We start from the raw sequence: 57,671 nt of genomic DNA, 5'->3' as shown, positions 1-57,671 counted from the left end.
ATGCGCGAACCGAAGATGGACAGCGACAGCGCCAGGAAAATGTAAGCCAGCTGGGTGATAGTGGAGTACGCCAGCAGTCGCTTCATGTCTTTTTGCGGCAGATACATCAGGAAGCCGTACACCAGCGTGATCGTCGCCATGATGACGCCAACCACACCGATAACATGTGGCACCTCAACGGCGGACAAAATCGCGCGGGCGAAGATATACACGCCGACTTTCACCATTGAGGCGGCGTGTAGATACGCACTCACCGGTGTCGGCGCTTCCATCGCATCCGGCAACCAGACATGCAGTGGCAACTGGGCTGATTTACCCCAGGCGGCGAACAGAATGCCGCTGAAGACTATGATTTTGCTGCTGTCGTCCAGTTGCGCGATGGCACTGAGCGCGAAGGTACCGGTGGTGGCGAACAGCCAGGCCGCAGCCAGATACAAGCCCACAGAAGCGACGTGGGTCACCAGCAGCGCTTTGAGCGCGGAACGCAGTGACTTCGGTTTCTGGTAGTAGCCGATCAACGCCCAGGAACAACCGCCGGTAATTTCAAAGAACAGCAGTTGACCAAGGATGGTGGATGACAGTGTTAACCCGGCCATCGCACCGATGAATACCAGCAAAAACGCGTAGTAGCGATTGCTGCCATCGTGCGGGTGTTCGCGGTTGCCCAGCGTCAGGTAGCCACAGGAATAGAGGCTCACCAGGAAACCGAGGGAGACCACCGCAAAGCCTATCAACAGGCTGATGCGGTCGAACACGAAACCGAATAAATCTGCCTGACCGTAACGATAAAGCGGCACGACCAAATCGGTTTTTCCGCCATCGAAATAGCGCCAGGCCAGCAGCGCCATACCGAGCGTCGCCAGCAGGGCGAACAGCGTACATAACCCTTTGGCCAGGCGCTGCGGTGCAAACGCTATCAGCAGCGCGCCGAGAAACGGCAGCAGTAGGGTGGCAAGAGCAATATTCTCCATGATGGATGTCGACTCCTTATAATCCAGTCAGGTAGAAAACGAACGCCAGCGCCGCGACACCGAATCCGAGCCAGGTAACTCGGCCGGTCAGCAGGAAGCGCCCGCGCGCCAGGCTGTTTTCGATAGCCGCAGCGATGACAAACACCACCACCAGCTTGATGAACAGCGCCAGCGCACCCCACAGCAGGCAGGCGACAGACAACGTCTCTGCTTTGCCGAACGGCACGAAAATCGACAGAAACAGCGTAGCGACCACCACTTGTTTGAGGCTGATGCCCCATTTCACCAGCGCCAGCCCGGCACCGGCGTATTCGGTCAGCGGCCCTTCCTGTAGTTCCTGTTCGGCTTCCGCGACATCGAACGGGATTTTGCCCATTTCAATGAAGGTGGCGAACGCACAGGCCAATAAAGCCAGCACGGTAGCGGTAGGGGAGACCCAGTGACCGCTCGCCAGTTTGATGCTGATGTTGCCGATATTGGTGGAACCGGCCACCAGTGCTACCACCAGCAGCGCGAGCATCAGAATCGGCTCTACCAGAATACCGAGCGTCAGCTCGCGGCTGGCACCGATACCGGCGAAGGTGCTGCCGGAGTCGAGACCAGACAGTGAAAAGAAAAAGCGAAATACCGCAAACAGGTACAGCAGGGTGATGACATCCCCCGCTGCGCCGAACGGCGACGCGTCGGTCATCGCTGGCAACGTCATTGCCACCAGCAGCATGGTGCCGAGCAGGATGAATGGCATTAGGCGAAAGACGCCACCGCTGTGCTGAGGTGCCACTTCCTGGCGTCGCAGCAGTTTGACGATGTCACGATAATCCTGCAGCAGCCCTGGCCCCTGTCGTGAGTGCATTTTGGCGCGCAGCACACGCGACAGACCGGACAGCAGCGGTGCCACCGCCATCAGCAGTACGGCTTGCAACAGCGCGCACAGCAGCGGAAATATGAGTGAACCGTGAGTCATGTTCCGTCTCCTTAAACCAGAGTGACCAGCAGCAGGGCCACCAGCGCCGCCACGACATACAGGCAGTACACCCGAAAATCGCCGTGCTGAATCCATTGCACCGCCCGACTGATGCGTTGCACGATGCTGACAACCGGCATGACCACATGATCGTCCCAGACAGGTTCGGCACGCGCTGCTGCTTGCGTGGTTTTCTCCAGCGCCTGCTGCATGGCGGGGGCTGGGTTGAGGGTTTTACGCACGCGATAGAGTGGGGCGAACATCACCCGCAACGGCTGGGTAAAGCTACCGGCAGACGCTGACATGGCTTGTTCGTAGCCATAGCCGCAGGCCCAGGGGGTACCTTTCTGGCGAAAGTCGAGGCGAGAACCACGCAGCAGGCTGTAAATCATCAGCGGCAACAACGGCAGCGCCAGCAGCAGAATGAAGATCAGCGGGGTGTTGAGGCTGGTCTGCTGACTGTCGCCGGGGAATACGCCCAGTCCTTGCGCCATGGCGACCGTCGGGGTGTGTGCCAGGTCGGCAGCGATACGGGTAATGACCGGTGCCACCACACTGGCACCGATGCCAAGCAGGATGCATAGCAGTGCCAGCAGCAGCATGGCGAGTGTCATCGGCCAAGGGACTTCACGGGCGTGCGAAGCTTTTTCACTGCGCGGTGCGCCACAGAAGCTAATGCCATACACTTTGACGAAGCACATCGCCGCCAGCGCACCGGTGATGGCCAGCATCACGATGGCAATCGGGGCGACCAGTCGCAGACCCATGCCGCCGTTATGGCTGAGGGTGAACAGCGACTGGTAGGTAAACCATTCACTGACGAAGCCATTGAGAGGCGGCAGGGCGGATATCGCCATACAACCCACCAGAAACGCCAGTGCGGTTTTTGGCATCAACCGCGCCAGTCCGCCCATTTTTTCCATGTCTTTGGTGTGGACGCGGTAGATAACCGCACCGGCACCGAGGAACAGCAATCCCTTGAACACCGCATGATTGAGCAGGTGATACAAGCCACCCAGCAGGCCCAGCAACGCCAGCAGCGGATGATGGGTGGCGATACCGATCATGCCGGCGCCGACGCCCATCAGAATGATGCCGATGTTTTCTACCGTGTGGTACGCTAGCAGACGCTTGATGTCATGTTCGGCCAGTGCGTACAGCACACCCAGCACTGATGAAACCGCGCCGAATGCCAGCACGACGACGCCCCACCAGGTCTCTGTCGCCCCGAGTAAATCAATACCGACTTTGATGATACCGAACACCCCGATCTTCACCATCACACCAGACATGAGTGCGGAGGCGTGCGATGGGGCGGCCGGGTGTGCACGGGGCAGCCAGCCGTGTAACGGTAGCATCCCGGCTTTGGCACCAAAACCGAAAAACGCCAGCAGGAATACCGCGGAAGCCTGAGGAGCCGACAACGACGCGTGGCGGAAATCCGCGAAGTCGAGGCTGGCGCTGTGGCGATAGAGCAGGAAGAACGCCGCCATAATCAGCACGGAACCGGCGTGGGCAATCAGGAAGTAGAGCAACCCGGCGCTGACGGCTTCGTCATCCTGATCGGCAATGACCAGGAAGTAGGAGCTGAGCGACATCACCTCGAACAGCACAATGAAGTAGAACGCGTTATCCACGATCACCAGCGCGACCATCGAGGCGACAAACAGGTTCATGAAGAACCCCATCGCCCAGGCACCGCGTCCGCGATACTCTTCCAGATAGGCCAGTGAATACAACGCAGATACCGCTACCAGTAGCGAAATCACTAACGTCATAAACGCCGCGAGTGTGTCAAAGCGCAGCGTCAGGTGAGCGAAAGCGTCAAACGGCCCGGCGAATACGGCGGTCAGCACATCGCCGCCGAGCAGTACCGGGGCGGCGGCCAGTACGCCGGCACACCCTCCTGCCAGCGCACACAGCCCGCTTAAGCGGATAGCCAGCGACTCCTGACGGCAGCACAGCAGTGAAAGCACTGCTCCTGCCAGATACAGCGCCAACGACAGCCCCAACCATTGCAGTGGCGTGAATAATTGCAATGCGGTCATCATAGGTTTTGCTCCCTGTCAGCCCCTGTGGGAGGGAAAGGGACGTTGCCCTGCGGCCATTGTGCGGCCTGACGGCGTTTAGCGGCGATAGCATCGTCCAGCGTGGTGTCATCTACCAGATACAACGCGTGGGTCGGGCAGACGCGTACGCATTCCGGCCCTTGTTCGCGAAAATCACACAGGTCGCATTTCACCGCGATGCTGCGAACCCCGGCGTTCCACGACAGCATCGGATGCACTGACGGCAAGCTGACGGGGACATCGGACAGCAATGTCAGCGGGATGTGTTGGTCAAACGCCGTCGGTGTCGCCAGCGGGGTGCTGCCAGATGGCGTGATAGCACCAAACGGGCAGGCGATGGCGCAGAGTTTGCAGCCGATACAGGTGTTTTCATCCAGCAACACGGCGTTGTCCTGATGCGTGATGGCATTGACTGGACAAACTTTCGCGCAGGGCGCGTCTTCACAATGGCGACACAGCACTGGGGCGGTGCCTCCGGCGTCACGCTCAACGGTCAGTCTCGGATGAGACTGCAACCCAGCCTGTCGGTGCACTTGTGTACAGGCCGCCATGCAAGTGTTGCATCCGATACAACGTGTTGGCTCCGCAATGACGAAGCGGTTCATAGCCATACCCTCCGGGGTGATAGAAATGTTTACTTCGCCCCAAGCATATTCCATGCCATAAGAAAAATATGGGTATAATGATTTTAATAATCATGTGGTTATGATTGGTGTGGAATGAATTTCATCCCTGCTGACCATTGTCGTTCGACATTAGTGACGATGTTTTTCGACGAACCATTACGCGATTGTCGTCACCCTCGACAGTGCGTTAGCTCCGTCGGCAGGAAGGTCATTGCCGACAGATTTGACGAGTAGCCCGGTGTGTAGCGGCCTGACGGCCAGGAGAGAGACAACTGACAGTGGTTCGATTTCGCGACAGCGCCCAGGCTGCGCAGGATCATGTCAGCTGGCATCAAATTTGCTTAAGCTGTCAGGGAGAAAGGTGACTAACGAACAGGATGGGTGTTATGTGTCTGGGAATTCCGGGGCAGGTGGTGGAGTGGGCATCAGCGGATCATCAACTGGCATGGGTTGATGTTTGTGGTGTGCGCCGAGAAGTGAATGTGACGCTGGTGCAGGACGAGGGGCAATCGCCTGCCACGTTAATAGGCCAGTGGGTGCTGGTACACGTCGGTTTTGCCATGAGTCGGCTGGATGAACAAGAAGCGCGCGACACGCTGGATGCGTTGCGGCAGATGGAAGAAGTCGAGTCAGATGTGAGCGATTTTTTGACCCGATCGATTTGAAGGAGTAGAGCCATAACTGACATTATGGCTCTGACATCTTGCTTATTTAGCTCGACATACGGACTGTAATGTTCTGTTGCTATCCCGATTAAAATCTACTTTTGCATCATTTTTGGGGTGATGCGCAATATAGTCATCGTTATAAATGTGCTCTATGGTGTAGCCCATATGTATTATAAATGATAACAGTTCTTGTTTTTTCTCGGCGAACCAATGGGTATTCCAGGCTTCAAATGAGAAGGGCGGAAAATTGTTATGCTCCAGAAAACCGACAGCACCTTTTAGTACGTCTAATTCCAGACCTTCTACGTCTATTTTTACAAAACGAGTTTTTTCGTTAAACAGAAGATCGTCGAGCTTGATGACCTGCACGAAATGCGTTTCTTTCGACATGCATCCGCTTATGCCATTACGCTTTCTATACTCATCCACCATTGAAAATGCACCGGCATTGGCCATTTTCTGGTAATCAGGAATAGGGATTTCAATGACTCCATCCTCACTGCCAACGGCCTTATTGAGCGCAGTGACGTTACTCAGCCGGTTTAAGAAGATGTTGCCGCATAGCTGGTAATACACAAATTTCTGCGGTTCGAACGAATAAACAACGCCACCTTGTTTCTCTATTTCGTTTGCGACCGGTACGGTATAAGCACCCAGATTAGCACCAATGTCAAAAATAACCGGGGAATCGAATTCCGAGGTAAATTCATTAGTGACGAGATATAACCATTTTTCCCATTCATCCTTGGTTGTGAGATGTTGTGTTATCAGATCCTGGCCTAGTGTTAAAAAACTTCCTTGCGATGAATTAACTAAATGAACCCTCGGTAACATAAAGCCGCCTTAGTTAAATAAGCGTAAAGTAAGAGATAACTCGGCATAAGCTTAGTAAAGGTTGGCGAGAATGCCACCACGATGACAGATTACAAATTGTGTGGGTTTTACTGTGTAGTTTTGGCGTCTTAATTCACCATGCTTTCGTTTACAACACTTTTTTCCTGTCGAGTAGAAAGGGGAATCATGCGTGCTGTTATATCTCAAAAAATTATAAATAGTAATTTTTCCTTATTTGTATGGAATAACAATACTTCGTATGAATAGTGATAACGAGAATGACAGACAAAGGACAAGGCGTGAACTTTCAACAATTGAAGATCATCCGCGAATCGGCGCGATGCAACTATAACCTGACCGAGGTTGCCAATACCCTGTTCACCTCCCAGTCTGGAGTAAGTCGTCACATTCGCGAACTGGAAGAAGAACTGGGGATTGAGATATTTATCCGTCGCGGTAAACGCTTACTGGGGATGACGGAACCGGGTAAAGAGCTGCTGGTGATGGCCGAGCGTATCCTTAACGATGCCAACCATATCCGGCGGTTGGCGAACCTTTTTAGCGATAACGATGTCGGGCAACTGGTTATCGCCACAACCCATACTCAGGCGCGCTACAGCCTGCCGGGGGTCATCAAAGCATTCCGCGCGCTTTATCCGCAGGTTCAAGTGGTGCTGAATCAGGGAACGCCGGATGAGATCGTCGCGATGCTGGAATCCGGTGAAGCGGATATCGGGATCGCCACTGAACAACTGATCAATGTTACCTCACTGGCCGCATTTCCCTGGTACCGCTGGCATCACGCTATTCTGTTGCCGGAAGGGCATGCACTGGCGCAAGAGCCGGTCATAACGCTCGACAAACTGAGCGCAGTACCGTTAATTACCTATCGTCAGGGCATTACCGGCCGCTCACGCATTGACCGGGCGTTCACTGCTGCGGGCCTGACACCGCATATTTCTATCAGCGCACAAGACTCTGATGTGATCAAAACCTATGTTGAACTGGGGTTAGGCGTGGGGATTGTGGCGGATATGTCGTTCGACGCCACGCGTGACCCCGGTCTGGTTCGGTTGGATGCCCGCCACCTGTTTGAAGCCAACACCGTCTGGCTTGGCCTGAAACGCGGCCAGTTGCAGCGCAACTACACGTGGAAGTTTATTCAGTTATGTAACCCGGAGCTAACGCCGGATGAGATAAAAGCACGGGTGTTTGCCGAGGAGAACGAGGTGGCGATCGATTATCAGATCTAATCGCTGATTGATGCCCGAACGGTGGGCTACGCTGCGTTTCGCCTCGATTTGTATGAGCCATATCAGGCTTATACCGGCGTTCGGCGGTGTTCAATAGACAGTGACGAAACGCATAATTATGAAAACTACCCCGAACGTAGCGCTTGATCTCACGGGAGGGGGATAGTAGCATGCCTCGGCATAACAACAGGTTATGCCTTTTTTATTTTCTTTTGCGATACAAATAGTTGCGCAATTTTAATGAATAACTATTTGATTACGCATTCTGTTTTGGTGAGTCACGCATTTGCCTGTGGGTCACGAGTTTTTGCAAAAATAACCTTCAAACCTCCCCCTTCATCTGTAGCAGTTCAGCATACGCTGGAGCGTTCGATGGCCGTGTTATAGCCATCGGCAAGTAGTCGCAGGGAGCACAGACAATGGATTCGTATTATGAAAAAACAGAAAGTTAGCCTTGCCTGGCAAATCCTCATCGCATTGATTGTCGGTATTGCCGTCGGTGCCTGGTTACATGAAAACCCGGCCAATAAGCTGTGGCTGGTGACCAACGTGTTAAGTCCGGCCGGGGATATCTTCATCCGGTTGATCAAAATGATTGTGGTGCCGATTGTTATCACCACGCTGGTGGTGGGTATCGCTGGGGTGGGTGATGCGAAAAAACTGGGACGTATCGGTTTTAAAACCATCGTTTACTTTGAGGTCATTACTACACTGGCGATTGTGATTGGTATTACGCTGGCCAACCTGTTTCATCCGGGGCATGGCATTGATATGTCGATGCTTACCCGGGTGGATATTTCTCAGTATGAGAAAACCACCGAACAGGTGCAAAGCGGTTCGCACAGTCTGGTGGGTACGATTCTCTCGCTGATCCCGCCCAACATTTTTGCCGCGTTGGCCAAGGGTGACATGCTGCCGGTGATCTTCTTCGCCGTATTGTTCGGCCTTGGGCTGTCATCTCTGCCGCGTGAGCAGCGTGACCCGCTGTTGAACGTGTTTCGCAGTGCTTCGGAGACCATGTTCCGCGTCACCAATATGATTATGCGGTATGCCCCGGTTGGGGTATTTGCGCTGATTGCGGTGACCGTTGCCAATTTCGGGTTCGCTTCGCTGTGGCCACTCGCCAAGCTGGTCATATTGGTCTATGCCGCGATTCTGTTCTTTGCGTTGGTGGTACTGGGCGCGGTAGCGCGTCTGTGTCGGTTACGGATTATGACCTTGATCCGTATCCTGAAAGACGAGTTGATTTTGGCCTATTCCACCGCCAGTTCTGAAACGGTGCTGCCGCGTATCATCCAAAAGATGGAGGCCTACGGTGCGCCGAAGGCGATTACCAGTTTTGTGGTGCCGACCGGGTACTCGTTTAATCTGGATGGTTCAACGCTGTATCAAAGCATCGCGGCTATTTTCATTGCCCAGCTTTACGGTATCGATTTGAGCTTGTGGCAGGAGTTGGTACTGGTGTTGACACTGATGATTACCTCCAAAGGGATTGCTGGCGTACCGGGTGTCTCGTTTGTGGTATTGCTGGCGACCCTGGGCAGTGTGGGGATCCCGCTCGAAGGTCTGGCGTTCATTGCCGGGGTAGACCGTATTCTGGATATGGCGCGTACGGCACTGAACGTGGTGGGTAACGCCCTGGCCGTGCTGGTGATTTCCAAGTGGGAAGGGCAGTTTGACGAAGAAAAAGCGCGAGCCTACGAACTGGAGCAGGCAACAATGGCAGTTCGTCCCGCCGCCAGTCAGGAGTAATCCTGCACGGTGACAACAGGCCATCGGGCATTGTCCGGTTATGAGCTTCTCACCCTCACCCTGCGAGCGTTATGCTGGCAGGGTGTTTTTTTATATCGCGTCATATTGGTATGTTAAGTCCTGTTCCGCTAATCCATTTTGGAGTCTGAGGCATGAAGATAGCGTTGGTTGGGTCGGGGAAGATTGTTGCTGCCTGTCTTGAGGTGCTGGCAACGATGGAGGGGATAGAACTGTGTGCGTTGTGTGTCCGGCAAGGGAGCCGGTCAAAAGGTGAAGCACTCGCCCGTCAATATACTATCCGTTCGTTGTATACCGATTACGATGCCATGCTGCGCGATGAGCATGTCGATGTTGTTTACCTCGGAATACCCAATCATCTGCATTATGCGTATTCCCACCGGGCATTATCTGCCGGGAAGCATGTTATCTGTGAAAAGCCGTTTACATCCAGTTATGCGCAATTACTGAGTTTGGTTACGCTGGCGAAATCAAAAAAGCGTTGTTTGTTCGAGGCGATAACCGCAATTCATACGCCGGGATTCCATTATCTTAAGCAAAACATCGCTGAGATTGGCGACATTAAAATGGTACAGGCGAATTACTCGCAGTATTCGAGTCGTTACGATGATTATGTCAATGGGATCGTACACCCGGCATTTGACCCGGCGGCGTCGGGCGGTGCCCTTTACGACATCAATTTATATAACATTTACCATGCCTGTGCGTTATTCGGCGCGCCGGAGAGCGTGAACTATCTGTGCAATAAAGGGCATAACGGTATCGATACGTCGGGTGTTCTCGTCATGAGTTATCGGACGTTTATTGTGGTGTGTATTGGGGCCAAAGATTCAGCCAGCCCGGCTTATTTCACCGTGCAGGGGACGGCGGGCTATGTGAAAGTTAACGATGCGCCCGGCGTATGCAAGCATGTCGAGTGTGTGAAGCAAGGACAGCTCGCCACATTTGACGATGCAACGGGTAACCACCACATGAAGTACGAGTTCGAGGTATTCAGAGATATTGTCAGCGCCCAGGATCTTTCCCGCTGCTATCAATTGCTGGATATTGCATTGATCGTTGCTCGGGTGCTGGAACAGGCCAGAGCGTGCTGCGATATTGATTTCCCCCTTATTCAAGAATAACCGCCCGACGGCTGGGACCGAACGGGCGGTTGAGGGAGAAACCGGCATGCGCCAGAAGAGCGGTCTGGCGCAATGGTTAACTCAGTAACATTAACTCAGTAGTACCCGTACATGGCGGCGAACACCCAACCGAATACGCTGGAGGTGATGACGCCAATCAGGCCGGGCAGAATGAAGCTGTGGTTAATGACAAACCGACCGATGTGGGTCGTACCGGAGCGGTCGAACTGGATAGCAGCCAGGTCGCTGGGGTAAGTCGGCAGAATGTAGTAACCATAGCAAGCCGGTGCAGATGCCACGATATATGCTGGGTCGACACCAATCGCCAGTGCGACCGGTACGATAGCGGCCAGCGCGGCAGCCTGCGAGTTAACGAACTTGGAGACCAGCAGCAGGATCAGCGCATAAGCCCAGGGGTACTCTTTAACCAACGCCCCCAGCGTATCTTTGATCTGTCCGAGGTGAGCACCGAACATGGTTTCCGCCATCCAGGCGATACCGTACACCGCGACAATCGCAATCATCCCGGAACGGAACACCTCATTTTTCGAAATCGACCCCGGATTGGTTTTGGTGGCGATAATAATGATGGCACCAGACAGCAGCATAAACATCTGGATTACCAGCACCATGGACAGCGGTTTGCCGCCGAAGGTCGGACGCAGGCTTTCGACTGCACCCAGCAGAGCTACCGCCGCGATAGTGGCAAGGAAAATCCACATGGCAACCCAGTTGCTGCGTGGCAGCTTGCGATCCAGCAGGGTGGCGGTGTCACCATAGACGTACTCACGGTTTTCCGGTACGGAAATGAATTTCTGGAAATCCGGGTCTTTATCCAGATCTTTACCCCTGAACCAACTGAAAATCCCGATGGCCAGAATACCCAGCAGGGTAGAGGGAATCGTGATTGCCAGTAAGTCCAGGAACTCGAGGTGTTTACCGTGGAAGGTAAATTTACTGAGCATGGCGACCAGTGATACCACCGCCACGGATACCGGGCTTGCGATAATCCCCATTTGCGCGCCGATCGAGCTGGCTGCCATAGGGCGTTCCGGGCGGATGTTATTCTTGATAGCGACGTCGTAAATAATCGGCAGAATGGTATACACCACATGGCCGGTACCGCACAGAATCGTCAATATACAGGTGACGAACGGTGCAATAATTGACACGTATTTCGGGTTACGCCGCAGCATTTTTTCCGCTACCTGCAGCATAACGTCCAAACCGCCGGAAGCTTGCAATGTCGCCGATGCAGCGACTACGGAAATGATGACCAGCATCACGTCCACCGGTGGTTTCCCAGGTTCTAGTTTGAAAATGAAAACCAGAATGACGAGCCCGATACCCCCTAATAATCCGAGCGCGATACCGCCTTTTCGCGCACCGTAAAACAGGCAGATCAGGACTATGACAAGTTGAATGATAAAGTCCATAGATTCCCCATTACTCAGCATGACGAGTTAATTAATTGAGATTGGATTACTGTCGTCGGAACTACTATAGGGATTATTCCGTCTATTTTTTCTTGATCTAAGTCTACAATTTCCATTGTTTCTTGCCTGTGGGACAAATTAAATGGCGTGTTGGCGAAGATAAGAAAATCGTAGTTTTTTTAGTTTATTAACTATAAGATTAATTTTATAACCTTTAATAAAGATATGTCTTCACGCGTTTGTTTAATTATTTTCGGTGTTTCGATTTTTTGTTTTGGTATGTGTTTTATTTTTGTTGTGGCGGTGTTTTTTTATGGTTTATTTTTTGCCTCAATTTGGTGAGAAGCGTGAACTAACGTTATATGGAAAAATGTACTGTTAGTGACTTTTATTTTTATGTTGTTGATTTTTAATGATTAAATTTTATGGTGATTTGTTGGTTTATTCTATTTTTTCTATGTCAATCATCTGCGGGTTAGTCGGGAATAAATGATAATAATTTTCGGGTCGTCTGGGGGTGTTATTTTATAAATCTATCGGTGGTGTCACATTACTGTACTCATGAGGAAATAAATATAGTACGCCGTGCCTAATAGTATATAGGGTTATTAAAATAACGCGGCAATGACGGTTTTTTTCATCGTGCTCTGTGTCACGCCGCATTATCAAACCCAACCCAAATCGGTTGAGCGAGAGGGTATTAGTCAGCGCTTATTCTGCCAGTCGTGCGTTGACCAATGCAGCCATTGCCGGGCAACCATTTTCGCGTTGTAATCCGTCAATCACGCCCTGGCGGTCTGCCAACGTTCTGTTCTGGCTTACTTTCCATTTACCCTCCAGTGCCGTAATCGGGATTTCCAGCCCGATGATGCCGTTCAGTTGGGCGGCGATAAAGTCGGCCGGCGCATCATCCACACGCCACGGTTGTGAGCGAGCATGCTCATGGGCATCGGTCAGGGCACCGACTTGCTGCCTCAACCACTGTGCGTCGTCAATCACCTTGGGCGTGCCTCGTGCCTGAACCATGACGTAATTCCAGGTTGGTACCGCCTTACCCTGCACTTGTTTGGATGGATACCAGTCCGGCGAAATGTAGCTGTCCGGCCCCTGAAATACCACCAGCACCGGGTCGGCCGTTTTCAATGCATCCACCTGTGGGTTATTACGCGCCAGATGGGCGTGTAAGGTACCGAAGGCACCCTCGTCGGTTAAGAGAAACGGAATGAGGTTGGCCGACAGGCCGCTGGGACCGTTGGTGATCAGCATCGCAAGTGGATGGGCGTGCATCAGTGCGTGCAGTGTGGGCAGCCGTGTTTCGCGAAATACCGGAGGACAATCCATGGCGATAATTCCTTCTGTCGTGGATCGGTAGCGGGTAATGTCATGTCTGCCGGCTATTTTGCGATGAAATGGACTGCAATGAAGAGCCTCTTATACATAATTTTGTCAGTGATATGTGATGTCAGTAATCCCTTTGCTGGTCGATATCAGTTCCCGGTCATTCTCCTTTTGGTGGTAGCTCAGCTACGCTTTAACGATAGCGAATACACGCGTTTTCACACATTGATTCACGATGAGGTGCGCGATGACGAACCCGCGCAGGGTGAACGAGTCGAGAAGATGGCAGGTATTTTGCTAGATGATTGCCATAGGGTACGTCTATAGCTATCGCTTCAGGGGAGCAGGGTATGCACGACAATTTGCTGATTGACATGTTGATTGACGGAAAACGGGTGCTGGGCAATGGAGCGCCTTATACGGTGCACAACCCGGCCACGGGAGAGGCCATCATCACGATGGCGCAGGCGGATCTGGCACAGGTGGATGCAGCCGTAATGGCGGCGGAGGCGGCCTTTGCCCACTGGGGGCAGACAACACCCAAAACACGCGCCACGCTACTGCTGAAGCTGGCGGACTGCATTGAACAGCACGGTGAAGCGCTGGCCCGCCTGGAATCGCTAAATTGCGGTAAACCCTACCATGCGGTATTCAATGACGAGATACCCGCAGTAGCGGATGTGTTTCGCTTTTTTGCCGGTGCTGCACGCTGCCTGAATGGCTCGGCGGCGGGCGAATATCTGGAAGGGCATACCTCGATGATCCGCCGTGATCCGGTGGGGGTCGTGGCCTCCATTGCTCCCTGGAATTATCCGTTGATGATGGCTGCCTGGAAGCTGGCTCCGGCGCTGGCGGCCGGTAACTGTGTGGTGCTGAAACCCGCAGAGCAAACGCCGTTAACAGCATTGTACTTGGCCAGCCTGCTGGCCGACCTGTTCCCGCCGGGCGTCGTCAATATCCTGTTCGGGCAGGGCCGTGAAATCGGCGATGCGCTGACCGGCCATGAGCGGGTGCGCATGGTGTCACTGACCGGCTCTATTGCCACCGGGTCGCATATTATTGGCAACGCGGCGGCCAGTGTAAAACGTACCCACATGGAACTGGGTGGCAAGGCACCGGTTATCGTGTTCGACGATGCCGATCTGGAGCAGGTGACAGACGGTATTCGTAGTTTTGGCTTCTATAATGCCGGGCAGGATTGCACCGCGGCCTGCCGTCTCTACGTGCAGCGCCCCATCTATGACCAACTGGTGGAAAAGCTCGGTAAGGCGGTTGCGTCGATCAAAATCGGCACGCCCGACGACCCGACAACGGAGCTGGGGCCGCTGATCACAGCAGAGCAACTGGAACGGGTGGCTGGGTTTGTCGAGCGTGCCCGTGCACAACCCCACATCCGGCTTATCACCGGGGGAGAACGGGTGCCCGGTGGGGGGTACTATTTCCAACCCACCGTACTGGCTGATGCCCGGCAGGAAGACGAGATAGTTCAGCGTGAAGTCTTTGGTCCGGTAATATCCATTACGCCGTTTGATGATGAAGCACAAGTGGTGGCGTGGGCCAACGACTCCCGCTATGGGCTGGCGTCCTCGGTATGGACGCGGGATATCGGCCGTGCGCATCGCGTTGCCGCCTGTCTGGAATACGGCTGTACCTGGGTGAACACCCACTTCATGCTGGTCAGCGAGATGCCGCACGGCGGGCAGAAACTCTCTGGTTACGGTAAGGACATGTCGGTTTATGGTCTGGAAGATTACACCATCGTGCGGCATGTGATGATCCGCCATTAACCGTAGCGCGATAACCGACGGGCGGTGAAAAAATGCCCAACTGTAGGGCGAACTGCACATAAACGGTGCGTTCGCCTTGTTTTTTGGACGTTTTTTATTCTTTATCCGGTTAGCAATAGCAGGATGTGACAATAAATGAGCAGTTCTGTCTATAATCTGTTGTAAAAATAAGCAGGAAAGGGACGAAATCGTGATTTTCTGATTAGGCGGGCGGAGTGGTGCGTTCTATGCATTACTTAAATTGGTATCACGTGATACCTCACCCCCAAGGAGCACATTTTGTCCAGACAACCGTCACATTTCAACCCGCTAGAGTGTTCTCAGCAGGCGCTTGATTTAATTATGAGCGATACCCTTACCGCCGACGCGATGGCGGCGCTCAATCGTGAAACGCTCAATGCATTTCGTGAGTACGTCAATCCCGGTTTTCTGGAGTACAGAAAATCCGTCACCTCCGGTGGCAGCTTCGGTGCGGTAGAATGGCGCGCCAGCGGCCCCAACACGCTGCTTGATACACAGGGTAACGAATACCTCGATTGTCTCGGCGGTTATGGCATTTTCAATGTCGGTCATCGCAACCCCACCGTCGTGGCCGCCGTGGAAAAGCAACTTTCCAAACAGCCGTTGCACAGTCAGGAACTGCTCGATCCGCTGCGTGCCATGCTGGCAAAAACGCTGGCGGCCATTACACCGGGTACGCTGAAGTACAGTTTCTTTTGCAACAGCGGCACCGAGTCGGTGGAAGCGGCGATCAAGCTGGCGAAAGCCTACCAGTCACCGCGTGGTAAGTTCAGCTTCATCGCTACCCACGGCGCATTCCACGGTAAATCGCTGGGCGCGTTATCCGCTACCGCCAAACCGGTATTCCGTCGTCCGTTCATGCCATTATTGCCCGGTTTTCACCATGTGCCGTTTGGTGATATCCAGGCGATGCGACAGAAAATCGAGCAGTGCCAGCGCAACGGCGAAGGCATCGCTGCGGTGATTCTGGAGCCGATTCAGGGTGAAGGTGGGGTCATTGTGCCGCCGGATCAGTATCTGCCTGCGGTTCGCGCATTGTGCGATGAGACCGGCGCGTTGCTAATCCTCGATGAAGTACAAACCGGCATGGGGCGTACCGGCAAGATGTTTGCCTGTGAGCACTATGGCGTGCAACCCGATATCCTGTGTCTGGCGAAAGCGCTTGGCGGCGGCGTGATGCCGATTGGGGCAACGGTCGCGACCGAAGAGGTCTTTTCGGTACTGTTTGACAACCCGTTCCTGCACACCACCACCTTTGGCGGTAACCCATTGGCGTGTGCGGCGGCGCTGGCCACCATCAACGTACTGCTGCGTGATAATCTGGCGGAGCAGGCGGCACGTCAGGGGGCGTTTCTGCTGACCGGGCTGCAACGACTGGCTGCTGCGTATCCTGATTTGATTGTGGAAGCGCGTGGCAAGGGCCTGCTACAGGCGATTGAATTCAGAGAAAACGCGATCGGCTATGCGTTTGCCAGTGAACTGTTCCAGCGCCGGGTGCTGGTGGCAGGCACGCTGAATAATGCCAAGTCGATTCGTATTGAACCGCCGTTAACCATTACCCCAGAGCAATGTCAGCACGTGCTGCAAGAGGCAGAACGGGCGCTGGCGAGGCTACGGGCAACCGGTGTGGACGACGCCAAACCTAAACCTGTTAATAAGGAACTCGCACTTCAGTGAACACCCACCTAGCAGCGTTCAGCCCTGTGCTGAGCCGATACATAAAGCCAGTCTGATTCGTCGACTGGCTTTTTTTTGGGGTAAACAGTCGGTATCGACGAGAAATTAGAAATCATATTCGCTAAGCTTGCCTTCTATTTCCTGATTTCCTTTGTACTTATTTCTGAGTTCCTTCTGTTGCTTTTTCGCCGGCTTACAATATTTATCCACTTCTCGCTCAATTTCACGCTGACGTGATTTAGGCAATGTGCTGTCCCACTCTCCAGATAAATACTGACATTCCTCCGCGTTATCTAAAAAGCGTTGTACGTCGTCAGGTAAATGAACGTTATTCGCTAACGTAACCTGCCACGGTAACAGGAAAAAGAGGAGGGTGAGTCTTGGTATGTTGGCGCGGATTCTCTGCATTTTATTCACTTGTATTGAATGAGGTAAAGAAAATTGTTGTAAATCTAAATGGCATATAATATGAATACGATATCGACAGATTTTAAATCTGGTAATTGATATGGTACGATATATTGTCAAGTTTCTAAGGGAGCTTGCAAGAGATATTTTATGGGGAGAATGACGTTAGGATTCATGGCCGCATTTTTGGTTTTTGTTTGGTATAGAAAATAACAGTGGTATGGTTATGCGACTAAGTTGATAGTCAATAAAAAAGCAGGAAGTTAACAATATGAGCAGGCGTTTATGCAGGGATAACCGCACAAAAGTACGAAACATCCCCCGGCGTATAAGGTCACTTAACCGTTGGGCTGAAACCTTTCATAATCCAGAACGCGCAGATTTCGCTGAGGATCAACATTACTGGAATTACAAGATACCCGTAGAAATTAATCTTATTCAAGGAAAATACAGTAAACAAGAAACTAAGGCAGCCTGCGCGCAGGCCATGATTAATGCCTGTTACAACCTGATGCTCGCCACCGCAGGTTGTGATGGCATCCCTCGAATAACTACCGTAATTTGCCTCCCGGATATGTTTACAAGTGAAGTCTGTTTATTTCGCTCGGAGGAATACTTTCAAAGTTTCATTACAGAGAGCCGTTCTGAAAACGGTTCATCGGTACTCATCAGAGAACGAAGCCTTGCCCAGGAGTGGGGGCTTATTCTTCCTAATGGAGTGCAGGAATTAGGCATTACATTTGATTACTATGGCGGTGACGACCCGGATGAGTGGTTTTCAGGCGAGCGCTGGTATTATGGGCAGTTATAGTGACTTTACCTGTATTTGCTCAGACCTGCTCTGGCAGCGTTCAGTTCCACAAATAATCACCCCTTATAGTCAACTATTGGCACTTGGCGGACATCGTTGCCACAAGGTCCGCTCAGAGTGAAGAGCGGAAGTTCAAAATTGTTCTCTCAGTTGGTGGCGGGATTACTAACATTACAGTGTGTTAATCAACAGGGATTAGGTCACGGTCGCCGAGTTAATATCTTCAAGTAGCGAGAATTGCAGAATGCTGACGAAGATGATTTTGGAAAAGTTCGGCATAATCTGATGATACAGCGGCTTTTATGCTTTCCCTTTTCGCAAGTGCAGCTATCCATGCGGAAGTACGCGGAAGTCCCTCAAAAATCGCCTCAGATACTGATGCATCGATGATGGAGAAGTAGCGGAAAATAGGCGCGTAGACCGCATCAACCATACTGAATTCGGCACCAGAGAAATAAGGCCCTAAGCTCAATTCGGATTCAATACGTTCAAGTTGCTCACGGAACACCGCGAGTTTGCTGTCTGCGATGGCCTGATCAGTCGCATTTAAAAATTGCCATGCATTTCTAAGCATTGATGTAGAGAACTCGATCCATGCGCGCTGTCTGGCTCTTACTAATGCATTGTCAGCATACATCGAATCACCGTCTTGCGTTTCATTAAGGTACTCGCAGATCACCATGCTCTCAAAAATAATGGCATCTTCGCCGTTTGCCTGACGCACTTTAAGTAGTGGCACCTTGCCAGTGGGTGACAGAGCAAGAAACCAATCAGGCTTCGCCGATAGGTCTACATTTACGCGTTCAAATGGCACATTTTTTTCGAGAAGAACGATCGCTGAACGCTGCACAAAGGGACACAGTGGGTGGCTAATAAGTGTTAGGTCGTGGGTAGACATCTCAAACTCCAGATAAAATGATAGCCCGCCGCCATAAAAGGTGGCGGGCTTGACGAACGGTAAATCTTATTTTGGTGGCTTAGATTGAAACGCCGCCGTCGATGATGATTTCTGAACCCACGGTCCAGGCAGACTCATCAGATGCGAAGTAAAGTACCGCTTGCGCTACTTCTTGAGGCTTACCAAAACGACCTGCTGGGATGGTTGCAACGATATCTTTCATCACTTGATCATGATATTCCACTGGAATCCCCGCCTTATCATAAAGCGGTGTGTCAACTGGGCCTGGGCTCACTGCGTTGATACGAATTCCACGAGAAAGTAACTCGTTAGAAAGTGTTTTTGACATGTTCAGCAATGCCGCTTTGGTTGAGCCATAAACGGAAGAGTTCTCAGGTCCGGTGTGAGCATTTATAGATGTATTAAAGACCACTGATGCAGAGCCTGCGAACACCGGCAGCAGTGCCTGCATTAGGAAGTAAGGGCCTTTAACGTTGATATCGTAAATACGGTCGAACATCTCTTCTGTCCATACCTCGATGGGCATATACATTGATATACCCGCATTCAGGAAAGCGATATCCAGTTCACCAAAGTGTTCCTTAACCGTTTGAGCCAGAGCTTTCTGTGCATTCACATCCGCGGAATCCGCACTCACGACTAAAACCTCATTACCCAGCTCTGCTTTTGCTTTTTCGATAGAGTCAGGGTTAACACCGGTAACAATTACGCGGGCACCTTCCGCCACGAACAGCTTCGCTGTTTCAAGACCAATACCACTTGTTCCACCCGTAATCAGTGCGCGTTTACCTTGTAATCTGGACATATAAAAATCTCCTGTGAGTTTTAACAATCGATCGGCGAGTGGCCGATGTGGTAGCCACTGTATGCTCATGCCCAAAAAGTGATAAGATTGTATTTTTAAATATGTTCCATGCATTAAAAGCATGAATGGATTTTAGGATGGACAGATTACTTTTGATGACATGCTTTGTCCGTACCGCTGAAACAGGCAGCTTTTCCGCAGCCGGCAGGGATTTAGGCTTAGGGCAACCGAACGTGAGTCGTCATGTTGCAACCCTTGAAGAGCATTTGCAGACACGATTACTTCACCGATCAACCCGCAAGCTTTCCCTGACGCCTGAAGGAGAACGTTATTATTTGGAAGCAAGGCGTATTCTGGAAGCCGTCGAAGAGTCAGAGTCTTCTTTCAGGGAAAATGTTACGCCCACAGGGCTATTACGCGTTGCTTGCCCCACCGCATTGGCTCACACATTCTTAGTCCCGCACATCCCGGATTTTTTAGAACGCTACCCTGAGCTAACACTCGAGCTACAGATTAATGACCGCTATATCAATCTCGTTGATGAAGGGGCTGAGCTGGCAATCCGCATTGGACACCTGGAGGACAGTGCTATGCGTGCCCGCAGACTTGGCATGTATGAGCGAGTCTGTGTTGCCAGTAACAAGTACTTAGCTAAACATGGAACCCCTAATACCCCAGAGGATTTAAAAAAACATGATTGTTTGATCTATACCTTGCTAACAACAGGAGCTACATGGAGATTTCAGGATATCAATGTCCCTATTTCTGGTCGGCTCAGGGTCAATTCACCGGAGGCAGTACAGAAATTTGTCAATGCCGGGGTTGGGATCGCACAGGGCCCAGAATGGCTGTTCGAGGAGGGACTGGCAAATGGCAACTTACAATTATTACTGACTGATTACACTGCACCGCCCGTTCCCATTCAAGCCGTTTATGTTGCTAATCGACTTTTACCAAAACGGGCGATTGTGTTCATGGATTTTGTTGCTGAAATTTTTGAAAAAAATCCCGCATTCAAAGTTTACAACTCAATGAAATGAGCCTGAGATAACGAACATATCTGAATCATTAGTAAAATTTAGTCAATCTTAGGCTGTGTCCCTTAACTGACCGGCTCCCCATAAAGTAACATATCAAAATGTTATCAACGTCCGCTTAACCAGTAAGCGCATATCCTGACTCACTTAAAAGCGAAATTCTCAGGGTGCGAATGGCTATATCTGACACAAAGCCAAACCCACCCATCAGATGAAACACAGCCCTAAACCACAACGTATCAGCTCAAATCTGAGCAAATAAACGATCCTCATTCACCACCCACGTCCCCACCTGTCCTTTTTCCTTCACTATTTCGTCATCCGCGCTTCGCCAGCCTGTCACACAGTGTTGTCAACATAACCCCCAATTTCCCTGACTGAGACGTCAACCATGCCGATAGCTGGCTGCGTTCTGGCCCGGTGTCGGGGTTAAGCAAAATCCGTGTGCCAGTTGGGATGCGGAGTCGAACCTGCGAGCAGGAGTTTTTTATGGACAGGTTATCTAGACATCCTACCACTGTGTATCAGGCCATCGCTGCCCGGCTGGAAGAAGAGCTGCGCACGGTGTATCGCTGCGGTGACTATCTGCCATCCGAACAGCAACTGGCGGCACGTTATGACGTCAATCGCCATACGCTGCGCCGGGCGGTGGATGAACTGGTCAATAAAGGGCTGGTTCAGCGTCGGCGTGGCATCGGCATTCTGGTGCTGATGCGTCCTTATGATTACCCGTTACACGCGCAAACACGTTTTAGCCAGAACCTGCTGGAGCAGGGGAGCCACCCCACCAGCGAGCGGTTGCTGGCGGTGTTGCGACCGGCTAATGCACCCGTGGCGGCGGCGCTGGGGCGGGAAGAGGGCGATGAGGTGATTCATCTGCGAACCCTGCGCCGGGTTAACGGCGTACCGGTATCACTAATCGATCACTACCTGCCGAATCTCGACTGGTGGCCCGTGCTACAGCGTTTCACCAGCGGGTCGTTGCACGAATTTCTGGCGCGTGAGCTACAGCAGTCACTCACCCGCCGTCAAACCCGCATCAGCGCCCGGGCATCACAGGCGAAAGAGGCGCAACTGCTGGAAGTGGCGCTGCAAACCCCGTTGATGTGTATCCGCACGCTCAATACCTGTAACGGCAGCGACCGGGTGGCGGAGTATTCCGTCAGTCTGGCCCGCGCTGACATGATCGAATTGACCATGGAGCACTGAATGACAACCCAAACCCCACGGCAGCGCTGGCTGTCGGTACTGGCGCACAGTGATGCGGAACAACTGCGGCGTCACTGGCTGTCGCTGGCATTACAGCCATCCTGGCAGTTGCTGCGCGCACCAGAAATCGGTTTAACCCGCTTGCAGGCGCGTATGGGCGCAACCGGCAATCGCTTCGTGCTGGGCGATGTCACCGTCACGCGGGCGGTAGTCCGGCTGGATGACGGTACCTGTGGCTACAGCTATGTGATGGGGCGTAATAAACCCCATGCCGAACTCTGCGCATTGATTGATGGCTTGCTGCAACAGCAAGGTACCCAAAGCGCGCTTTACCAACAACTGATCGTGCCGCTGGCGGCGACCCATGACGAGTTGCGTCAGCAACGCGCACGGGAAATTGCCAGCAGCAAGGTCGATTTCTTTACGCTGGTGCGGGGAGATAACGCATGACGTTACTGGCAGGCTTTTCCCATCCGTGGCGCGATGCGCAGTACGCCTTTCGCCGCATATTAAAAGCGATGAGCGAACCGGGCGTGGTGGTATCGCTGGATCATGACAACGGTTGGGACGGTTTATCGTCTTCTGCTACCGCCGTGGTCTTGACGCTGATGGACCGTGAAACACCGCTCTGGCTGGATCCAGCGTTATCGCAAGAGGTGCTGTTGTCTAACCTGCGGTTTCACACCGGGGTGAAACTGGTTGAGCGTGAAGCTGCTGCCTTCGCTTTGCTGCCGGTTAGCCGGGAACTGTCACTGGCGGGGTTTGCGGCTGGTGACGAGATGGCACCGGAAAACAGCACCACGCTGGTGCTGGAAGTGCCGGCACTGGGTGGTGGTCGCGCATTACGCCTGAGCGGACCGGGCATTGCCGAAGCGCGGATGATCGCGCCGCAGTTACCCGCCAGTGTGCTGGATTACCTCGAACAGCGCCCGCATGCGTTCCCCACCGGGCTGGACTTTCTGTTTACCTGCGGCAACGCGCTGATGGCGTTGCCGCGTACCACGCATGTGGAGGTGTGCTGATGTATGTCGCGGTGAAAGGGGGCGAGAAAGCCATTGAGGCCGCCCATCAGTTACAGGCGAACCTGCGGCGTGGTGATACCCGACAGGCCGAAGTGCAGACAGGGCAGATTGAGCAACAACTGGGGCTGGCGGTAGACCGGGTGATGACCGAAGGCGGCATTTACGACCGGGAGCTGGCGGCGCTGGCCATCAAACAGGCAAGCGGTGATCTGGTCGAGGCAATTTTTTTACTGCGGGCTTATCGCACCACGCTGCCCCGGCTGGCGGATAGCCTGCCGCTGGATACCGGGCGGATGCAACTGGAGCGGCGTATCTCGGCGGTCTATAAGGACTTGCCCGGTGGGCAGGTGCTCGGTCCGACGTATGACTATACCCACCGGTTGCTGGATTTCGCCTTGCTGGCGGAAGGTGAAACACCGCGTGCGCCCAAGGCTGAGGAACCGCTGGCGGAACATTGCCCGCATATGTTCGACATGATGACGGCGGAAGGGCTGGCGGCGGTCGAGGAGGATGATGGCAGCGAGCCGCTGGATATCACGCGCGATCCACCAACGTACCCGATGCCGCGCAGTGCCCGCTTGCAGCAACTGGCGCGTGGCGATGAAGGCTTCCTGCTGGCGTTGGGGTATTCCACCCAGCGTGGTTATGGCCGCAACCATCCGTTTGCCGGTGAGATTCGTACCGGTTACGTCATGGTGGAGATAGAGCCGGAAGAGTTGGGGTTTGCGTTGGAAATCGGCGACATCCTGTTGACCGAATGCGAAATGGTCAACGGCTTTACGGTGCCGGAAGAGCGACCGCCGCATTTCACCCGTGGTTACGGGCTGGTGTTTGGCCGCGCGGAACGCAAAGCGATGGCGATGGCATTGGTGGACCGGGCGTTACAGGCTCCTGCCTATCAGGAACCGGTCAGCAGCCCGGCGCAGGACGAAGAGTTTGTGTTGTCGCATGCCGACAACGTTGAAGCCGCGGGTTTCGTTTCTCACCTCAAATTACCGCATTACGTCGACTTTCAGGCCGAGCTGGCGCTGCTGCGTCAGTTACGCCAGCCACCGCAGGAGGAGCGCGATGAACACGCTGAGCGGGTATAACCCCGGTTATCTGGACGAACAGAGTAAACGCACGATTCGGCGCGCCATTCTTAAAGCGGTGGCGATCCCGGGTTATCAGGTACCGTTTGGTGGCCGGGAGATGCCCATGCCCTACGGTTGGGGCACCGGCGGCATCCAGCTCACCGCTAGCCTGATTGGCGATGACGATGTATTAAAAGTCATTGACCAGGGCGCGGACGATACCACCAACGCGGTGTCTATCCGCCGCTTCTTTCAGCGGGTCAGCGAGGCGGCAACCACCGAACGCACCGTCGAGGCGACGCTGATTCAAACCCGTCACCGTATTCCGGAAACACCGCTGCGTGAAGATCAGATCCTGATTTATCAGGTGCCGATTCCCGAACCACTGCGCTTTATCGAACCGCGCGAAACGGAAACGCGCAAAATGCACGCGCTGGAGGAGTACGGCATCATGCAGGTGAAACTGTATGAGGATATCGCCCGCTTCGGGCATATCGCCACCACCTACGCGTACCCGGTAAAAGTGAACGGTCGCTACATTATGGACCCGTCACCCATTCCTAAATTCGACAACCCGAAAATGCATCAGATGCCAGCGCTGCAACTGTTTGGGGCTGGGCGTGAGAAGCGGATTTATGCGCTGCCACCTTACACCAACGTGGAAAGCCTCGACTTTGATGACCACCCGTTCAGCGTTCAACGCTGGGATCAACCCTGTGCACTGTGCGGATCGCACGACAGCTATCTCGATGAAGTGGTGATGGACGATCAGGGCACCCGGCTGTACGTCTGTTCCGATACCGATTATTGCCGTGAACGTCAGGAGGCGGGGCACCATGAATCACATTGATCACGCGGCGGTGGAGCAGGCGGGCAGGCTCATCGTGGAAACCGGTGATGACGCGCCGCTGTTGCAGGTGCGTAATCTGACCCACCTGTACGCCCCCGGTAAAGGGTTTAGTGAGGTGTCGTTCGATCTCTATCCCGGTGAGGTGCTGGGCATTGTCGGTGAATCCGGCTCTGGTAAAACCACGCTGTTGCGGGCGATTTCCGCCCGGCTGACACCGCAGGCTGGGCAGATTGATTATCAGGGCCGCTCGTTATACGCCATGAGCGAAAGCGACCGCCGCCGCCTGTTACGCACCGAATGGGGGGTGGTACACCAGCACCCGATGGACGGGTTACGGCCCCGCGTGTCAGCGGGCGGTAACATCGGCGAACGGTTGATGGCGGTCGGCGCTCGCCACTACGGCGATATTCGCCGTCAGGCCGGGCAGTGGCTACAGGACGTGGAAATCCCGCTGTCGCGGCTGGATGACCTGCCCACCACTTTTTCCGGTGGGATGCAGCAACGATTGCAAATTGCCCGCAATCTGGTGACCCACCCGAAGCTGGTGTTTATGGATGAACCGACCGGCGGGCTGGATGTGTCGGTACAGGCGCGGTTGCTGGATCTGCTGCGCACGCTGGTACGCGACCTGGGGCTGGCGGTGGTGATTGTGACCCATGACCTCGGTGTGGCGCGCCTGCTGGCGCATCGGCTGTTGGTGATGCGTGAGGGCAAGGTCGTGGAAAGTGGCCTGACCGACCGGGTGCTGGATGATCCGCATCATCCTTATACCCAGTTACTGGTGTCGTCGGTGCTGGGATAAGCGCAACTGGCGATGAGGTGAACTATGACAACCGAAGGCACATCCATGACCATTCTGCGCGTGGAAAATTTGAGTAAAACCTTTGTTCTGCATAACCAGCATGCCGCCCGGCTGCCGGTGTTACATCAGGCCAGCCTGACGGTATCGGCGGGGGAGTGTGTGGTGTTGCATGGGCACTCCGGCAGTGGCAAATCCACGCTGTTGCGCTCTTTATACGCCAACTATCAGCCGGATAGCGGGCAGGTGTGGGTACGCCATCGTGATACGTGGGTGGACCTGGTGACGGCCCCGGCCCGGCAGATACTGGCGGTACGACGCGACACCATCGGCTGGGTCAGCCAATTTCTGCGGGTGATCCCCCGTATTTCGACGCTGGAGGTGGTCATGCAGCCGCTGCTGGAACGCGGTGAAGACCGTGCGGTGTGTGAAGCACGCGCCAGCGCACTGCTGACCCGCCTTAACGTCCCGCGCCGGTTATGGACGCTGGCCCCCGCCACCTTTTCCGGTGGTGAGCAGCAGCGGGTCAACATTGCCCGTGGCTTTATCGCCGACTATCCCGTGTTGTTGCTCGATGAACCGACCGCTTCGCTGGATGCCGCCAACCGCGACGCGGTGGTGGGGTTAATAGAAGAAGCGCGAGCGCGTGGCGCCGCCGTGGTCGGTATTTTCCACGATGCAGACGTGCGTGCCCGCGTGGCGGACCGCCTGCACCACATGGCACCCGTCACGCAGGAGCTTACGGCATGAGTGCGACGACTCAGATAATCAATAATGTCCAACTGGTGTTGGCGAACGAGGTGGTCAGCGGATCGCTGGCCTGGCGTGATGGCGTGATTGAAGACTTTTCTTCTACGCCCAGCCAACTGCCGCAGGCGCTGGACGGTGAGGGCGGCTGGCTGTTGCCGGGATTAGTCGAGCTGCACACCGACAATCTGGACAAGTTTTTTATGCCGCGCCCGAAAGTCGACTGGCCAGCGCATTCGGCGATGAGCAGCCACGATGCGCTGATTGTCTCCAGCGGCATTACCACGGTGCTGGATGCGGTGGCGGTGGGTGATGTGCGTGACGGTGGCCACCGGCTCGACAACCTGCGGCGCATGATTGACGCCGTGGTGCATAGTCAGCAACAAGGAGTGAACCGGGCGCAACACCTGCTGCATCTGCGCTGTGAGTTGCCGCACGACACCACCCTGCCGCTGTTTGAAGCGCTGATGGATATCCCGGAAGTAGCGCTGGTGTCGCTGATGGACCACTCGCCGGGGCAGCGGCAGTTTGCGACACCGGAAAAATACCGCGAGTACTATCAGGGGAAATACCACCTGAACAATGCCGAGATGGATGCGTTTGAAACCGAGCAACGCATGCTGTCTGAACGCTGGTCAACGCCAAACCGACTGGCGATTGCCGCTCACTGTCGTAAGCGCGGTATTGCGCTCGCCAGTCACGATGACGCCACCGAAGCCCATGTACATGAATCGCTGGCGCTGGGTAGCGTGATTGCCGAGTTTCCTACCACGGAAATCGCGGCGCAGGCCTCGCACACCCGCGGCATGAAAGTGCTGATGGGGGCACCCAATATCGTGCGTGGCGGTTCTCACTCCGGCAATGTGGCGGCGTCTCATCTGGCGGAGTTGGGGCTGCTGGATATTCTGTCATCCGACTATTATCCCGCCAGTTTGCTGGATGCGGCGTTTCGCCTCGCTGACGATGAGCGCAATAGCTTTACCTTGCCGCAGACGGTAGCGATGGTCAGCGACAATCCGGCGCAGGCGGTCGGGCTCGTCGACCGGGGGCGGATAGCCGAGGGTCGGCGTGCCGATCTGGTGCTGGCGCACCATACCCACGGGCAGGTACGAATCCGCCATGTCTGGGCTCAGGGACGGCAGGTGTTCTGATGGCGAGGCTCATCTGGCTGACCGGGGCGTCCGGCTCCGGCAAAGACACGCTGCTGGATGCCCTGCGGCAAACCGAGCCAGTGCGCCTGCTGGTGGCGCACCGGTATATCACCCGCCCGGCACAGGCGGGGGGCGAGAACCACATTGCGCTGAGCGAGGCGGAGTTTGCCTATCGGCGTGAGCACAACCTGTTCGCGTTGCACTGGCAGGCACACCAGTATCAGTACGGTATCGGCATTGAAGTCGATCACTGGTTATCCGCCGGGCTGGATGTGGTGGTCAACGGCTCCCGGTCTCACCACCAGCAAGCACAGCAGCGTTATGGCAGCCGGTTATTACCAGTGTGTTTGCAGGTGTCTGCGGCGGTGCTGGCACAGCGATTACGCCAGCGTGGGCGGGAAGATGAAGCGCAGATAGCGCTGCGGCTGCAACGGGCCGATGCGATGGATATCCTCCCGGCGACGTGCCGACGGCTGAACAACGACGGACCACTGGCACAGACGCTACAGGCGTTCCACACCCTGCTGGCAGCTGAAAAACGAGAGACTGAAAAATGGACGTGATGCTATGGATTTAATGTTTATGGGCACCGGTGACGCACAGCAGGTGCCGTTGACCGGTTGTCAGTGTATCGCCTGCGAACGTGCGCGTCGGGATCCCCGTTTTCGGCGTGGACCAAGCAGCCTGATGATTCGGTGTGATGGCGAGGTGACCTTGCTGGATGCAGGCGTGACGCAACTGGAGCAGCGCTTTGGCGTGAATGAAATCCGCCGTATTCTGCTGACGCATTACCACGTCGACCATGTTCAGGGGCTGTTTTCGTTGCGTTGGGGCATCGGCGATCGGATCCCGGTATTCGGCCCACCGGATGAACAGGGCTGCGATGACTTGTATAAACATCCTCGACGGCTGGATTTTCAACCGGCGATGACGCCGTTTCAGACGGTGGCGATGGGCGCGTTACGGGTGACGGCACTGCCGCTGAATCATTCCAAACCCACCTTTGGTTATCTGCTGGAAACCGGTCGCCATGCCGTGGCGTATTTAACCGATACCTGCGGCCTGCCGGATGACACCCTGGCGTTTTTGCGGGGTAAGCGGCTTGAGCATATGGTGATGGACTGCACCCAGCCGCCGCGCGACACACCACCGCTCAATCACAGTGATCTGAACACCGTATTGCAGGTGCGTGAGTGGTTACGTCCGGAACACACCTGGCTGACCCACCTCAGCCATGAAACCGACGCCTGGCTGATGCAAAACACCCTGCCGGAGGGTGTACAGGCCGCTGCCGATGGGGCGTGGATTGTGGTGTAAGCTGTCGTGTCACTACTGTGGGCAGTGGGTCTGTCGACGCTGCTCACCTACTGGCATTTCCCCCCGTGTGCGTTGGTAAGTAAGGATATCGACTTGCCAACGTGCACGTTGCTGTCGCGCTCTTGTGCCGCCGCCCCCTGCAATGTTCATTTTCTAATCACATAGCTGTCATCAAGTGTTCATCTGCACTGCGCTTAATAGCGTCCATAGTGTTGACTAACCGTAAACGATGACGAAAACCATGGCACAGGCACTGTTAGCATCCGAAAGCGCTACCCAACTGCACACCTATCAACCCCAGGCGCAATCACAGTCTCCCATTCTGTCAGTACGGCAGTTGTGCAAAGCCTATTCCGGGCAGCAGAAACGGGTGCTGGAGAACCTCAATTTTGACCTGCACGCTGGTGAAATGGTGGCGGTGATTGGTCGTTCTGGTGCAGGTAAATCGACCCTGTTGCATGTGATGAACGGCACGATCCCGGCCAGCGAAGGGCAAATTCTGCGCTATACACAATCACAGGTCGACACACAGCCGCAGGTCGACCTGCACGGCGAGACGCAGGATGTACTGCAATTCAGTCGTCGTCAGATGCGCCAGTGGCGCAGCGAATGCGGCATGATCTTTCAGGATTTCTGCCTGGTGCCGCGACTGGATGTGCTGACCAACGTACTGCTGGGCCGTCTGAGCCAAACCTCGACCCTGAAATCATTCTTCAAGCTGTTTTCCGACGAAGATCGCGCCCATGCCATTGGGCTGCTGCAATGGATGAACCTGTTGCCGCATGCGTTGCAACGGGCGGAAAACCTGTCTGGCGGCCAGATGCAGCGTGTTGCCATCTGCCGCGCATTGATGCAGAACCCTAAAATCCTGCTGGCCGACGAGCCGGTCGCCTCCCTCGACCCGAAAAACACCCGTCGCATCATGGACGTGTTGCGACAGGTGAGTGACAACGGCATCACCGTGGTCGTCAACCTGCACTCGGTCGAGCTGGTGAAAGAATATTGCACCCGGGCCATTGGCATCGCACAAGGGCGCATTGTGTTTGACGGTTCGCCGTCAGCGTTGACCGACGGGTTGCTGCGTACCTTGTATGGCGACGACCTGCAACCGGTTCATTAATTCCCTGTTTGGCATCACCCGTGCTCCGTTGGTTTTAACAATGATGTTTAACGATGACGTTTGAGCAAGGATGCACTAGCGCTGATGCGGGGCTTTTCGACTATCACATCACCTTGGCATAACGACAAAATAGGCAAACCGATGAAAAAAACTTTTACGTTGACCACGTTGCTGGCCGGTGCGGTAGTGTCCGCCAGCGTCTTCGCCGCGGAAACACCGAAAACCCTGAACCTGGGCATTTTGGGTGGGCAGAACGCCACCCAGCAAATCGGCGATAACCAGTGCGTCAAACAGTTTCTGGATAAAGAGCTGAACGTGGACACGCAAATGCGTAACTCGTCTGATTACGCCGGTGTCATCCAGGGGCTGTTGGGTAAGAAGATTGATCTGGTGCTGAGCATGTCGCCCTCATCGTATGCGTCGGTGTACATCAAAGATCCGAACGCGGTGGATATCGTCGGTATCGTGGTGGATGACGCAGACCAGTCGCGTGGTTACCACTCGGTGGTAGTCGTCAAAGCCGACAGCCCTTATCAGAAGTTGGAAGACCTGAAAGGCAAAGCGTTTGGTTTCGCCGACCCGGATTCCACCTCTGGTTACCTGATTCCTAATCAGGCGTTTAAACAGCAGTTCGGCGGTAATGCGGATAACAAGTACAACAACTTTTTCTCCAGCGTGACCTTCTCCGGTGGCCACGAGCAGGACATCCTCGGTGTGCTGAACGGCCAGTTTGATGGTGCGGTGACCTGGGCATCGATGATCGGTGACTACAACACCGGTTATACCAGCGGCGCGTTTGGCCGTCTGATCCGTATGGACCACCCGGACCTGATGAAGCAGATTCGTATTATTTGGCAATCGCCGTTGATCCCGAACGGTCCTGTGCTGGTGAGCAACGCCTTGCCTGCGCCGTTTAAAGCCAAGTTGATCGCCGCGGTGAATAAGCTGGATAAAGAAGACCACGAGTGCTTCATCAAAGCGGTCGGTGGCAAACAGCATATCGGCCCGGCCAGCGTGGATGACTACAAAACCATCATCGAGATGAAACGCGAGCTGACTAAAGGCAACCGTTAAGCACGCTTAGCGGTATTGCGCCGGGCTATCGCTCCCGGCGCGTTGCTGAATCCGCGGTGCATTATGGCGCGATATTGAGGACGGTAACACAGGCAGGATGCCTTTCTCGCTTTATGGCGACGCCGACCCGCTCATCTGTTTTCCACCATCCAGACTAAACGCATGCTGAACCCTGATTTTGAACGCTACTACCAGCGCATACGCACGCAGCAAAAGCGCGAGTCACTGACATGGGCGCTGGTGCTGGCCGTGCTGTATATCGGCGCGGGCAAATTGTCCGAATTTAATCTGAACACCCTGTGGACGTCGTTCCCCCATTTTTTTGACTACCTGTCGGAAACGATGCCGGTATTGCACTGGCATCTGTTATTGGCGGATGGTCATACCGAAGGGTCACTGGCTTACTGGGGATACCGCCTGCCTATCCAGTTACCGCTTATTTGGGAAACGCTCAACCTGGCGCTGGCGGCCACGTTATTCTCGGTGGCGGCATCGGTGGTGCTGGGCTTTCTGGCTGCCGGAAATACCCAGAGCCCGCCAGGGGTGCGTTTTACTATCCGTGCGTTGGTGGCGTTTTTGCGCACCATGCCGGAACTGGCGTGGGCAGTGATGTTTGTGATGGCCTTTGGTATCGGTGTCATCCCCGGTTTTCTGGCGCTGGCGTTACACACCATTGGTAGCCTGACCAAGCTGTTTTATGAAGCGATCGAAACCGCCTCGGAACGGCCGGTACGCGGGCTGGCTGCCTGTGGTGCCAGCGTATTACAGCGCATGCGCTTCGGGTTGTGGCCGCAGGTCAAACCTATTGTGCTCTCCTACAGCTTTATGCGGCTGGAGATCAACTTCCGCCAGTCCACCATTCTTGGGCTGGTGGGGGCCGGGGGCATTGGTCAGGAACTGATGACCAATATCAAACTGGACCGCTACGACCAGGTCAGCATCACCATGCTGCTGATTATTGTAGTGGTTTCAATGCTGGATGCGCTGTCCGGATGGTTGCGACAGCGGGTAGTGGAGGGGAGTAAATGAACATGACCTCGCTGGCGTCGACGGATATCGCCGCCATCAAACAGCAACACCCCGAGCTATTCAGCCAGCAGCGCCGTTATCTGTGGCGTGTCGGGCTGACGGGGGCCGCCGTACTGCTTTACTACGTGGTGTTTCTGGTATTTTTCGGCATTAGCATCGAGCAGTGGGTGCGCGGCTTCGGTGAATTAGGGCGCTATTTTATGCGCATGTTCGTGTGGCACGACTTTGCCAACTGGCCGTTTGGCTACTACCTGTCACAGATATTTATCACCATCGCGATTGTGTTCGCTGGTACGCTGACGGCCACATTGGTGGCGTTACCCCTGTCATTTCTGGCGGCCCGTAACGTGATGCACGCGCCGATATTGCGACCGGTGGCGTTGCTGGTGCGTCGTTTGCTGGATGTGTTACGCGGCATCGATATGGCGATATGGGGGCTTATTTTTGTGCGGGCGGTGGGCATGGGGCCGCTCTCCGGTGCGCTGGCTATTTTGATGCAGGATGCCGGTTTGCTCGGCAAGCTGTACGCCGAAGGGCATGAAGCGGTAGAGCGTTCGCCGAGCCGTGGGTTGAGCGCGGTGGGGGCTAATAGCCTGCAAAAACACCGCTTCGGTATTTTTACCCAATCGTTCCCAACTTTTCTGGCGCTCAGCCTCTACCAAATGGAGTCGAATGTGCGCTCCGCCGCCGTGCTGGGGTTTGTCGGCGCGGGTGGTATCGGGCTGGTGTATGCCGAAAACATGCGGCTATGGAACTGGGATGTGGTGATGTTCATCACCCTGATTCTGGTGGTGGTGGTGATGCTTATGGATGTGCTATCCGCCCATTTGCGCCAGCGTTATATCATCGGTAAACCGTTGCCGTTGTTTGAGCCGGAATCGTCGTCACACTAATTCATCGCCACACTCATCATCAGTCATCCTGAGCTGACTGACTTATCTATTTGTTATAATGCCGGTTTTCTATAGGGGAACCGGCATTTTTATTATCCCATCCGACAATTCCCCTTGCGGGATATCGCAGCGATACACCCGAATACTCCCCAATCGCTTACTGTGATATTCATCACAAAAATGAGCTCATGTCCGGCCTGCTCGCCTCATGTATTTTGCCCCCGTTTTTGCCGCAAAAAAACCCTCTTGCCACCTGCGCTTAGTTAGCATTCCGTCAGTGTTTGTAAGGATTTGGTTATGAAAACTGTCATTTAAATAACACTTGAGTATCACTATTCTTAATGATAATTATTGTCATTATCAATATCACGGAGGGTGAAGGCGATGTCAGAGACACAGTGGGCGGTAATGGATGCGGCGGTCATGGAGAGTGGGCAGAGAACCAATGCCGATTATCTGGAGCGTCAAAGACGGTTTGAATCCAATGTGCGCAGTTATCCGCGCAAATTACCGCTGGTCATCCAGCAAGCACAGGGCGTGTGGGTGACGGATGTGGACGGCAACCGGTATCTGGATTGTCTGGCAGGGGCGGGGACGCTGGCACTGGGGCATAACCATCCGGAGGTTGTTGCCAGCATTCAGGCATTTCTGGCATCGGGCCTGCCGATGCACACGCTGGATCTCACCACACCGCTAAAAGATGCCTTCTGTGAAACCTTGCTGGCGCTGTTGCCGGGCGGTGAAAGCCAGTACTGCCTGCAATTTTGCGGCCCCTCGGGGGCAGATGCGGTGGAAGCGGCGCTGAAGCTGGCGAAAACCTATACCGGTCGGGGCGGCATTATCAGCTTCTCCGGCGGTTATCACGGTATGACCCATGGTGCCCTGGCCGTGACCGGCAATATCGGGCCGAAAGAGGCCGTACAGAATCTCATGCCCGGGGTTCAATTCCTGCCGTATCCCCATGAATACCGCTGCCCGCTGGGGATTGGCGGTGACGCGGGCGTTGAGGCACTCAGTCGCTATTTCACCGCGTTTATCGATGATGTCGAACGTGGTATGCCACTGCCAGCGGCGGTTATCGTTGAAGCGGTGCAGGGCGAGGGGGGCGTTAACCCGGCACCGGTACGCTGGCTGCAAATGCTGCGCGAGGTGACACGCCGTCACGGCATCCTGCTGATTGTGGATGAAGTGCAGGCTGGGTTTGCCCGCACCGGCAGTATGTTCGCCTTTGAACAGGCGGGTATTGAGCCCGATATCGTCGTGATGTCGAAAGCGGTGGGCGGTGGTTTACCGATGGCGGTGCTGGGCATTCGACGCGAGTTTGATGTCTGGAAACCGGGTACTCACACTGGCACCTTCCGTGGCAACCAGATGGCGATGGCGACCGGGAAAACCACCATTGATATTTTGCTGCGCGACAAACTGGCGGCGCAGGCGGCGGCACGTGGTGAATGGCTTAAACAGCAGTTCATGCAGATGCAACCACGTTTCCCTTGTCTGGGACAGGTGCGTGGCCGTGGCCTGATGCTGGGCATCGAAATTGTTGATGAGCGTCAGCCCGTGCAGGCCGGTGGTTGCTACCCGCTGGATGCCGAGCTGGCAGCGGCTATCCAACAGCACTGTTTCCGGCAGGGGCTGCTGCTGGAGCGGGGGGGCCGACAGGGTAATGTGGTCAGGTTGCTGCCACCCCTGATTATTAGCGAAGAACAGTGTCGCAGCGTTGTGGCACGCTTCGAGCAGGCGTTAACTGACGCGGTGGCGCAAACCCGCCATCGGTAATTCAGCGTGAATAGCCCGTCATGACCCCAAAAGCGAAATAATAAAAGCCAACCGTTGGCGGCGTTATTACGGGCATCACTTTGGGCTGAACAAATTATTTAATGACATGTGCTGGTGGGAACATCAGCGTTTTATTGACTGGGAAAATAATAATGAGGTTGCAGGAATGAAGGTTCGGGCATTATATGCGTTGACGCCATTATTTTTATTTACACAGGCTGACGCAGCAGATAATACAAATAAAAATGACAGCGAAATGGTGGTCACGGCGTCCCGAACGGATACCGAAAAAAAAGATTCGCCTCAGGTTGTAACCATTATTACTAAAGAACAGATTGAACAGCAGCGACAAATTACCAGTGATTCTTCCCAGATATTAAGTAATTTATTACCGGCAATGGCACCGAGCCGCCAGAAAATGAGCGGTAGCGGTGAAACATTCCGTGGTCGTGCGCCGTTGATCATGGTCGATGGCATTCCGCAATCGAACCCGCTGCGCCCTACCGGGCGTGAAATGCACACCATTGATTTCTCGATGGTGGACCACATCGAAGTGATTCACGGTGCCAGCGCCAGCAACGGCATCGGCGCGACCGGTGGCGTTATCAATATTATCACTCGCCGCCCGGAGCCGGGTTCGTTTAACCAGCATTTCAGCGTGGAAACCACCTCGCCGACGAAAGTCAGCTCAGACACCATGAGCTACAAAACCACTTACGGTTTCAGTGGCCGCGAAGAGTATCTGGATTACCTGTTCTCCGTCAGTTATGAAGATCAAGGGCTGTTTCTGGACGGAAAAGATCGCCCGATTGGGGTGGATAATACCCAGGGCGACCTGATGGATTCACGTGCCTATGACGTGATAGCGAAGGTCGGCTACTGGCTGGATGATGACCAGCGAGTCCAGTTCAGCCTCAACCGTTATCAGATCAAAGGCAAGATGAACTATCTGGGTATCGCTGGCGATCGCGATAAGGGTATCCCGACCACGTCCATATCCGGGCGTCCGGTCGGCGATGCGCCGATGAACAGCGTCTGGACCACCAGCGCTACCTACGATAATTACAATCTGGCGGGTATGAAACTGAACTCGCTGGTGTATTACCAGAATTACGAGTCGTTGTTCGGCGCAGATAACTCCGCTTCTTTCCAGGATGTCCGCATTGCGCCGTTGAATACGCTTTATGACCAGTCACGGGTAACCTCCAACCGTTATGGCAGCAAAGTGGCGCTGACCAAAGACGATATCTGGGATGACTACCTGAAAGCGACCGTTGGGTTCGACACCCTGTTCGATACCGGTAAACAAGACTTTTGGCTGACCAAGCGCATCTATGCGCCACAGATGAAATACACCGACCTGTCGCCGTTTATGCAGTGGGATATTCAGCCGGTCGATTCGCTGAAAATTACCACCGGGGTGCGCTATGAGTACGCCCGACTGGACATCGACAGCTTCCGGACGGTGGCGGCCAGTACCGCCAAAGCGCCGAATAACAGTGTGGATGTACAAGGCGGTCGGCTGAGTTTCAACAAGACGCTGTATAACGTGGGCGCGGTCTGGACCACGCCGTATAAGCCAGTGAGCCTGTTCGCCAACTATTCACAAGGCTTTGGTATTCCTGACGTCGGCCGCACGCTGCGTGGCATTAAAACCGCCAATCAGTCGGTCAACATGCTGCCGCTGGAACCGATTGTCACGGATAACGTTGAAACCGGTTTTCGTATCGATAAAGACCCGGTGACGTTTGAGATGAGTTACTACCGCTCGACCTCTAAGCTGGGCGAGCGTGTGGTGGATGTCAACGGCACCTTCCAGAGTGAGCGCCAGAAAACCCGCATTGACGGTATCGAAACTTCACTGGGTTACAAAGTGAATGATGATCATAGCGTGAAGTTCGGTTATTCCCATATTCAGGGATGGTATGACAGTGACGGCAACGGCAGCCTGGACAGCAAGCTGGACGGCTTGAATATTCCGCCGGATCGCCTGACCGCCAGCTGGTCTGCCAACTGGACGCCGCAGTGGTCTTCCTTTATTCAGGCCAATTACGCCTTTGACAGAATTATGGATAACCGTCAGCAGGACTTTAACGGTTATTTACTGGTGGATGCCGCCGTCGGTTATAAATTGCCGAAAGGCAGAATTAATCTGGCGGTCTCCAATTTGTTTGATAAGGAGTACATCACGTATTACTCGCAAAGCGCGATTGTGAACTCCCTGCGTTATTTCTCCGGTCGGGGAAGAACCGTGACGTTAGGATATAGCGTTGACTTTTAATTCATGTCCCGCCGAAAGGCGGGGCTATTTCCCGTGCGTTAATTAGGATGGTTAACCGTCGCCACGACATCACCGGCCGATTGTTATTCTTATGGAGCAGAGATGAACAACCTTAATCATGATGCTTTGTCCAGAATGATAAGCGAAAAAGCAGCCCTGCATGGGTTACTCAATTGCCTTATCAAAGAGTTCGCTATACCGGAAGGGTATTTGCGATATGAATGGCCAGACGAAATGAAAGGGATCCCGCCGGGGGCCTATTTTGATGGCGCGGACTGGAAAGGTATTCCGATGGTTATCGGTTTGCCCGACTCACTGCAATTATTTGTCATGGTGGACCGCCGTGATACGTTCGGCAGTCAGCACTATCTGTCTGATGTCTATTTGCGTCAGTCACAATGTGACTGGCACTGCCCCGATTTTGAACGTGTGATCGCCCGCGTGCTGGCGGCCTGCGAACACATCGCCGGAAGAAAAAACCCGGAACTGTACGAGCAGATTCTTCAGAGCAGGCAATTGGTCGGCGCGATTGTCAGCCACAACCAGCGCCATCAAACGGACGCACCGCTACAGCACTACCTGCACAGCGAGCAAGGGTTGTGGTTCGGCCACCCCAGCCACCCTGCGCCCAAGGCACGCCTGTGGCCTGCACATCTCGGCCAGGAACAGTGGGCACCGGAGTTTCAGGCTAAAGCGGCGTTGCATCAGTTCGAGGTGCCAACAGAAGGTTTACACATCGGTGCCAATGGCCTGACGCCGCAACAGGTGCTGGAGGGGTTTGCTGATCAAGCCCCAGCGGCACCGGGGTGCGCCATCATCTGTATGCACCCGGTGCAGGCGCAACTGTTCATGCAGGATGCCCGCGTACAGCAGTTATTACAAAACGAGGTGATCCGCGATCTGGGACAAAGCGGACGCGTCGCCAGCCCGACGGCTTCTATCCGCACCTGGTTTATCGAAGACCATGATTACTTTATCAAAGGCTCGCTGAACGTGCGCATCACCAATTGCGTGCGTAAAAACGCCTGGTACGAGCTGGAAAGCACAGTGCTGATCGACCGGTTGTTCCGCCAGTTACTGGCGCAGCAGGCCGATACGCTGGGCGGTCTGACGGCGGCGGCCGAACCGGGTGTGGTGAGCTGGAGCCCGGTTGGTGTTAGCGAATCGGATCAACACTGGTTTCGCGAGCAAACCGGCGGCATTCTGCGTGAGAACTTCTGTCGCCGCACTGGTGCTGAGCACAGCATCATGGCCGGTACGCTGTTTGCCCGTGGCGTCGATTTACAGCCGATGATCCATACTTTCCTGCGCACATACTACGGTGCAGCGCTGGATGACAACGCGTTGTTGTACTGGTTTGACGACTATCAGACGCGGTTACTGCGACCGGTATTGTCACTGTTCTTCAATCACGGTGTGGTGATGGAACCGCATCTGCAAAACAGCGTGCTGGTGCATCAACAAGGGCGGCCACATCAGGTGTTGCTGCGCGATTTCGAAGGGGTGAAGCTGACCGACGATCGCGGTATCCATGCGATTCCTGACGATATACACCCCCGCGTGCGCCAGTCGCTGCTGTATTCCCGCGAGCAGGGCTGGAACCGCATCATGTACTGCCTGTTCATCAACCACCTGTCAGAAGCCATTCTGGCGTTGAGTCATGGTCGTGCCCATCTGGCACCGCTGATGTGGCAACGGGTCCGACAGCAGCTACGTGCGATTCAGGCGGAACTGCGCCAACCGGCACCGGAGCTGGAAGCGCTGATCGCCGGTGAGCCGGTGGCATGTAAAACCAACCTCAAGGTGCGACTGGCGGCCGAGGCCGATCGTCAGGCCAGCTACGTCCAGTTGCCGTCGCCCTGGGGTGAGACCGCGCACCCGAGTAAGGCGGCAGGCTACGGCGAAGCGTGGCATACCGCGGGACAGCATAACTCAAGGCGGCATGATTCACTCGCGCAGAGCGAGGTGCAGCATGGGTAAGCTGCCACAGCCTGTTCGCCAACTGATCGTTCGCCTGCAACAGCAGCACCGCGATCCGCTGGCCGCGTTTGTCTATGACCTGGCGGCGTTGCGTCAACACGTCAGCGAGGTGATGGCAGCGTTGCCACCCGGCGTCGAACTCTATTACGCCATCAAGGCCAACAGCGAAAAACCGATTCTGGATGCCATCGCACCGCTGGTTCATGGGTTTGAGATTTCCTCCGGCGGGGAAATCGACCGTGTGGCCGGGTGCGCCACCGCGAAACCGTTTGTGTTCTCCGGGCCGGGCAAGCTGGATTCTGATTTTGATCTGGCGCTGGAACACGGGGTGGAGGCGGTCCATGTGGAGAGTCGCCATGAGATAGCCCGCCTGCAACAGCGAGCGCAACAACACGGCGTGGTCCAGCCGGTGTTCATCCGTATCAACCCGGAGCTGGCGTCGTCGCTGACCAGCAAACTGGCGATGGCCGGTACGCCGACACCGTTCGGCATGGATGAGGCAGACCTGCCGGATGCGGTGCGTGACGTGGATAACGCCAGCCACCTGCAACTCAAAGGGTTCCACGTGCATGCCATGTCGCACCAGATGAGTGTGGAGCGGCACCAGCAACTGCTGGATCTGTACCTGACGCGCTGGCCGCAGTGGAAAGCGTTGTCTGCCCATCCACAACAGATTACCCACCTCAATGTCGGCGGTGGTATTGGGGTGCCGTACCTGACGCCGGAGCGTTTCGACTGGTCAGCATTGTGTGACTACCTGCGTGTGCGGCTGGCGCAACAGCCGGATGTGCCGGTGGTTCGCTTTGAGCCGGGGCGGTTTATCAGCGCGTATTGCGGCTATTACGTCATCGAGGTGTTGGATAAGAAACGCAGCCACGGTAAGCATTTTCTGGTGTGTCGCGGCGGTACGCATCAGTTCCGACTGCCGGTGGCGCAAGGGCATGACCACCCTATCATCCATCTGCCGTTAGCACCCGCGCGGCCAGCAGGGGAAACGCGCGCCTGGACGGTCGTCGGTCAGCTCTGTACGCCGAAAGATGTACTCAGCCGTGACCAGCGCCTGACGGATGTAAATATCGGTGACCTGCTGGTGCTGCCGCTGGCCGGGGCCTATGGCTACAACATTTCGCATGCCGATTTTCTGTGTCACCCCCGTCCTGCGCAGTATTTCATCACCGACGCCGGGGTTATCACGGCGGACGGGACGAAGGTGGATATAACCGGAGCGGTGGACCGTGTCGACTAGTGCTGTTCCACGCTGGCTGGTGGTGGTGAATGTGCTGCTCGGTACGACGACGGTCAGCCTGAATAACAGCTCGCTGAACCCGGCACTGCCCGCGTTCATTGAGGTGTTTCACATTGGGCCGCTGCTCGCTACCTGGATCGTGGCGGCGTTCATGGTCAGCATGGGGATGACGATGCCGTTGACCGGCTATCTCGGGCACCGGCTGGGCAACAAACCGCTCTATCTGCTGGGGGTGGCGCTGTTTATCAGCGGCTCGCTGCTGGGGATGCTGGCGGATTCCATCTCGCTGGTGATTGCCGCTCGCACGGTGCAGGGCATTGCCAGTGGGCTGATGATCCCGCTGTCGCTGACGCTGATTTTTTCGGTATACCCCAAACAGGAACGTGGCGGTATTACCGGTATCTGGGGCGCTATCGTGATGCTGGCGCCGGCGCTGGGGCCGCTGTGCGGCGGCATCCTGCTGACGTGGTTTAGCTGGCGCGCACTGTTTGCCATGAATATTCCCATCGGCGCACTGGCGCTATTGATGGGGCTGGTGGTGTTGCCGAAAACCACGCCGGGTGAGCGCAAGCCGTTTGATATGACCGGTTATCTGTTGGTGTCCGCCGGTATTGGGTTGCTGATGGTAGCCGCCGGGCGATTACATCATGCGGCGGCGCTGACGAATCCACTCAACCTGCTGATGCTGCTGGTGGCAGCGGCCTGTCTGGCGGCCTTTGTTCGCGTCGAACTGCGTAAACGCGAGCCGCTGCTGAACCTGCGTATTTTTCAACTGCACGGCTATCGACTGAGTGTGGTGATTGCGGTGGTGCAGTCGGTCGGGATGTTCGAATGTCTGGTGTTATTACCGATGCTGGTCCAAATGGTGATGGGGTACAGCGCCATCTGGACCGGGCTGGCGCTGCTGTGCACTGCACTGTTTGCCAGCCTGTTCGGTAAGCTCGGCGGCAACCTGCTCGACCGCCACGGCCCGGCGCGGATTGTGGCTACCGGGGTGTTACTGACCGCGCTGGCGACCATCGGGTTAGGCATGGTGGGGGCGCAGTCATCCATTGGTGTGGTGTTCGGCTGGATGATACTGCGCGGCATCGGGCTGGGGTTGTCCTACATGCCGGTCACCACCGCCGGGTTGAATGTACTGCCGGAAACGCTGGTCACCCAGGGGGCGGCGATGAACAACATTTCACGGCGTCTGGTGTCATCGCTGGCGATCGTGGTGGCGTCGTTGTACCTCGAATTCCGGCTGGCGGGCAGCGGGCTGGCACAGGAGGCTGCGCGTGCCGCCGCCATCAGCGAGACCTTTATGGCTACCGGCATACTGATCGTGCTGGCGCTGCCCTGTGCCTTGCGTTTCCCCTCGGGCAGTGACGAAACAGCGGCCAACGCACTGTTGGCCGGGGCTTCACCACCCCACATCGGGACACGTGAGATGCGCTGAGGCACACAGGTACTGGGTTGACGACTGTCACGCTATTTTGACTACCACGTTATTTGGGCTGACAACGTTATTTTTACTGACAAGGTTAAGAGACTGTATGGAAACATTATCCCCCGTCGTATTGCAGGGTATCGCCTGTGACTGGCTGTTGCAGATGGATGCGCAGCGTTATCAGCTGGTAGAACAGCGTGTGGTCGGGCAACTGTTACAGACGTTGCTGTACGAAGAGGTGTTGCCTTATCACTGCACGGACATAGGCGAGGGCCACAGCCAGTTTGTGATAACCGGCCGTGATGCACACCAACAGCCGGTGGAATACCGCTGCAACGGACTATTGAGTGACAGCTTTGCGCTGATTCGCTTGGATTACGCCAGTGTGCAGCGCGTTGATGCCAGCGGTAATGCGCAGTCACCCAACCTGCACCTGATGCTGGAAGAACTGCTGGGCGAGCAGGAGAGTAACCCGTTTCTGACGCGTTTTGTGCAGGAACTGGAGCAGACGCAACTCAAAGATTTGCAGTCGCGCGCACAGGATTATCGCCCCGGTAAGCCAGCACATCAGCTCAGTTTCGATGAGCTGGAGCGCCATTTTATGGATGCACACAGCTACCACCCCTGCTACAAGTCGCGCATCGGCTTTAGCTTGCAGGATAACGTCCAGTGGGGGCCAGAGTTCGGTCAGCCTTTCGCTATCGTCTGGCTGGCGTTGTCGAAGCAACGCGCCTCAGCCAACCAGTCGATCAAACTGAATCTGGATGATTTCCTGCTCGCTGAGTTTGGTGAAGCGCGCTGGCAGGCGTTTAGCGAGCAACTGGTGCGTCAGGGGCGCAAAGCGCAGGACTATCAACTGATACCGGTGCACCCGTGGCAGTGGAAAAACGTGATTGCGCCGGTATTTTACCCGGAGTTGGTCAGCGGCGAGCTGATTTACCTCGGTGATTCCGACGACCGCTGGCAGGCGCAACAGTCGATTCGCACGCTGGCGAACGTGACCGAGAAAACGAGGCCGTACGTCAAGCTGGCGATGAGTATGACCAACACCTCCAGCACCCGTATTCTGGCGCGGCACACGGTGATGAACGGGCCCATCATCACCGACTGGCTGCAACAGTTGATCGATACCGATCAGACTGCCCGCAACCTGAAGTTTGTGATCCTCGGCGAAGTCGCTGGGGTGAGCTTTGATACCCAGAACTTACCCGCCACCCGCATGGCGCAGGCCTACGGCGTGATGGGGGCTATCTGGCGTGAAAGCATCCATCAGTATCTGCAACCGGATGAACAGGCGGTGCCGTTTAACGGCTTAAGCCATGTCGAGCACCGCTACGACGGCGGCGAGCAGGCCCCGTTTATCGACGCCTGGATTCGTCAGTACGGGCTGGAAGCCTGGACTCGTCAACTGCTGGACGTGACGGTTTCCCCCATCATTCACATGCTGTACGCCGAAGGCATCGGCATGGAGTCGCACGGCCAGAATATCGTGCTGGTGGTGCGTGATGGCTGGCCGCAGCGCATCGCACTGAAAGATTTCCACGACGGGGTGCGCTATTCGCCGGACCATCTGGCGCGCCCGGCGATGCGCCCGGATCTGGTGCCGCTACCGGCCAGTCACGCCAAAATCAACCGTAACTCCTTCATCCTGACCGATGACGTTGAAGCGGTGCGCGATTTCACCTGCGATTCGTTCTTCTTTATTTGTCTGGCAGAAATGGCGGTATTCCTGCGTCAGCACTATCAGCTGCCGGAAGCGCGTTTCTGGGAAATGACGGCGGACGTGGTGTTGGGGTATCAGGCGGCACACCCACAGCACCGTGCGCGCTATGCGCTGTTTGACGTGTTTGCACCGACCTACGAGGTGGAAGAACTGACGAAACGCCGGTTACTGGGCGACGGTGAACGCCGCTTTAAATCGGTGCCGAACCCCCTGCATCCGTTCAGGCCGTCGTCATGCTAAGAACCAACCATCTTAAGCGCAAGCTGGCGGCCGGTACGCCGGTCTATGGGTTAATCGCCTCGATTCCCTCGCCGGTATCGGTGGAGTTGATCGCCGAAGCCGGGTTCGATTTCGTGATTATCGATACCGAACACGTACTGATTAACCCGGAAACGGTGGAAAACATGATCCGGGTGGCGGAGAGCTATGCGCTCACGCCGCTGGTGCGAGTGGCAGACGCCAACCCTAAAACCATGCTGCGGCTGCTGGATGGCGGCGCGCAGGGCATTGTGCTGCCGATGGTGGAGCAGGCTGAGCAGGTGCAGGCGGCGGTACGTGCCTGCTATTACCACCCGCAGGGCGAGCGCAGTCTCAACAGCGGCCGCCCCGGTGCTTTTGGTAAGCACAGCCTGGCGGAATACGTCACGCTGGCGAACCGGGAAATCCTGCTGGTGGCGATGATTGAAAGCGCCGAGGGCGTGCGTCAGGCAAAGGCTATCGCCGCAGTACCGGGGCTGGACATGATACTGGAGGGCGCGGCGGATCTCTCTCAGTCGCTGGGCATGCCGTGGCAGACCGCGGCCGCCCCGGTGCAGGCCGCGCTGGCCGAGGTGCGTTTTGCCGCCGAGGCGCAGGGTGTGTGCTATTGCGCCATCCCCCGCCAACCTGACGATCATGCCCGCTGGCGTGAGCAAGGTGTGCGCGCATTTGTTTTGGGCGACGAGCGCGGCATCGCGTTTCGCGCGTTACAGGCCAGACTGGCCGCAACGATTTCAGCAGAAGGACAGTAATCCAATGGAAAGTCATGTGATGAAAAATACGTCTCACTACAAGGATGCCAGCGACAGCGTGATGCAGGATCTGGTGGATTGCCTGTTGGCCGAAGAATTTTTTGGTGCCCAGCCGTTGGCATTGTATACCGCCGATGAATGGCACCAGCAGTATGGGCAGTCGTCACCGTTCGGTGCGCTGGAAGGTTCTGTTCGCCTGTGGCGCTGGTGCAGCGATGAGCGTGAACAACGGCATCTGGTGGTGGCGCTGCGCCCTGGCATTACCCAGCGCTGGGAAAAAGTACCGGACACGGTGGTGTATGCCTGGCAGCAGGGCGGTAACGACTGGCAGGCGCTGGAACCGGAAAGTTTCATGCATCTGGTCTTCGCCGGGCAGCACAGTGACGAAGACAATACTAAAGGGCAGGCGCTGTTTCTGGATGTGCTCAACACCAGCGTGGAGCAGACCGCGCTGTCACGCGAGCACCGTATTGATACTGACGAGTTGCTCGCACGCGGCAACGCTGATTTCTTCCACGTGATGGAGCAGTGGGCCTCGCTGCGCGACCGTCCGTATCACCCGACGGCGAAAGCCAAACAGGGGCTGAGTGCCGAAGAGTACCGTCGTTATGTGGCGGAGTTCGCCGCGCCAGTGGCGCTGAACTGGGTGGCGGTGGCAAAAGACAAGCTGCAATGTGGCGATGGTATTCACGACACGGCTGACCAGTACCCGGCACATTACCTGTTGCCGCAGGCGGAACAGGCGGCGTTACAACAGGAGCTGGTGACACGCGGCATCGCCGACACTCACATTGCTTTGCCGGTGCACCCGTGGCAGTTCGACCATATTCTGGAAACCCAGTTGGGCGAGGCGTTTCGCAACGGTGACTGCCAGCGGTTGGATTTCCGTGCCGCTCGCTACCTGCCGACCTCGTCATTGCGTTCCATGACCCCGTGTTTCGCCAGCGCGGACTACCTCAAGCTGCCGATGGCGGTGTATTCGCTGGGGGCATCACGCTATTTACCGGCAGTGAAAATGATCAACGGCGGGTTAAGTGAAGTGTTGTTGCGACAGGCGCGCGACAAAGACGCGGTATTACAGCAGCGGCTTTATCTGTGTGATGAAGGCAAATGGTGGGCGTTTATGCCGCCGCAGGCCACCCTGTTTGATGAAGCGCCACGCCACCTGTCGGCGATGGTGCGCAGTTATCCGCGTGAACTGTTTGATGACCCGGATTACCGCCTGCTGCCGATGGCGGCGCTGGGGACACCGTTGCCGGGTAGTCGTCGTCACTTCTTTGACGACTGGCTGGCGTATCGCGGTTTAGCGGCGAATGCCGATGCGGTGTTGACACTGTTTGCCGAGCTTTGCCATTGTTTCTTCGATATTAATTTCCGCATGTTCCGCTTAGGGATGTTGGGTGAGATCCACGGGCAGAACGCGGTGCTGGTGTGGAAAGCCGGTCAGGCTCACGGCCTGTTGCTGCGTGACCACGATTCACTGCGTATTCATGTGCCGACGCTGGAACAACACGGTATGCAGGACCCGGTGTACCGCATCAAACAAGGCCATGCCAATACGCTTTACCACGAACGTCTGGACGACCTGCTGTTCTGGCTGCAAACGCTGGGGATTCAGGTCAATATGCGGGCGATCATTGACACGTTATCGTTGACCTATGATCTGGATGCCGCAACGTTGTGGGGTGTGATGCGTACTGAAATCAATGGGGCGATTGACCGTGCCGGTTTCGCGGCTGATACGCAAGCGATGCTGAAAACCCGCTTGTTTGACGCACCCAACTGGCCGCAGAAACTGCTGATCACCCCGATGATCGCCCGCGCCGGTGGGCCGGGGAGTATGCCGTTCGGCAAGGGAGAGGTGATTAACCCGTTTCAGGCAATCATTGGTAAATAGATTGTTAACGAACAATAGAGCGTCGTTATCGGGTTCATGTAAAGACAGAGAGATATTTCGTGCGGGATAGACGGCATTGCTTCTTTGCTATTTCATCGCACGCACGACAAGGAGAGGTTCAGCGCCACCTCTCCTTGACCACTGGCTGGTGGCTAAACTGTGCCGCTACGCGGTACCTTCGGCATTCGTCTTCGCTGTTCGGGCCGCCCGTGACTCGCTCCCTGCGCGGCACGGGCTTTCGCCGCGTCCATGCGGCTCACCCGGCGAAGACGAACACCTCAGCACAGTTTTTGACGCCAGAGATCTCTCTTCTGAAACGTAATGAGTTGGTCATCACTATGGAAAAGGCAGATCACATCAAATCGTGAATGAGTATTTAGTGTCTCGCCGCCGCTTGCTGCGGTGGTCGTTAAGCCTGTTGCCGCTGGGGCTTTCCCGGCCTGTGCTGGCTCAATCATTGTTAGTGCCGCAACGGGTTATCACCTTGTTTCAGGGCGCGACGGATACCGCCGTGGCGTTGGGGGTGACACCTGCCGGGGTGGTGGATTCGTGGAGCGAGAAGCCCATGTACCGCTACCTGCGTCCGGCGCTGGCCGGAGTGCCGCATGTGGGGCTGGAAACCCAACCCAGTCTGGAAGACATCGTGCTGTTAAAGCCCGATACCATCGTCGCTTCGCGTTTTCGCCACCAGCGGCTGGAGCCACTGCTATCGCAGATTGCGCCAGTGGTGATGCTTGATGAAATCTACCAGTTCAAGAAAACGGTACAGGTAATGGGGCAGGCGCTGGGGCGTCAGGCGGTGGCCGACACATTGTTGCAGCACTGGCAGCAGCGGGTGGACAGGCTGCGTGAGCAGTTGCAACGCCGCTTTGGCAGCGGCTGGCCGCCCACCGTGTCAATACTGGATATCCGCGAAGATCATATCCGCAGCTATTTGCCCAACAGCTTTCCCGGCTCGGTATTAAGTGAATTGGGGTTTGGCTGGAGTGATGCCAGCCGCGCTCAGCCGGGGGTATCACTCAAGCTGACCAGCAAAGAGAGCATCCCGGTGGTGGATGCCGATATCTTTTTCATTTTTCTGCGATCTGATAGCCCCGCTGTGCAACGCAACTATGAATCGTTGATCCGTCATCCGTTGTGGCAGCGACTGCGTGCGCCACAGCGACAGCAGGTGTGGGTGGTCAATGGCGTCACCTGGAGCCTGTCGGGCGGTATTCTGGGGGCCAACATGATGCTCGATGATATCGCTCAGGTGACCGGTATCGCCGGAGGCGTGTCATGAGCCAGGTCGTGAAAATCCACATGAAGCGGATGGCACCCGGTCAGGTGCTGGCGGGCGGTGCGGTGTGCCTGCTGGCGCTGGCGTTTCTGAGCCTGATGGTCGGGCCGATAGCGATTGCGCCATCGCAGGTGTTTGGGGCGTTGTGGCATGCGGATCCGCTGAATGTGAACCATATTCTGGTCACCTCGACGCGCCTGTCGCGCACGCTGATAGCTATCGTGGTAGGAGCCAGTCTGGCGGTGGCGGGGGCCTTGATGCAGGTGCTGACCCGTAATCCACTGGCATCGCCGGGGCTGTTCGGTATTAACGCTGGGGCGATGTTTTGCCTGATTGTCTGTGTGTCGCTGTTTCCCAAGGTGGCGATGTCGGTGTGGCTGTGGTCGGCGTTTGCCGGTGCGGCGCTGGCTGGTTGTCTGGTATGGCTGATTGGCACCATGGGCAAAGGCAGTCTGAACCCGCTGCGCATGGTGCTGGCGGGGGCGGCTATCACTGCCATGTTCGCGGCCTTTAGTCAGGGAATGCTGGTGGTCAATCAGGAAGGACTGGATACGGTGTTGTTCTGGCTGGCCGGTTCGGTGGCCGATCGCGAGCTGGCGACGGTATTGCCGTTGATGGGGTATTGTCTGGCGGCGTTGGTCGCCAGCCTGTTGCTGGCAGGGCAAGTTAACGTGCTGAACGCCGGTGAAGCTATCGCCCGTGGTTTGGGGCAACGCACCGGGCGCATCCGACTGCTGATGAGTCTGCTGGTGATTGTGCTGGCGGGGGGCGCGGTGGCGATGGCGGGCAGCATCGGCTTTATCGGTCTGATTGTGCCGCATATGGCCCGAAAACTGTTGCCTGCCGACCACCGTTGGCTGCTGCCCGGTTGCGCGCTATTAGGGGCGGCGTTATTGCTACTGGCGGATATTCTGGCGCGGGTGGTGATTGTGCCGCAGGAAGTGCCGGTCGGGGTGATGACGGCGCTGTTCGGTGCCCCGTTCTTTATTGTGTTGCTGCGGCGCGGAGGTCGACATGGATAAGCGCGAAGGCCAGGATGTGGTGCTGGTGTGGCGACAAGGGCTGTTTTCTCGCCAGATTAACCTGACCAGCGTTGGACGCATCGCACTGGCGCTGGTACTGATGCTGGTGGTGATAGTGATATCACTTGGTATTGGCAAGCTGATGTTGTCGCCGTGGGAGGTGCTGCGGGCATTGTTCTCGTCACAGTCAGAGGGCGCGACGCTTATCGTACAGCAATTACGCTTGCCGCGGGTGGTGCTGGCGGCGCTGGTCGGTGGTGCACTGGCGGTGTCCGGGCTGATTTTACAGGCGATGATCCGTAACCCGCTGGCATCGCCAGATATTCTGGGTATTACCAGCGGTGCCAGCGCCGCGGCGGTGTTCTATCTGTCGTTTCTCACCGGCACGCTGGGCGCGCACTACCTGCCACTGGCGGCGATGACCGGGGCGGGGGTGGCTGCGTTGGCGGTGTATTGGCTGGCGTGGCAATCGGGTGTATCGCCACAGCGGTTGGTGTTGACCGGCGTGGGGGTATCGGCACTGTTGGTGGCGGCGACTACCTTTATGCTGGTGTTCAGCCCGCTGACCACCACGCTTTCGGCGTATGTCTGGCTGACCGGCAGCGTCTACGGTGCCAGTTGGCGTGAAACCCGTGAACTGGGTGTCTGGCTGCTGCTGATGCTGCCGTGGCTGGTGTGGCTGGCGCGTCAGGTACAGGTGCAGCAACTGGATGATGGGCTGGCGCAGGGCATCGGTGTGCGGGTGCAGGGGCTGCGCCTGGCGCTGTTATTGCTCAGTGTGGCGCTGGCCGGTGCGGCGATCGCCTGGGGTGGGGCGATGGCGTTCGTCGGGCTTATCGCTCCCCACATCGCTAAACGGCTGGTGGCACCGACCTTTGCCTGGCAGGCGACGATGGCGTTTCTGTGTGGCGCTGTACTGGTGATGGTGGCGGATCTGTGCGGACGTACGCTGTTTTTACCGCTGGATCTGCCCGCCGGGATTTTCGTTTCGGCTCTGGGCGCGCCGTTCTTTTTATATTTACTGATCAAACAACGTCATTAAGGAAACGGATGATGACCGCCATTACCAGCCGGGAACTGACCCTCGGCTATGCCAGCCAGACGATTATCGACAATCTGGATATACAGTTGCCGAAGGGCAAAGTGTCGGTACTGATAGGCAGCAACGGGTGCGGCAAAAGCACATTGCTTAAGTCTTTCGCCCGCTTGCTTAAGCCACTGAGTGGCTCGGTCATCCTCAATGGTGAGGATATTCACCGTCAGTCGACCGCCGAGGTAGCACGCGCGTTGGCGATTTTACCGCAGATGCCGGATGCGCCGGAAGGCATTACCGTGAAGCAGTTGGTTAGCCTGGGACGCTATCCCTACCAGAACTGGCTACAGCAGTGGTCACAGGAAGACGAGCGGATGGTAAACCTCGCGCTGGTGCAAACCGGCACCGACGGGCTGGCGGACCGACCGGTAGATGCGTTATCCGGCGGTCAACGCCAACGGGTGTGGATCGCCATGACGCTGGCGCAGGATACCGAGGTGGTGCTGTTGGATGAACCCACGACTTTTCTCGACCTGGCGCACCAGATTGAAGTGCTGGATTTGCTGCGTGAGTTGAACCGTCAACACGGGAAAACCATCATCATGGTACTGCACGATCTCAATCTGGCGTGCCGTTACGCCGACCATATGGTGGCGGTGCATAACCGTACTGCCTTCGCACAGGGAGCACCGGCGGCGATTTTGGACGAAGCGCTGGTGAAAACCGTATTTAATCTGGACTGCCGTATTATTGCTGATCCGTTTTTCCACACCCCGTTGTGTATTCCGTTCGGGCGTGAAAAACCGCATGAAACAGTCGCAGACAGTGGCCCGTCGGATGACTGGCATGGGCAGGTGGCAGGATGAATTATCATATTCTTCCCCGCGTCTCGCCACTTAGCGATGAACTGCTGGCAGGCTACCACCATATCGGCACCTCCACACTGGGGCATTTGACGGAACAGGGGTATTTGCCGGGTATCCGGCCGTTACTGGCGGATGTGCAGATGATCGGCAACGTGGTGACGGTAAAACTGTGTCCGCCGGATGGTGGCGTACTGCGTGAGGCATTGTTACTGAGCCAGCCGGGCGATGTGCTGGTGATTGATGCGTCGGATGAAGAAGAACGCGCCTGCTGGGGGGAACTGCGCACGCTGGCGGCGAAAGTGAAAGGGCTGGCGGGGGTGGTCGTAGCCGGTGCGGTGACAGATTCTCGTGCGCTACGCGAACTGGGCTTGCCAGTGTTCTGCAAAGGCATCAGTGCCATTACCACCCGCACGCTGGGAAGCGCCGGTGCCGTCAACGTACCGGTTACGATCGCTGGGGTGACGGTGCATCCCGGCGATATGGCGATAGGCGATGACGACGGCGTGTTTATCCTGAGTCCCTCAGCCGCCCGCGACTGGCTGGCGGTGGCACAACACAAAGAACTCGCGGATGCAGAACGGCGGGAGGCGCTGCGGCAAAAATTACCGGGGGCTTTCTGATATCGGTGCAAACAAAAAACCTGCCGAAGCAGGTTTCTGAATAAAGGTCTGCGCAGGGATGAAATTCGCTCTAATGCCGCCTGGGCAAGAAACCCCGAGCGACTTTTAAATTCTGGGTTACTTGCTACGCAACAGTCGATACAGTCGATCAGTGATTTAGGCAGCGTGACGTTATCTTAAATACTCTCTCTATGCTCCCTTCCGGGAGTGAAGGGGTTAACCTTATTCTACACTCCAGCGTACTGAGGTAATATTTTCGTGTCCACTGATTCTGGACATAATAATATTCATGTTTTTTCGATAATCGGTGCCGCTAATAAGCTCTGCGCGGATTTCTGTGTGGTCTTCTTCTTTCGTACAAACAGACCCGAACCCCTGCAGACTGAGCGCCAATTCGTCTACCGTATCAAGTAATAGCTGGCGGACAGTATTTTCATATTCATTGTTGCAGGTGACCTTCAGGATATAGCATTTTTCCTCTTCCAATGTATTGGGGAATTGATTAATCCGTTGTGCAGCTTCACGTAACAATATATTGGCACAAAGGATAACCAATGTTGCCGCCGCCGCATTCCAAAACTGCCCCAATCCACACAACACACCAATACCTGCTGAGCACCAAAGCGTTGCTGCGGTATTCAGACCATGAACATTCATGCCTTCACGCATGATCACTCCTGCACCGAGAAAGCCAATACCGGAGACAATCTGTGCCGCAATACGGCCTGGACTGTCAGGAGAGGTAAACACTGAGCCAAGAATAAAAACCGCGGCACCCGTCGCGACCAATGCATTCGTGCGCAGACCTGCCATACGCTGGCGCCATTGTCTTTCGGCACCGATGAGCGCCCCCAGCAGCATTGCTGCCAGTAAATTTGAAATATAAGGAAGCATCAACATACTTTCCTCCATTTTGCTGGAAGAATTAAATATGTGCTTTATTTAGCACGCGATAAGGTTATCACCCGGAAGGGTGATCAGTACCGTATCGACGGTGGGGGAAATAATGAATTTTTAAACATGAACATGACGATTTTTCTCGCGTTAATAAGCGTTTTTTACAGTATAGGGATGCAATCGTCATAATGAGGTGGATTGCTGCCCGCCGGTTCGGCAAGCAGCGCAGGAGGTATGCGTTAGCTTGCCTTGATAGTTATGTAAGGGTGACTGTCCAACATAGTGCTCCTATGAAATTTGGCCTGATTATAGTCATCCAATAAATTATGTAAAGCGTAAAAATACCTTTGGCGTATTTATTGGGTTTTTATCCGCTTTTGTTTAGTTTTCGTTTGGAAAGCTACCTATAGTCATCCTGCGTATATAAAACGGACTCAGTTGTTAAGGGGAAATGTAAAAAACCGTCTTATAAAAAAGGCGGTTTTTACTGAGGGTAAACCGGAGAATAAATAATCTGGTTAGGTCAAAATTAAGCAGTAATTATACCATCGTATCCCTTGACGATACATTGGTATAATTAAGGGCATATATCATTACCTTTTATTTTCGTGAATTCTACGATAGGGCTGGACGGCAGGGCATCAATGTTTTTCTCCCACCACATCGGTGTGGTTGTGGGGGTCCCCAGCGTGACCACTTCACCCAGCATCGGTGTCAGCATCGGTAGCTGTCGCGCTTGCGCTAACTGGCTGCTGTGTTGCACCGGGTCGGCCCAGTCGTGAAACGCCAGCGCAAACATGCCCCAATGGATGGGCATGAACTGGCGGGCTTTTACGTCTTGTACCGCCTGTATAGTCTGCTCCGGGTGCATGTGTGAGTCTGGCCAGCGTTCGTTGTACTGGCCGTTTTCCATGAAGGCGAGATCAAACGGACCAAAGCGTTCACCAATCTCACGGAAATGTTCGCCGTAACCAGAATCACCACTAAAAAAGAGACGTTCCCGTTGGCCTTCGATCACCCAGGAGGCCCACAGCGTGGTGTTACGATCAGACATACTGCGGCCGGAAAAATGGTGCGACGGTGTGGCGGTAAAGCGAATGCCGTGAAACGTATGAGAGTGATACCAGTCCAGCTCCTGAATACGGCTGGCGTCGATCCCCCATTTTTGCAGGCGTTGACCCACTTTCAGTGGGGCGATAAAGCGGGTTGTGGTGTCACGAAAAGCGCGGATGGTTTGCTCGTCGAGATGATCGTAGTGGTCGTGCGATAGCAGGATGAGGTCGATATCCGGCAGGGCTTCACGTGCCAGCACGGGGGGCTGAAAGCGGCGGAACATAAAGCTAAAAGGGGAGACGCTGGCGGAAAAGACTGGGTCTATCAGGATGCGGGTATCATCCAGATTAAGCAGTAAAGTGGAGTGCCCGAACCAGATAAATTTAAGGCGCTCATCGGCGGCGAGGAACGCGGTCAGGTTGGGGGATAGCGTCGGTAACCGTTTAGCCGGTACACGCCCTTTGCGCTGAAAACCCAGCCGCCACAGCAGTGACAGGCTTTGCCACAGACTCATCCTCGGAGCCGTCGACGGGCGCGGATTGAAAAAACGCCCGGTTTGCCGGTTATAGTGCGGGGTGTCATGTGACGTGATGGTCGCTGGCATAGGTGCTCCTGACGTGCAGTATAGAGGGGATACGCTGACAACAACGGATGAGGCTATCCGCCGACATGATTACGGATAGCATGCCGTGCCGTACCTGTCATCGCATATGATGCGGTGCGTGAATTGAACGGCATCACTCAGTAGTCATGTCCGCTCGATATTTACAGGTTAAACTTGCCGATCCAGGGGCTGTTTTTCTCGTTAGACCACAGATGCATCAACATATCTTTAAAGCGCTCTGCCGCTGGACTCAACGTGGAATCTTTACGTTGCACCACCCCGAGTGTTCTGCGCACGACGGGCTCTATCAACGGCTTACTCACTAACACGTGGTGCTCGTCGCGCGGCATCGCCAGACTGGGCACCGCCGCAATCCCTAAACCGGCTTCCACCATACCCAGGGAGGTGGAGAGGTGACGTACTTCATAAAACCAATTCGGTTTCCAGGCGCTGTTTTCCAGTGCCTGTTCAATCAATAACCGGTTGCCGCTGGAGCGTCTCACGCCAATCAGCGGGTAATCGGCCAGTTCTTCCCACATCACCAGTGACTTCTCTGCCAGCGGGTGGTCGCGTCGGCAGGCCAGTACAAAAGGCTCATTCACCAGCGGTATGAACTCCACATTAAAGTGTGTGACGTTGATCATATTAATACCAAAATCCGCGTCCCCGTTGAGCACGGCGTCCAGACAGTCGCTTGCGCTGTGTTCCAGTATACGAATGCGTATATTTGGGTAGTGTTCGTTGTAATTACGAATCACCGCAGGCAGGAAATAAAAGGCGGCGGTTGGAATACATGACAACGTGACAAAGCCGGTTTGGTGTGACGCCATCTCCTGAATATTCAGGATCGAGTTTTCATAAAAATCAATGAGGTTTCTTGCGTTGGGCAAAAAACTTTTGCCGACGGCGGTCAGGCTGACCCGGCGAGTCGAACGTTCAAACAGCGCAGTTCCCAGGCTCTCTTCCAGTTTTTTTATCCGCCGCGTCAACGCAGGTTGAGAAATATGCAACAACTCTGAGGCTTTGGTAAAACAGCCGGTATCCGCAATTTTCACAAATGCCTTAATGCCCTGAAGCTCATGCTGCATGGGGGTTCTCTCCTGTTGACGGGGTACTGACAAGATAATCTGTACCGGTCTCTTGATTAATGCAAGAAATGAATTAATCGGTATTTTTTTGACATTAGATTCATTGATAGTGCTATGGAATGCTTGTGCCATCAGAAGCAGTTACAGCGTGAGATAACGTGATGGTAAAGATTCCCTGTGTATTAATGCGCGGTGGTACATCGAAAGGCCCGGTAATTCTGGCCAGTGATTTACCGCAAGATAGCGAACAGCGTGACGAGGTGTTGCTGGCCTTAATGGGCTCCGGCCATGAGCTGGAGATCGATGGCATTGGCGGTGGTGCGCCGCAGACCAGTAAAGTCGCCATTGTCAGCAAATCGACCCATCCAGAGGCGGATGTCGATTACCTGTTTGCACAGGTGATGGTCAAAGAGCGCCGGGTTGATACCACACCCAACTGCGGCAACATGCTGTGCGCGGTGGGGCCGTTCGCGATTGAACATGGGCTGGTGAGCGCCCGGCATCCTACCACACGGGTACGCATTCGTAACCTGAATACCGGGACGATGGTGGATGCCGACATCCACACGCCGCAACAATGCGTCGAGTACGACGGCGAAACGACAATCGACGGTGTACCCGGCAGCGCGGCACCGGTCGGCCTGACCTTTCTGAATTCTGCTGGCAGTAAAACCGGCAAACTGTTTCCCACTGGCAACGTACGCGATGTGTTTGATGGCGTCGCGGTGACCTGTATCGATATGGCGATGCCGATGGTGCTGATCGATGCCCGCTCACTGGATAAAACCGGTAGCGAGTCGCCGCAGGCACTGGAAACGGATCAGGCGTTTATGCAACGACTGGAACATATCCGTTTGCAAGCCGGGCAGGCGATGGGGCTGGGGGATGTCAGCAATAAAGTGATTCCCAAACCCGTATTACTCAGCCCGCCGAATGCCGGTGGCACGATTCAGGTGCGCTACTTTATGCCGCACAACTGCCATCGCTCGCTGGCGATTACCGGGTCTATCGGTATTTCTACTGCCTGTGTGGTTGAAGGCAGCGTGGCACAAGATGTGCTGTCAGAAAAAGACAGAACGGCGTTCCTGGAAAACGTCACTATTGAACACCCAAGTGGAAAAATCGCCGTGTCGCTGATGAAAAATGGTGAGCGTCACGAAGATATTCGGGCTTCGGTTATTCGAACGGCAAGAAAGTTATTTGTCGGTAATGTTTATGTTCCTTCATACGCTCTGGAAACGGAAGATATTTAAGAATAATTAATGTAATAACTCGTTGTTTTATTTCCCCCTGTATCCCTAAAACTATATTGTGAGGTTATTATGAGTGCAATTAAGGCGCCTACATCACAAAGTCAGGAAGCATCCGTGAATATTACGCAATACATGCGTGTCATTTTCGCACTGGCTTTTTCCGGCCTGGCTGAACTGGCCTCTTTATTTTTTATTCAACCATTACTCCCTGTATTGGCTAAAGATTATGACATTCCGGTCAGCCAGGTCAGTATTATTTTGTCGGCAGAAACCGCCATGCTGGCTATCGGGTTGTTGTTTACCGGTACATTAGCCGACCGTTACGGACGTAAACGTCTGATTGTGGTATCGCTGCTGCTGGGCGGTTTGCTGACGCTGATTTGCCCGCTGGTTAAATCCTGGGCATTGCTGGTGATGGTCCGTGGTGTGATTGGTCTGTCATTAAGTGGTATCGCGGCAGCCGCCACCGCTTATATCAGCGAAGAAGTCGCACCGGTAGTCGCCGGGGTGGTGACCGGGTATTTTGTATTTGGTAACTCGATTGGCGGAATGTCAGGCCGCGTGGTTGCCAGCCAATTGATTGGGCATGTGTCTATTGATGTTATTTTCTATGGTTTTGCCCTGACGCTGATGTTTGCCGCACTGTTGGTTGCTATGATTCTGCCTGCATCGAAAAACTTCAAAGCCAGTACCAGCCTGAACTTTTCTTACATCGTGAAAGGGGCGCAGGCACATTTCAAAAATAAAAAGTTATCACTGATGTATGTGGTTAGCTTCATTATTTTTGGTGTGTTCACCTCACTGTATAATTATCTGGCCTTCTATTTGGCACGTGAGCCTTTCAATGTGTCTCATGCCAATGCCGGGTTGATTTCCTTTAGTTTCATCATGAGCTTTTTTACTGCACCGCAAGCAGGGCGCTTGTCACAAAAATACGGCGCGCTGAAAGTGTTGTCCGCATTATTCATGATTATGATCGGCGGTATGTTACTGACGTTAACCGCTAACCTGCCGATGTTTGTCATTGGTGCCATTCTGTTTACTGGCTGTTTCTTCGGTTGCCACTCGATTGGATTAAGCTGGGTCAGTAAAAATGCTACCCATGCTCGTGGTCAGGCAACGGCACTGTATCTGTTCTTCTACTATATGGGCGGCTCCGTCGTTGGTTATTGCAACGGGCTTATCTTCTCGGCCGCAGGCTGGCTGGGTATGACGGCGTTTATTATTGCATTGCTGATTGGCGGTATTTTGGTGGCGACTTACCTCAATGGTATTCAACGAGTGAATTTAGTCGCGGCACAAAGTAATAAATAACCCTCTGTAATGAATCATCGGGTAAGTCATTACCCGATAATCCACATGCCAGAAAAGTCTGAGAAATAAAAAAGGGATACCGCTGCTGAAGAGAGTTATACAGCCGGTACAGAGTCGCTATTGCACTAACACCAGGTGTAATCATGAAACTTGCAAGTTATCGCCATCAGGGCAAAAACAGTTACGGGATCCACACACCAGCGGGTCTGATCGATTTGGGCAGCCGTCTCGGTGACCGCTACGCCGACCTGAAAGCCCTGCTGGCCGGTCAGGCGCTGCACGAGGCCGCTGCCTTCCAGACCGACACCCCGGATGTCGCCGTCGCCGACGTCACCTTCCTGCCGGTCATCGTCGCGCCGTCCAAAATCCTCTGCGTCGGCATGAACTACGCCGACAAGCGCAAGGAGTTCAACGAGCTGAACCCCGCGCCGACCCTGTTCGTGCGCTTCGCCGACTCCCAGACCGGCCACGGCACCCCGGTGCTCAAGCCCCACT

The 57,671-nt window shown here is 55.1% G+C and carries 50 protein-coding genes and 2 pseudogenes (1 of these 52 running past the window's edge); 38 read left to right on the top strand and 14 right to left on the bottom strand.

All coding sequences use genetic code 11. The features are described 5' to 3' along the window. The 4 genes in view from DZE2538_RS12150 to DZE2538_RS12135 are tightly spaced (at most 16 nt apart) and all read right to left on the bottom strand, a layout consistent with a single transcriptional unit that may run on beyond the window. On the bottom strand, positions 1-971 hold the 5' portion of the coding sequence (locus DZE2538_RS12150; RefSeq protein WP_019844846.1) for a hydrogenase 4 subunit D. Its footprint begins 469 nt before the window's first position; the window shows 971 of its 1,440 coding nt (coding positions 1-971); its start codon is at positions 969-971; its stop codon lies off the left edge, out of view. Positions 972-987: 16 nt separating this feature from the next. Continuing rightward, positions 988-1,935 carry a respiratory chain complex I subunit 1 family protein gene (locus DZE2538_RS12145; RefSeq protein WP_019844847.1) on the bottom strand — a complete coding sequence of 316 codons (948 nt, stop codon included), beginning with the start codon at positions 1,933-1,935 and terminating at the stop codon, positions 988-990. 11 nt (positions 1,936-1,946) lie between these two features. Next, positions 1,947-3,986 carry a hydrogenase 4 subunit B gene (gene hyfB, locus DZE2538_RS12140; RefSeq protein WP_038916471.1) on the bottom strand — a complete coding sequence of 680 codons (2,040 nt, stop codon included), beginning with the start codon at positions 3,984-3,986 and terminating at the stop codon, positions 1,947-1,949. Then, a complete protein-coding gene (locus DZE2538_RS12135) occupies positions 3,983-4,609 on the bottom strand; it encodes a 4Fe-4S dicluster domain-containing protein (RefSeq protein WP_016943637.1) in 627 nt (208 codons plus the stop codon). Before DZE2538_RS12135 ends, hyfB begins: the two co-directional genes overlap by 4 nt. 407 nt (positions 4,610-5,016) lie before the next feature. Here DZE2538_RS12135 and hybG point away from each other — a divergent pair, with 407 nt between their 5' ends. Beyond that, entirely contained in the window at positions 5,017-5,295 is a 279-nt protein-coding gene (hybG, locus tag DZE2538_RS12130; protein ID WP_019844850.1) for a hydrogenase maturation factor HybG, read from the top strand. 42 nt (positions 5,296-5,337) lie between these two features. Here the strand turns inward: hybG and DZE2538_RS12125 are convergent, their stop codons facing one another. Next, complete coding sequence (locus DZE2538_RS12125; RefSeq protein ID WP_038916470.1) at positions 5,338-6,132, bottom strand: FkbM family methyltransferase; 795 nt, start codon at positions 6,130-6,132, stop codon at positions 5,338-5,340. A 299-nt stretch (positions 6,133-6,431) separates the two neighbouring features. Here DZE2538_RS12125 and cbl point away from each other — a divergent pair, with 299 nt between their 5' ends. The 3 genes from cbl to DZE2538_RS12110 all read left to right on the top strand — a co-directional run bounded on the left by cbl (position 6,432) and on the right by DZE2538_RS12110 (position 10,279). Continuing rightward, positions 6,432-7,385, top strand: a complete 954-nt coding sequence (gene cbl / locus DZE2538_RS12120; protein ID WP_012885268.1) for an HTH-type transcriptional regulator Cbl — start codon at positions 6,432-6,434, stop codon at positions 7,383-7,385. 432 nt (positions 7,386-7,817) lie between these two features. Next, on the top strand, positions 7,818-9,137 hold the full coding sequence (gltP, locus tag DZE2538_RS12115; protein WP_019844853.1) for a glutamate/aspartate:proton symporter GltP: 1,320 nt from the start codon (positions 7,818-7,820) through the stop codon (positions 9,135-9,137). 152 nt (positions 9,138-9,289) lie between these two features. Continuing rightward, positions 9,290-10,279, top strand: coding sequence for a Gfo/Idh/MocA family protein (locus DZE2538_RS12110; protein ID WP_038916469.1), 990 nt, complete (start codon positions 9,290-9,292; stop codon positions 10,277-10,279). A gap of 95 nt (positions 10,280-10,374) precedes the next feature. On the opposite strand, the gene DZE2538_RS12105 is transcribed toward DZE2538_RS12110, so the two are convergent. Then, complete coding sequence (locus DZE2538_RS12105) at positions 10,375-11,715, bottom strand: anaerobic C4-dicarboxylate transporter (RefSeq protein ID WP_019844855.1); 1,341 nt, start codon at positions 11,713-11,715, stop codon at positions 10,375-10,377. A 711-nt stretch (positions 11,716-12,426) separates the two neighbouring features. Next, positions 12,427-13,056: an FMN-binding negative transcriptional regulator gene (locus tag DZE2538_RS12100; protein WP_038916468.1), complete on the bottom strand. Its 630-nt coding sequence runs from the start codon at positions 13,054-13,056 to the stop codon at positions 12,427-12,429. Between the two features lie 347 nt (positions 13,057-13,403). On the opposite strand from DZE2538_RS12100, the gene patD reads away from it, so the two are divergent. Continuing rightward, entirely contained in the window at positions 13,404-14,840 is a 1,437-nt protein-coding gene (patD, locus tag DZE2538_RS12090; RefSeq protein WP_038913633.1) for an aminobutyraldehyde dehydrogenase, read from the top strand. 279 nt (positions 14,841-15,119) lie between these two features. Beyond that, positions 15,120-16,538: a putrescine aminotransferase gene (gene ygjG, locus DZE2538_RS12085; protein ID WP_038913634.1), complete on the top strand. Its 1,419-nt coding sequence runs from the start codon at positions 15,120-15,122 to the stop codon at positions 16,536-16,538. Between the two features lie 105 nt (positions 16,539-16,643). Here ygjG and DZE2538_RS12080 read toward each other — a convergent pair whose 3' ends face one another. Next, a complete protein-coding gene (locus DZE2538_RS12080) occupies positions 16,644-16,946 on the bottom strand; it encodes a hypothetical protein (protein ID WP_080638983.1) in 303 nt (100 codons plus the stop codon). 271 nt (positions 16,947-17,217) lie between these two features. Here DZE2538_RS12080 and DZE2538_RS12075 point away from each other — a divergent pair, with 271 nt between their 5' ends. Continuing rightward, entirely contained in the window at positions 17,218-17,757 is a 540-nt protein-coding gene (locus DZE2538_RS12075) for a DUF3916 domain-containing protein (RefSeq protein WP_019846287.1), read from the top strand. Positions 17,758-17,980: 223 nt separating this feature from the next. On the opposite strand, the gene DZE2538_RS12070 is transcribed toward DZE2538_RS12075, so the two are convergent. Beyond that, positions 17,981-18,655: a glutathione S-transferase family protein gene (locus DZE2538_RS12070; RefSeq protein ID WP_038916466.1), complete on the bottom strand. Its 675-nt coding sequence runs from the start codon at positions 18,653-18,655 to the stop codon at positions 17,981-17,983. A 79-nt stretch (positions 18,656-18,734) separates the two neighbouring features. Then, positions 18,735-19,481, bottom strand: a complete 747-nt coding sequence (locus tag DZE2538_RS12065; protein ID WP_038916465.1) for an SDR family oxidoreductase — start codon at positions 19,479-19,481, stop codon at positions 18,735-18,737. A 137-nt stretch (positions 19,482-19,618) separates the two neighbouring features. On the opposite strand from DZE2538_RS12065, the gene DZE2538_RS12060 reads away from it, so the two are divergent. The 28 genes from DZE2538_RS12060 (at position 19,619) to DZE2538_RS11925 (ending at position 50,967) form a co-directional block, all read left to right on the top strand. Beyond that, entirely contained in the window at positions 19,619-20,521 is a 903-nt protein-coding gene (locus DZE2538_RS12060) for a LysR family transcriptional regulator (RefSeq protein WP_033576988.1), read from the top strand. 486 nt (positions 20,522-21,007) lie between these two features. Further along, entirely contained in the window at positions 21,008-21,727 is a 720-nt protein-coding gene (gene phnF, locus DZE2538_RS12055; RefSeq protein ID WP_038916464.1) for a phosphonate metabolism transcriptional regulator PhnF, read from the top strand. Further along, positions 21,728-22,177 carry a phosphonate C-P lyase system protein PhnG gene (phnG, locus tag DZE2538_RS12050; protein ID WP_019846292.1) on the top strand — a complete coding sequence of 150 codons (450 nt, stop codon included), beginning with the start codon at positions 21,728-21,730 and terminating at the stop codon, positions 22,175-22,177. Continuing rightward, positions 22,174-22,749 (top strand): phosphonate C-P lyase system protein PhnH, encoded by a 576-nt coding sequence (gene phnH, locus DZE2538_RS12045; RefSeq protein WP_038916463.1) that lies wholly within the window; start codon positions 22,174-22,176, stop codon positions 22,747-22,749. The genes phnG and phnH overlap by 4 nt, the downstream gene beginning before the upstream one ends. Continuing rightward, positions 22,749-23,840 (top strand): carbon-phosphorus lyase complex subunit, encoded by a 1,092-nt coding sequence (locus tag DZE2538_RS12040; protein ID WP_038916462.1) that lies wholly within the window; start codon positions 22,749-22,751, stop codon positions 23,838-23,840. Before phnH ends, DZE2538_RS12040 begins: the two co-directional genes overlap by 1 nt. Continuing rightward, positions 23,818-24,672: an alpha-D-ribose 1-methylphosphonate 5-phosphate C-P-lyase PhnJ gene (locus DZE2538_RS12035; protein ID WP_012885254.1), complete on the top strand. Its 855-nt coding sequence runs from the start codon at positions 23,818-23,820 to the stop codon at positions 24,670-24,672. The genes DZE2538_RS12040 and DZE2538_RS12035 overlap by 23 nt, the downstream gene beginning before the upstream one ends. Beyond that, the gene (gene phnK, locus DZE2538_RS12030; RefSeq protein ID WP_019846295.1) at positions 24,659-25,474 is read left to right on the top strand and encodes a phosphonate C-P lyase system protein PhnK; all 816 of its coding nucleotides are present in this window, start codon (positions 24,659-24,661) and stop codon (positions 25,472-25,474) included. The genes DZE2538_RS12035 and phnK overlap by 14 nt, the downstream gene beginning before the upstream one ends. A 24-nt stretch (positions 25,475-25,498) precedes the next feature. Further along, complete coding sequence (gene phnL / locus DZE2538_RS12025) at positions 25,499-26,221, top strand: phosphonate C-P lyase system protein PhnL (RefSeq protein ID WP_019846296.1); 723 nt, start codon at positions 25,499-25,501, stop codon at positions 26,219-26,221. Beyond that, positions 26,218-27,369 (top strand): alpha-D-ribose 1-methylphosphonate 5-triphosphate diphosphatase, encoded by a 1,152-nt coding sequence (gene phnM / locus DZE2538_RS12020; protein ID WP_038916461.1) that lies wholly within the window; start codon positions 26,218-26,220, stop codon positions 27,367-27,369. The genes phnL and phnM overlap by 4 nt, the downstream gene beginning before the upstream one ends. Beyond that, positions 27,369-27,932 (top strand): ribose 1,5-bisphosphokinase, encoded by a 564-nt coding sequence (phnN, locus tag DZE2538_RS12015; RefSeq protein ID WP_023639437.1) that lies wholly within the window; start codon positions 27,369-27,371, stop codon positions 27,930-27,932. Before phnM ends, phnN begins: the two co-directional genes overlap by 1 nt. 4 nt (positions 27,933-27,936) lie before the next feature. Next, complete coding sequence (gene phnP / locus DZE2538_RS12010; RefSeq protein ID WP_038916460.1) at positions 27,937-28,686, top strand: phosphonate metabolism protein PhnP; 750 nt, start codon at positions 27,937-27,939, stop codon at positions 28,684-28,686. A 241-nt stretch (positions 28,687-28,927) separates the two neighbouring features. Beyond that, complete coding sequence (gene phnC / locus DZE2538_RS12005) at positions 28,928-29,806, top strand: phosphonate ABC transporter ATP-binding protein (RefSeq protein ID WP_019846300.1); 879 nt, start codon at positions 28,928-28,930, stop codon at positions 29,804-29,806. Between the two features lie 141 nt (positions 29,807-29,947). Then, positions 29,948-30,880 (top strand): phosphonate ABC transporter substrate-binding protein, encoded by a 933-nt coding sequence (gene phnD, locus DZE2538_RS12000; RefSeq protein WP_012885247.1) that lies wholly within the window; start codon positions 29,948-29,950, stop codon positions 30,878-30,880. Between the two features lie 162 nt (positions 30,881-31,042). Continuing rightward, positions 31,043-31,909, top strand: coding sequence for a phosphonate ABC transporter, permease protein PhnE (gene phnE, locus DZE2538_RS11995; RefSeq protein WP_012885246.1), 867 nt, complete (start codon positions 31,043-31,045; stop codon positions 31,907-31,909). Further along, on the top strand, positions 31,906-32,802 hold the full coding sequence (gene phnE / locus DZE2538_RS11990; protein WP_019846302.1) for a phosphonate ABC transporter, permease protein PhnE: 897 nt from the start codon (positions 31,906-31,908) through the stop codon (positions 32,800-32,802). Before phnE (DZE2538_RS11995) ends, phnE (DZE2538_RS11990) begins: the two co-directional genes overlap by 4 nt. 384 nt (positions 32,803-33,186) lie before the next feature. Continuing rightward, on the top strand, positions 33,187-34,581 hold the full coding sequence (locus DZE2538_RS11985) for a diaminobutyrate--2-oxoglutarate transaminase (protein WP_038916459.1): 1,395 nt from the start codon (positions 33,187-33,189) through the stop codon (positions 34,579-34,581). Positions 34,582-34,747: 166 nt separating this feature from the next. Further along, positions 34,748-36,862 (top strand): TonB-dependent receptor, encoded by a 2,115-nt coding sequence (locus tag DZE2538_RS11980; RefSeq protein ID WP_019846304.1) that lies wholly within the window; start codon positions 34,748-34,750, stop codon positions 36,860-36,862. A 102-nt stretch (positions 36,863-36,964) separates the two neighbouring features. Continuing rightward, positions 36,965-38,842: an IucA/IucC family protein gene (locus DZE2538_RS11975; protein WP_038916458.1), complete on the top strand. Its 1,878-nt coding sequence runs from the start codon at positions 36,965-36,967 to the stop codon at positions 38,840-38,842. Then, complete coding sequence (locus DZE2538_RS11970) at positions 38,835-40,088, top strand: type III PLP-dependent enzyme (protein ID WP_038916457.1); 1,254 nt, start codon at positions 38,835-38,837, stop codon at positions 40,086-40,088. The genes DZE2538_RS11975 and DZE2538_RS11970 overlap by 8 nt, the downstream gene beginning before the upstream one ends. Continuing rightward, positions 40,078-41,526, top strand: coding sequence for a DHA2 family efflux MFS transporter permease subunit (locus DZE2538_RS11965; RefSeq protein ID WP_038916456.1), 1,449 nt, complete (start codon positions 40,078-40,080; stop codon positions 41,524-41,526). Before DZE2538_RS11970 ends, DZE2538_RS11965 begins: the two co-directional genes overlap by 11 nt. 97 nt (positions 41,527-41,623) lie before the next feature. Next, positions 41,624-43,480 carry an IucA/IucC family protein gene (locus DZE2538_RS11960; protein ID WP_038916455.1) on the top strand — a complete coding sequence of 619 codons (1,857 nt, stop codon included), beginning with the start codon at positions 41,624-41,626 and terminating at the stop codon, positions 43,478-43,480. Continuing rightward, entirely contained in the window at positions 43,474-44,250 is a 777-nt protein-coding gene (locus DZE2538_RS11955; protein WP_038916454.1) for an HpcH/HpaI aldolase family protein, read from the top strand. The genes DZE2538_RS11960 and DZE2538_RS11955 overlap by 7 nt, the downstream gene beginning before the upstream one ends. Positions 44,251-44,269: 19 nt before the next feature. Continuing rightward, a complete protein-coding gene (locus DZE2538_RS11950; RefSeq protein ID WP_038917174.1) occupies positions 44,270-46,147 on the top strand; it encodes an IucA/IucC family protein in 1,878 nt (625 codons plus the stop codon). 364 nt (positions 46,148-46,511) lie between these two features. Next, on the top strand, positions 46,512-47,429 hold the full coding sequence (locus DZE2538_RS11945; RefSeq protein WP_038916453.1) for an ABC transporter substrate-binding protein: 918 nt from the start codon (positions 46,512-46,514) through the stop codon (positions 47,427-47,429). After that, positions 47,426-48,448: a FecCD family ABC transporter permease gene (locus tag DZE2538_RS11940; protein ID WP_080638981.1), complete on the top strand. Its 1,023-nt coding sequence runs from the start codon at positions 47,426-47,428 to the stop codon at positions 48,446-48,448. The genes DZE2538_RS11945 and DZE2538_RS11940 overlap by 4 nt, the downstream gene beginning before the upstream one ends. Beyond that, a complete protein-coding gene (locus DZE2538_RS11935) occupies positions 48,441-49,490 on the top strand; it encodes a FecCD family ABC transporter permease (RefSeq protein WP_038916452.1) in 1,050 nt (349 codons plus the stop codon). Before DZE2538_RS11940 ends, DZE2538_RS11935 begins: the two co-directional genes overlap by 8 nt. An 11-nt stretch (positions 49,491-49,501) precedes the next feature. Then, positions 49,502-50,347 carry an ABC transporter ATP-binding protein gene (locus DZE2538_RS11930; protein ID WP_019846314.1) on the top strand — a complete coding sequence of 282 codons (846 nt, stop codon included), beginning with the start codon at positions 49,502-49,504 and terminating at the stop codon, positions 50,345-50,347. Continuing rightward, positions 50,344-50,967, top strand: a complete 624-nt coding sequence (locus DZE2538_RS11925) for an RraA family protein (protein ID WP_038916451.1) — start codon at positions 50,344-50,346, stop codon at positions 50,965-50,967. The genes DZE2538_RS11930 and DZE2538_RS11925 overlap by 4 nt, the downstream gene beginning before the upstream one ends. 50 nt (positions 50,968-51,017) lie before the next feature. On the opposite strand, the pseudogene DZE2538_RS21265 reads toward DZE2538_RS11925, so the two are convergent. The 4 genes and pseudogenes from DZE2538_RS21265 to DZE2538_RS11910 form a co-directional block, all read right to left on the bottom strand. Further along, positions 51,018-51,140, bottom strand: a pseudogene (locus DZE2538_RS21265) (type II toxin-antitoxin system HicB family antitoxin); the annotation flags it as partial. A 49-nt stretch (positions 51,141-51,189) separates the two neighbouring features. Beyond that, complete coding sequence (locus DZE2538_RS11920; RefSeq protein ID WP_038916450.1) at positions 51,190-51,879, bottom strand: MgtC family protein; 690 nt, start codon at positions 51,877-51,879, stop codon at positions 51,190-51,192. Between the two features lie 562 nt (positions 51,880-52,441). Continuing rightward, positions 52,442-53,521, bottom strand: coding sequence for an MBL fold metallo-hydrolase (locus tag DZE2538_RS11915; protein ID WP_038916449.1), 1,080 nt, complete (start codon positions 53,519-53,521; stop codon positions 52,442-52,444). A 161-nt stretch (positions 53,522-53,682) separates the two neighbouring features. Continuing rightward, positions 53,683-54,609, bottom strand: a complete 927-nt coding sequence (locus tag DZE2538_RS11910; protein ID WP_012885227.1) for a LysR family transcriptional regulator — start codon at positions 54,607-54,609, stop codon at positions 53,683-53,685. A 161-nt stretch (positions 54,610-54,770) separates the two neighbouring features. On the opposite strand from DZE2538_RS11910, the gene DZE2538_RS11905 reads away from it, so the two are divergent. The 3 genes and pseudogenes from DZE2538_RS11905 to DZE2538_RS11895 form a co-directional block, all read left to right on the top strand. Further along, positions 54,771-55,862 (top strand): 4-oxalomesaconate tautomerase, encoded by a 1,092-nt coding sequence (locus tag DZE2538_RS11905; RefSeq protein WP_023639457.1) that lies wholly within the window; start codon positions 54,771-54,773, stop codon positions 55,860-55,862. Between the two features lie 69 nt (positions 55,863-55,931). Further along, on the top strand, positions 55,932-57,176 hold the full coding sequence (locus DZE2538_RS11900; protein ID WP_019846320.1) for an MFS transporter: 1,245 nt from the start codon (positions 55,932-55,934) through the stop codon (positions 57,174-57,176). Positions 57,177-57,319: 143 nt separating this feature from the next. Further along, a pseudogene (locus tag DZE2538_RS11895) lies at positions 57,320-57,671 on the top strand (fumarylacetoacetate hydrolase family protein); the annotation flags it as partial.

Origin of the sequence: Dickeya zeae NCPPB 2538 (assembly GCF_000406165.1) — a bacterium.
Classification (GTDB): Bacteria; Pseudomonadota; Gammaproteobacteria; order Enterobacterales; family Enterobacteriaceae; genus Dickeya; species Dickeya zeae.
The sequence above is the reverse complement of the archived record's forward strand: the minus strand, read 5'-3'. Positions and strand labels throughout refer to the sequence as shown.

Bases quoted from the DNA above. Each gene is read 5' to 3' on its own strand.
- DZE2538_RS11910 (WP_012885227.1), bottom strand. From the start codon at position 54,609: ATGCAGCATGAGCTTCAGGGCATTAAGGCATTTGTGAAAATTGCGGAT.
- DZE2538_RS12065 (WP_038916465.1), bottom strand. From the start codon at position 19,481: ATGTCCAGATTACAAGGTAAACGCGCACTGATTACGGGTGGAACAAGT.
- phnN (WP_023639437.1), top strand. From the start codon at position 27,369: ATGGCGAGGCTCATCTGGCTGACCGGGGCGTCCGGCTCCGGCAAAGAC.
- DZE2538_RS11940 (WP_080638981.1), top strand. From the start codon at position 47,426: ATGAGCCAGGTCGTGAAAATCCACATGAAGCGGATGGCACCCGGTCAG.
- DZE2538_RS12105 (WP_019844855.1), bottom strand. From the start codon at position 11,715: ATGGACTTTATCATTCAACTTGTCATAGTCCTGATCTGCCTGTTTTAC.
- DZE2538_RS12080 (WP_080638983.1), bottom strand. From the start codon at position 16,946: ATGCAGAGAATCCGCGCCAACATACCAAGACTCACCCTCCTCTTTTTC.
- phnD (WP_012885247.1), top strand. From the start codon at position 29,948: ATGAAAAAAACTTTTACGTTGACCACGTTGCTGGCCGGTGCGGTAGTG.
- phnP (WP_038916460.1), top strand. From the start codon at position 27,937: ATGGATTTAATGTTTATGGGCACCGGTGACGCACAGCAGGTGCCGTTG.
- DZE2538_RS12145 (WP_019844847.1), bottom strand. From the start codon at position 1,935: ATGACTCACGGTTCACTCATATTTCCGCTGCTGTGCGCGCTGTTGCAA.
- DZE2538_RS11930 (WP_019846314.1), top strand. From the start codon at position 49,502: ATGACCGCCATTACCAGCCGGGAACTGACCCTCGGCTATGCCAGCCAG.
- DZE2538_RS11905 (WP_023639457.1), top strand. From the start codon at position 54,771: ATGGTAAAGATTCCCTGTGTATTAATGCGCGGTGGTACATCGAAAGGC.
- DZE2538_RS12110 (WP_038916469.1), top strand. From the start codon at position 9,290: ATGAAGATAGCGTTGGTTGGGTCGGGGAAGATTGTTGCTGCCTGTCTT.
- DZE2538_RS11985 (WP_038916459.1), top strand. From the start codon at position 33,187: ATGTCAGAGACACAGTGGGCGGTAATGGATGCGGCGGTCATGGAGAGT.
- phnE (WP_012885246.1), top strand. From the start codon at position 31,043: ATGCTGAACCCTGATTTTGAACGCTACTACCAGCGCATACGCACGCAG.
- DZE2538_RS11915 (WP_038916449.1), bottom strand. From the start codon at position 53,521: ATGCCAGCGACCATCACGTCACATGACACCCCGCACTATAACCGGCAA.
- hybG (WP_019844850.1), top strand. From the start codon at position 5,017: ATGTGTCTGGGAATTCCGGGGCAGGTGGTGGAGTGGGCATCAGCGGAT.
- phnF (WP_038916464.1), top strand. From the start codon at position 21,008: ATGGACAGGTTATCTAGACATCCTACCACTGTGTATCAGGCCATCGCT.
- DZE2538_RS11920 (WP_038916450.1), bottom strand. From the start codon at position 51,879: ATGGAGGAAAGTATGTTGATGCTTCCTTATATTTCAAATTTACTGGCA.
- DZE2538_RS11970 (WP_038916457.1), top strand. From the start codon at position 38,835: ATGGGTAAGCTGCCACAGCCTGTTCGCCAACTGATCGTTCGCCTGCAA.
- DZE2538_RS12035 (WP_012885254.1), top strand. From the start codon at position 23,818: ATGAACACGCTGAGCGGGTATAACCCCGGTTATCTGGACGAACAGAGT.
- phnE (WP_019846302.1), top strand. From the start codon at position 31,906: ATGAACATGACCTCGCTGGCGTCGACGGATATCGCCGCCATCAAACAG.
- gltP (WP_019844853.1), top strand. From the start codon at position 7,818: ATGAAAAAACAGAAAGTTAGCCTTGCCTGGCAAATCCTCATCGCATTG.
- DZE2538_RS11980 (WP_019846304.1), top strand. From the start codon at position 34,748: ATGAAGGTTCGGGCATTATATGCGTTGACGCCATTATTTTTATTTACA.
- phnC (WP_019846300.1), top strand. From the start codon at position 28,928: ATGGCACAGGCACTGTTAGCATCCGAAAGCGCTACCCAACTGCACACC.
- DZE2538_RS11900 (WP_019846320.1), top strand. From the start codon at position 55,932: ATGAGTGCAATTAAGGCGCCTACATCACAAAGTCAGGAAGCATCCGTG.
- DZE2538_RS12040 (WP_038916462.1), top strand. From the start codon at position 22,749: ATGTATGTCGCGGTGAAAGGGGGCGAGAAAGCCATTGAGGCCGCCCAT.
- DZE2538_RS11925 (WP_038916451.1), top strand. From the start codon at position 50,344: ATGAATTATCATATTCTTCCCCGCGTCTCGCCACTTAGCGATGAACTG.
- DZE2538_RS11960 (WP_038916455.1), top strand. From the start codon at position 41,624: ATGGAAACATTATCCCCCGTCGTATTGCAGGGTATCGCCTGTGACTGG.
- phnL (WP_019846296.1), top strand. From the start codon at position 25,499: ATGACAACCGAAGGCACATCCATGACCATTCTGCGCGTGGAAAATTTG.
- DZE2538_RS12060 (WP_033576988.1), top strand. From the start codon at position 19,619: ATGGACAGATTACTTTTGATGACATGCTTTGTCCGTACCGCTGAAACA.
- phnK (WP_019846295.1), top strand. From the start codon at position 24,659: ATGAATCACATTGATCACGCGGCGGTGGAGCAGGCGGGCAGGCTCATC.
- DZE2538_RS12125 (WP_038916470.1), bottom strand. From the start codon at position 6,132: ATGTTACCGAGGGTTCATTTAGTTAATTCATCGCAAGGAAGTTTTTTA.
- DZE2538_RS11955 (WP_038916454.1), top strand. From the start codon at position 43,474: ATGCTAAGAACCAACCATCTTAAGCGCAAGCTGGCGGCCGGTACGCCG.
- DZE2538_RS11975 (WP_038916458.1), top strand. From the start codon at position 36,965: ATGAACAACCTTAATCATGATGCTTTGTCCAGAATGATAAGCGAAAAA.
- hyfB (WP_038916471.1), bottom strand. From the start codon at position 3,986: ATGATGACCGCATTGCAATTATTCACGCCACTGCAATGGTTGGGGCTG.
- phnG (WP_019846292.1), top strand. From the start codon at position 21,728: ATGACAACCCAAACCCCACGGCAGCGCTGGCTGTCGGTACTGGCGCAC.
- DZE2538_RS11935 (WP_038916452.1), top strand. From the start codon at position 48,441: ATGGATAAGCGCGAAGGCCAGGATGTGGTGCTGGTGTGGCGACAAGGG.
- DZE2538_RS12075 (WP_019846287.1), top strand. From the start codon at position 17,218: ATGAGCAGGCGTTTATGCAGGGATAACCGCACAAAAGTACGAAACATC.
- DZE2538_RS12070 (WP_038916466.1), bottom strand. From the start codon at position 18,655: ATGTCTACCCACGACCTAACACTTATTAGCCACCCACTGTGTCCCTTT.
- phnM (WP_038916461.1), top strand. From the start codon at position 26,218: ATGAGTGCGACGACTCAGATAATCAATAATGTCCAACTGGTGTTGGCG.
- DZE2538_RS12135 (WP_016943637.1), bottom strand. From the start codon at position 4,609: ATGAACCGCTTCGTCATTGCGGAGCCAACACGTTGTATCGGATGCAAC.
- DZE2538_RS12100 (WP_038916468.1), bottom strand. From the start codon at position 13,056: ATGGATTGTCCTCCGGTATTTCGCGAAACACGGCTGCCCACACTGCAC.
- patD (WP_038913633.1), top strand. From the start codon at position 13,404: ATGCACGACAATTTGCTGATTGACATGTTGATTGACGGAAAACGGGTG.
- DZE2538_RS11950 (WP_038917174.1), top strand. From the start codon at position 44,270: ATGAAAAATACGTCTCACTACAAGGATGCCAGCGACAGCGTGATGCAG.
- phnH (WP_038916463.1), top strand. From the start codon at position 22,174: ATGACGTTACTGGCAGGCTTTTCCCATCCGTGGCGCGATGCGCAGTAC.